Origin of the sequence: Campylobacter sp. MIT 21-1684 (assembly GCF_026241315.1) — a bacterium.
In the GTDB taxonomy this organism is placed as follows: Bacteria; Campylobacterota; Campylobacteria; order Campylobacterales; family Campylobacteraceae; genus Campylobacter_D.
In genome coordinates this window covers 1-56,757 of record NZ_JAPHNA010000008.1, presented here as the reverse complement: position 1 = coordinate 56,757, position 56,757 = coordinate 1, and the positions used below count along the sequence as shown (strand labels likewise).

Sequence of the window (56,757 nt, the reverse complement as noted above, 5' to 3'; positions counted from 1 at the left end):
TTATAGTCGTATGATTTTTGCACCAAAACCACCTTGATTCATCGGTGCATCGCTAAAACTTTTAACACTTTTATGTTCTTGTAAAAATTCACGTACAGCAAAAGCAAGCTTGCCTGTACCTATGCCGTGAAAGACTATAATTTCATCAAATCCAGATATTAAGGAATCTGAAATGAATTTATCAAGTTTAAGGAGTGCTTCATCACTTCTTAAGCCGTGTAAATCAAGACTAAGATTTGCTTTTGAAGGTTTGTCGATGTGAAAATGTGTTTTAGAAATCGTAGTTTTTTGATGTGAGCTTTTTTTTAAAAGTTTTATAGGCACTCTCATTTTTAAATCATCACTTTGCACTATGGCATCGTTTTTTGCCAAAGCTATAATTTGCCCTTTGATTTTTCCATATTTGACAAAGTCGTTGATTTGAAATGTTTCATCATTGTGTGTTGTATTTGGAATGAGTATGTTTTTTTTCAATTCATTTGCTTTGTTGAGACTTCTTTGTTTTTGTTTTGTATCGTGTAAAATGATGGTTTTTTTTGCTTCTTCTATGGCTAGGTGAAATTCTCTTTGCAGTTTTGAAAGCAAAGCCTTTGTTTTTTCTTCATTTTCTTCTTTCTGTTCTTTTAAAGTCTGTAAGAGTGTATCAACTTTTTCTTCTTTCTGTTTTACTTTTTTAAGTTGTTCTTGAAGTTGAAATTCAAGCATAACGCTTTTACTTACGAGTTGTTCTAAGTTGCTTTTATCTTCCCCATACATTTGTTTTGCTTTGATGATGAGATTTTGAGTGATACCATATCTTAGAGCTGTTTCAAAAGCATAAGATTTGCCTATACTTCCCTGTAAAAACTCATATCTTGCCTTTGCAGCTTCTTCATCATATAAAGCAGCAAGAAGTTCAACTTGTTCATTTTTTGCTAACAGCATTGCAAGTCTTTTATGATGTGTTGTGATAATAATTTTTTGTCCATTCTCTAAAAGTTTTTCAAGTAAGACGCTATAAAGCGACGCACTTTCTTCAAAATCTGTTCCAAGTTCTATTTCATCAATACCCAAAAGCAAATTCTTTTTTGTAAGTAGTTGTGAGAAATGGAGCATTCTGCCTGCAAAACTTGAAATGTCATTTTTTGAATTTTGTGGATCTTCGATAACAATATCAAATTCCTTAAAAGAACCTATTGTGCTTTCATATGCTTTAATCTTCATCGGTAAAAGATATTTTGCTAAAAGAGCAGCTGCAAGTATGCTTTTAAGTAGCATAGATTTACCTCCGGCATTTACTCCAGTGATGAGTAAAAGTTGCTTATGGAAATTGACGCTAATACTTTTTGGTTTTTTTAAAGATGGATGAGCAAAATCTTTGAGTATGATTTGATTTGAGCTATCGCATTTTATAAATTCATAATTATGCTTTCTTGCCAACAGAACTCTTGCGCTGTAATGGTCAAATGTATCAAAGGCTTTGTTAAGAAAATTCAAAAAGCGAAGATTTTTTCGTAGTAAAGCTGAAAAAACTACTGCATATTCGTAGTAAATTTCTTCTTTTTGTTTAGAGATTTCTTCCTTTTCATTTTGAAGTTTCTCAATGCTTGAGGGAATGATATAAAAACCACCTCCACCACTTCTGCCTATAATCCTTGCTTTTAAGTGAAAACCTCCTCGCACAAGCAAAGTTTCTACGCCACTAATGAGATGGATTTGTGTGTCTATAAGAAAAGTGTTTAAAGAGTGAGAGTGTAAAAGACGATTAAATTCATTGTGTATAGCTTCTTCTTTTAAGTGTAAGCATTGATTGCAATGAAAAAGTCTTTCATCAAGTTCTTCTTTGAGTTCTCCTTTGTCATTAAAATTTTCACACCATTGTAAAAGCGTATCCGGAAGTTTGATTTTTTCAAGCCAAGTGTTAAGATGTGTGCCAAAAGATATATTTTTTAGTTGTGCAAAATACCGTATAATTTTTACAAATTCAAAAAGTTCATTCAGATGTAAAATGCCATATTTACTTAAATGCATTAAAGCATTTTCAAGTTTTGAAACACAAGGAGGTGTTGGAAATTCTTTATTGCTTAGCTCGTTGATACATTTAAAATGCAAAGCATTATCACCTTGTAAAAATACCTCTTTTTCTCTTGAAAAGAGACTGCGAAATTCACTTATATACTCATCTAAATCAAGCTTTGAAAATAATGTATTAAGCATTTTTAGCTCGTAGTTTATTTGAAATATCTCCAGCACCAAAGCCTATAATCAATCCTTCATTAAAAAGCTGTCCTTTATCGGCAACTAAAAATTTCCCTTCTCTTTGAATGTCCTTGATAAATAAAGCGTTTGGAAAGGCTGCTTGTAAATTAAGTTCGATTTTCTTTTCTCCAGCTGCATAGACAGGTAAAATTACAAGTTCATCAACTATTGTAAAAACCTTTGCAAATTCATCTAAATTTGCAGCTAATCTTGTATAACGATGAGGTTCAAAAATAGCTGTAATTTTAGTGTAGCCAACAAGTCTTGCGTATTCTTTTGCTGCTTGTAGAGTAGCTTTTATTTCGTTTGGATGATGTCCATAGTCATCAATGAGAGCTAAAGTCTCATCAGCATATAAAATATCAAATCTTTTTTTAATTCCTTGATAATTCGACAGCCTCATTCTAAGAATTTCTACATCTTCATATTCTTTTGCAGCCAGTAAAGCTAAAGCCGCATCGATGGCTATATGATACCCCATTCCAAATACACTAAATTTTCCTAAATCTTTAAGCTCAAAAGTTGTTTTCGGTTGAAAATTATCAAGCTCCATTGTACAATTTTTAATGTCTTTAGCAGGATATAAACAAATGGCTTCGTTTTGATATTTTCGCAAAAATTCGTCTTCAGCATTAACGATACGAATTGTTGCTTGTTTTAAAAAAGCATCATAGGCATTTTGCAATTTGCTTAATTTATTGTCATAGTGTTCTAAATGTTCAGCTTCTGTATTTGTAACTATGGCTAAATGTGGATTTGAATTCAAAAAAGAACTATCGCTTTCATCGGCTTCAAAGATAAGATTTGGACTTTCTTTATAGATCATATTTGAATCAAATTCTTTTAAAAGTGCTCCTATAATGACAGAAGAATCAGGAAGTAAAGAGGCGAGTATGCTTGAAGTTGTACTTTTACCGTGTGCCCCAGCGACTGCAAAAATTGTTTTATCTTTCAAGATTAAAGGCAGTGCTTGTTTGCGTGAGAGACAAGGTATGTTAAGTCTTTTTGCTTCTTTGAATTCAGGATTTTCCTCTTTGATGGCAGCTGAGTATATAATCAAATCTTTGTTTTGGACATTTTTTTGCGAATGTGGTATAAGGACTTCTATACCTTCACTTTCAAGTTCTTTTGTAATTTTACTTTCTTTTAAATCACTTCCGCTAATTTGAAAACCTTTTTCTTTCATAAAACGAGCTAGGGCTGAAATACCTATGCCGCCTATACCGATAAAATGAATTTTTTGCATTTACAGACCTTGTAGAAAATGCAATATTTTATACTTTCTTGACTAAAAATATTCTAATTGTTTAAAAAATAATACAATGATTTTTAAAAAGTTTATGAGTTTGTCCTTGTGTTGCTATGATTTTCATAAGTCTTTATTAGGATTTTTGCATAAAATTATTAAAAGTTATATTGTGATTGCAAATAATCTTTTAAAATATTGTATTTTGCTTTTAAGCTTTGACTAAAAAAAGCAAGCCACTCTTTATAAATAGAGATAAAATACAGCAAATGCTCTTTTTCATTGACTATCCTTGCTTTATAGAGTTTTGAAAGCAATTCCCCGCGTTTGGCAAAAACAAAGCTTAATTTTCCATCGTTTAAAAAAATGTCTTGAGCTATATTATAATTAAAATGTTGTATGTTTTTTTCTACATTTTGTAAGAAATTTAAAGGTAAATCTTTGTTTGAATGAAGAATATTTTCTAAAGCTTGATATAAAATGTTTGCGTCATTTAAAAATGCTTCGCAGAGCTCTAAGTCTTTTGTAAGTTTTTGTAAAGCTTTTTTAAAAAGTTTTTCTGCTTTATTTGTTGTTAAGGTTTTTGGAATTTGAAGATTTGGCTTTTTTGTGTGTAAAAAATATTCACAGCATTGCTTAAAAGGAAGTTCTTTACTATAAAGTATCCTTGCTCCGCCTTCAGTGGCATTATAAAAAGTAGCTTTTTCTGAATTAAGACTTATAAGGTGCTCAAGCATTAGTCTGTAAAAATTCCAAGTCATATGTGTTAATACTGTATACCCCCCCCCCTCCGTAGCTTTCTACTTCGAAATACTCTGTATCGCACTGTGTTTCTGCTTGTGTACCTAGAGTATAACCTTGTGCGTGTGATTTACCTTCTTGAGACAAAGAAAAATCTTGTCCTATCATAAAGATATGTTTAAAACCTAATGCTAAAGCAAAATCATAAGCAAAATGAGAAACACAGTTTCCAATAGCAAGATAACCAAAATCGTTCAAAAAATTCATCTTACAAGAAGGATCTTCTTCGCTTAAAACTACACAACAATGAAGTTTTTTTTGTTCTAAAAATTCAATAATTTTTGGACTGCTTGAATAGGCACAAATAAAGAAACTTTTTGGGCTTGTTTGGGAAAAAAAATCCAGCGCCAAGGAATCAAAATCATTATTCAACACATAATCAGGTTCTATGCCAAAATCACATAAAATAGGGTAAGCCCCATCAACACAAAAAATTACTACTTTGTCTTGATATTCTTTTAAAAGTTGGAGCTGTTTGTTTAAAGAAGGTCCGGCAGAAACGACAACAGCGTGTTCGCAAGCACCTTTTCTTTCGTTTAAAAGTCTTTGCAAAGGGATATGATTGATAGTATTTTTGAGATTGTTTAAAAAATTTTTATACACCTCATTTAAAATTTGTGGGCACCAAACTCCTCTACTGCTTAAGGTATTGTTAATAGCTTTTTGACACATTCTATCGATAAGAAGTATATCATCATAAAAAATGTGTTTATAAAAGTCATTTTGTATGAAAAGTTCATAAAGATAGGCCCATTCCATAATATTTGAATTGTTAAATAAAAGACTAAGTTCTAATTCTATGGCGGAGCTCTTTATATCAAAAAGATGAATTCCTAAGTCAAATTCTTTGCTTAAATCCACTGTGCTAAGAGCTAAAATGAATAGTTCTATTTCGCTTTCAAAAACAAAAATATACTTGTAATGTCTTTGTGCTAAAGTTTTTATGAGCAATCCATTTCCTATGCCATAAAGACAAATGAAAGGATAGCGAGGAGTTTTCTCTAAAATGGCATTAGTGTAATAATCAAGTTCATCAAGTTGATTTTGGTACATAAAAGTATTAGACTTTGTATCAAAAATATTACCTTGTTCATTTATAAGAAATCTTGGATTGTATTTGTTTTGAAGAAAGAGATGGATTTTTGCAACAAGATTTTCATTTCTTAAACTTTTGAGATTTTGCCTTAAAATTTCATTCACAATTTGCCTCTTCAGCGATTTTCAAAGTCTTTTATAAGAGTATCAAAAGCCCACAAAGCTCTTGCTTCATTTGCCTTATTAGGTGAGATAATGAGCATTTCTTCTTTACTGCCAAGTCTGTCTTGAATTTCACCAAAAGCATCAATAAAGAAAGTATCGCCATAAAATTCCCAATCTTGTTTCAAAGAACCTATGCGATTTACTCGCAAGATATTGCTTGCATTAAGAAAAGCTCTTGTTTTTAAAAGCTCTTCCCATCTTTGTTTGCTTGAAAAACTTGAGGCACTAGGGATAATGACAAGATCTATTTTTTTTGCTCGTATCATTTTCCAAAAAATATCAAAATGTGCTTCGAAACCAAAAAGCAAAGCACATTTGAGTTGGTTGTGATTAAAAGTAAATAGTTTGAGTTTTTTGGTGCTGTTATTAAAAAAAGCTTTTTCATTCCAATGCTTATAAGGCATAAGAATTTGTTGTTCGTAAATTTTGATTTGCTCTGGTGTAACTTTTAAACAAAGTTTTTTATAACCTTTTGTTTCGACATTTACAAAAGGAGCAAGAATTTCAAGTTGATACTTTTTCGCAAGTTTTATCAAGCTCTCCCTTTTACTTTCGCTTTGTTCTTTTATCATACTTTTTGGCATATGGAGAAGTTCTGTAAAGAAACTGTTAAGCACATATTCACCAAGTACAACCAAAGAGACCCCATTTTCTTTGCAGATGTTGAGATAATAATCAAGTCTTGATTCGCTTAGAGCTAAGGTTGGAAATTGTAAAGCCGCAATTTTACTCATCAAGACTCTCCACTTTTAATTTTGCTTCTTCAAGCTGCTCTCTCGCTTTTTTAATGCTTTCAAGCCCCATTTTATAAATTTCTACACTTTTAGCTAAAGGTAAAGTATTATCATTTAATTTTTCTAAAGCTTCATTTGCTTTTTGTATATTTTTTTCAAAACTCATTGATTATTTACCTTATAGTTTGGTGCTTCGTGTGTGATAATTACATCGTGTACGTGACTTTCTTTTAATCCTGCACTTGTAATTTCAACAAATTCAGCCTTGCTTTGAAAGTCTAAAATATTTTTTGCTCCAACATAACCCATAGCCGAACGAAGACCACCTAGAAGTTGATGTGTTACATTTTTAATACTCCCAACATAAGGCACTCGTCCTTCTATGCCTTCTGGTACAAGTTTCTCACTAGCTGTACCTTCTTGAAAATATCTGTCCGAACTTCCTTTTTGCATAGCACCAAGACTTCCCATACCGCGGTAAGTCTTGTACTGTCTGCCTTGATAAGTAAAAAGCTCACCGGGGCTCTCATCTGTACCCGCTAAGAGTGATCCTATCATCACTGAACTTGCACCAGCTGCTAAAGCTTTAGCTATATCACCTGAATATTTAATCCCGCCATCGGCAATGACAGGCGTGTTAAATTTTGCTGCTTCTAAGGCACATTCATCAATGGCTGAGATTTGTGGCACACCAACACCTGAAACAATGCGAGTAGTGCAAATACTCCCCGGACCTATGCCAACCTTAACAGCATCTACCCCAGCTTCGCACAAAGCTTTTGTAGCTTCTGATGTGGCAATATTTCCAGCAATCAGCTCTACTTTAGGATACTTTGTTTTAATGGCTTTTATCATATCAATAATGCCTTTTGAATGCCCGTGCGCACTATCAATTACAAGTACATCAACACCAGCTTGGATTAAAATTTCAACCCTGTCCATTTGTCCTACTCCAATAGCAGCACCAACACAAAGTCTTCCAAAATTGTCTTTATTGGCATTTGGATATTCTCTGCGCTTTTTTAAATCTTTGATTGTTATTAAACCTTCTAAATATCCATTTTCATCAACTATTGGAAGTTTTTCGACTTTATTTGTTTTAAAAATTTTTTCCGCATCATCTAAAGTGCAACCTTTAGGAGCAGTTATGAGAGGCAATGGACTCATAACTTTTTGGACTGTATTATTTAAATTATCTTCAAAACGTAGATCCCGATTTGTTAGAATGCCTATAAGTTTCCTGTGCTTATCAACAACAGGAACTCCAGAAATTCGGTATTCAGCCATTAGCTCTAAGGCTTCTTTGACAGTTGCATTTGGGCTAATGAAAATAGGATCAATAATAACACCACTTTCGCTTTTTTTTACTCTTTGTACCTCTCTTGCTTGTGAAGCTTTGTCCATATTTTTATGGATAATACCTATACCCCCAAGTCTTGCCATTATAATTGCAGTTCTATGTTCTGTTACCGTATCCATAGCCGCAGAAATCAAAGGTATATTTAAAGTTATATTTTTGCTAAGCTTAGTATGGATTTGTACTTCTTTTGGCACAACGGTTGAATAACCCGGTCGTAAAAGCACATCCTCAAAAGTTAAAGCCCTTTTGACGATTTTCATTTTTTCTCCTTCTTACAATCTTGTTGGCAAACAATTACATTATATCTTTAATCGCATATTCCAAAGAAAGAGCACCATTAAGCAAGTTTTGTTCATCATATGCTCTGCATATAAGTTGAGCTGAAATATTTAATCCTTCTTTGTCTTTGCCTACAGGCACACTGATGCCCCCAAGTCCTGCAAGATTAACAGAAATTGTATAAATATCTTCTAAATAGCTTTGCATAGGACTTTTTTTTGTATCAAAAGCAAAGGCTGTTGTCGGAGTAACAGGCATAAAAATTAAATCGCAATCTTGTAAAAGTTCCTCGTATTTGCTTGTAATCAAAGCTCTTGCTTTTTGGGCTTTAATATAATAAGCATCGTAATATCCACTGCTTAAAACAAAAGTCCCAAGCAATATTCTTCTTTTTACTTCTTCACCAAAACCTTCACTTCGTGAATGAACATAAAGTTCATTGAGTTTATCTGAATTCTCACTTCTTCTTCCGTAGCGAACTCCATCGTAACGGCTTAAATTCGTACTTGCTTCTGCTGTTGCGATGATATAATAGGTTGCAATATCAAATTTAGAATCAAGAAGATTTTTATAAATTATTGTATGTCCATTGGCTTTGAGTATTTCTACACTTCTTAAAAGAGCATTTTTAACTTCTGTATCTGCTTGATTGATATAGTTTTCTATAACAGTTATAGTAAGTTTGCAGTTGGGATTTAATCTTGGTGCACTTTTGTGAAAATCGATTTTAGCACTTGTGCTGTCTTTACTATCATATCCTGCTATGGCATCATAAAGCAATGATGCATCTTCAACATTTTGCGTTATAACTCCAATCTGATCTAAGCTTGAAGAATAAGAAGCTAAGCCATATCTGCTTACTCTGCCATAACTTGGTTTAAAACCTACACACCCACAAAAAGCCGCAGGCTGCCTCACTGAACCCCCAGTGTCAGAACCAAGACTTGCTAAGGCTAAACCACTTGCCACTGCTGCAGCACTGCCTCCACTACTTCCACCGGGAACCCGATTATGATTTAAAGGATTTAAAGTCTTGCCGTAGTAAGATGTAAGAGTAGAGTTTCCCATAGCAAATTCGTCCATATTACATCTACCAAAAGGAGCAAAACCATTTTCTCGCAATTTAACAATAGCAGTAGCGTCATAAGGAGAGTGGTAATTTTGTAAAATTTTTGAAGCACAGGTAAGTTCCCAGTCTTTAACGCTAATATTATCTTTGATAGCTATAGGTATTCCTATACCACCATCGCTTAAATCACTTTCTAGAAACTGCTCTATATAAGCTCCTAAGTATTTTTGTTTTTTTGCTTGCTGATTTAATTCTTTTTTAAGAGCGATAATTTCATCTTGAGAATAATGTAAAGCCTCTTTTAAACTTACCATTTCTTGTCCTTTTTTATTAAAAATATTGCTACAACACTGAAGCTTAGAATCAGAACTAAAGTTATTATTATTATGCTTGTTGGAATGGGATTTGCAAACATAAATCAAAGTCTTTGCAAAATCGCACTACATCTTTCACACAGCTCATTTTCTTTATGAGCAGTAAGCTTCCAACATCTTGGACATTTGTGCAGTCGTGCTTTAATGATAAAAAACTGTTCATTATCAAGGTCAAATTCAGATAAAAACTCTGTAGTGTCAGGTTTTTCAACCGAACTTACTAAAAACCAGTCACTAAGCTCATCATTGCCTACGTTTAAAAGTTCAATTGAGTTTGTTTGCAAGCTAAGTTCTAGCGTCGATTTTATACGCTTTTCTTTTTTAAGCATATCTATGCATTCTGAAAATTTTTCTCTTACTTTGAGTAAGAATTCATCTTGGATGCCAAAATCGTAGTCAAAATTTTCATTCAAACTCAAATCAAAAACATCTTTTGCTTCTCTTTTTATACATTTGTTTGCGTGTTCTAAAGCTTCATCAACTGAATAGCTAAGATAAGGAGCTAAAAGGTTTAAGAGTTCACGTGCTATTAAAGCCATAGCACTTTGAGCACTCCTTCTACGAGGACTCTTTTTTTCATCACAATAAAGCCTGTCTTTGCTAATGTCTAAATAAATACCGCTTAAATCCGCACTTAAAAAATTTAAAAGCTGACTAAAACCTTTAGCAAAATCATAAGTTAAAAATAATTCCTTAGTTGTTTTAAATACTTTTGTAGCACGAGTGAGTATCCATTTATCAATGAAAGAGAAATTATGTGTCTGAATGTGTTCTAGGTCATTTGTGTTTGCAAGTAAAAATCGTATTGTATTACGAATTTTACGATACTGTTCACTTGTTTGTTTTAAAATATTTTCAGAAATTTTTAAATCGCTAGAATAATCGCTTAGAAGTATCCATAGTCTTAAAATTTCTACTCCATAGGTCTTGGCAACATAATCAGGTGCGATAACATTACCCTTAGACTTACTCATTTTTTGCCCTTTTTCATCTGTGGTAAAACCGTGTGTTAGAATACTTTTATAAGGACTTTGTTCATTCAAAGCCGTGCTAAGCAAGAGTGAGCTTTGAAACCATCCTCTATGCTGATCACTCCCTTCAAGATACATAGAAGCCTTCTGTTCCCCAGCATCATATCTGTGTGAATGTAATACAGCATTAAAAGTGCTGCCACTGTCAAACCATACATCTAAAATATCATAGACTTTTTCTAAATCATCAGCACAGTGTTTTGTATTAGGAGTGAGCAAGTCTTTTGTTTCAAGTTCCCACCAAATATCAGCACCTTGTTTTTCAAAAAGTTTAGCAATATGCTCATACAGTTCATCATCAAAGATGAGTTGCTTTGTTCGTTTATCTCTAAAGAAAGCTATAGGTGTCCCCCAATCTCTTTGTCGAGAAATACACCAGTCTGGTCTATTTTCTACCATAGAGCCTATTCTTTTTACTCCACTTTGAGGGTAAAATTCTACATTTTCAAGCTCTTTTAAAGCTAACTCTCTTAAACTTTTACCATTGAGTTTTTTTTCGTCCATTACAATAAACCATTGTTTAGTAGCTCTATAAATTACAGGTTTGTGAGTCCTCCAACAGAAAGGATAAGAATGTATAAATTTTGAAGAATCTAAAAGATGTTCGCCTAAAAGTTTGAGAATTCTTTCATTAGCTTCAAAGATATGAAGTCCTATAAATTCAGAGAGATATTCTTCTTTTAAAAGTTTTTTTATACGTAAAGTTTCATCGTAGCACCCAGCATCATCAACAGGCATAAGTACTTCTAAATTATATTTTAAACAGACATAATAATCTTCTTCACCGTGTCCCGGCGCTGAATGTACAAGTCCAGTTCCACCGTCCATTAAAACATGTTCGCCAACAATTAAAAGCGAAGTTCTTTCATTAAGAGGATTAAGTGCTTGAAGTCCTTCAAAATCTTTACCTTTGAATTCTTTTTGGATTATGCCTTGTGTAAAACCTTTTTTTACCATATTTTCTAACAGAGCTTTTGCAAAAATAAAACCATTTTCTGTGAGTACATAGAATTCATCAGGGTGAAAGCAAATGGCTTGATTTGCAGGTAAAGTCCAAGGAGTAGTAGTCCAAATAACAGCTTTAGCTTTTTCAATTCCAAGTTTTTGACAAGTTTGTGCTTTCAAATCGAAAGCAACATATAAAGAATAATCTTCTTTTTCTTCATATTCTACTTCAGCTTCAGCAAGGGCTGATTTGGCTGCCCAACTCCAAAATACAGGTTTGCTCCTTTCGAGCAAAAGTCCTTTTTTTGCAAGAGCGTAAAGCGTTCTATAAATATCAGCTTCAAAAGCAAATTCCATAGTTAAATAAGAATTATCCCAGTCAAAAACAATGCCCAAATTCTTAAATTCTTCTTTTTGAATGTGTACAAATTCTTTTGCGTGTTGTCTGCAAAGATCGCGAATTTCTTTTTTGCTAAGTTCTTGTTTTCTTGCACCAAGTTTAAGTTCAACTTGTTGTTCTATGGGCAATCCGTGACAATCCCAACCAGGAGTGAAGCGAATTTTTTCTCCATTAAAATAATGCGTTTTTACAATACTTTCTTTTAAAATTTTATTTAAAGCGTGTCCTATATGGATATGTCCATTTGCATAAGGGGGTCCGTCGTGTAAAGTGAAAGTTTTTGTAGCATTTTTACGCTTTTCTTTCATCTTTTCATAGGCATAATTGTTTTCAAACCATTTTTTAAATCTTTGGGGTTCAAGTTCTGCTAAATTTGCACGCATCGCGAAGCTAGTATTTGGTAAAAGCAAAGTCTCTTTGTAGTCCATTTGTAAAATCCATTTGAATTTTTGCCTTTAATTATACTCACAATAGTTTTAAAATTGGTTATAATTGTTAGAAAAAAAGGAAAAAATTTATGAAACATTTGCTTTTCATTGTAGGCGATGAACTTGTGTTAAATGAAAATTTTAAGCAAAGTCTTTATAGAGCCTATGAAAGCAAATTTAAAGAGCTGAATGAGATTTGCATTCAAAATAAAATCGACAAAGAATTGCCTTTTTTGCTTGAGAGGCTTTTTGAGCAGTATGATTTTATCACTCTTTTTTCTGCTCCAAAAGCTTATGCAACTATCGCAAAAATTGTAGCAACCTTAAGCGAGGATACTCTCGTTTTAAAAGAGGATACTTTGGTACCTGATAAAGCTTTCTATGAAAAAAATAGCTTTGTTTGCAAATTTAATCAGATGCAAATTAATGTACTTAAAGTAAGTCCCAACGAAAAACTTCCTATTTTGCTTGGGGAGGTTCATTTGAATTTCGAATTTTTTTGTCTTTTTGGTATAGATGAAGAAAGCGCTTTGCTTTTGCTTGAAACTTTGACAAAATCGTATGAGGTTACATTAAAATCGGTTAAACTTTTAGAGAATGTAACATTAATAAAAGTTTCGAGTTTTGGTTATGGTAAGGTTGAAAGTTTTTTACAAAGCGTACAAAACCTTTTTGGACAAAAATGTTTCTTAGGAAAAAATCCTATTGAATTTATTGTTTCAAAACTTTTAGAAAGGAATTTAAAAATTTCTTTTGCTGAGAGCTGTACAGGTGGGCTTTGTGCAAGCGAATTGACAAAGATTTCAGGGGTAAGTGCTATTTTTGAAGGTTCGATTATAAGCTACTCAAATAGGATTAAACACGAATGGCTTGGTATTAGCGAGAGTGTTTTAGAAAACAATGGAGAATATAGCGAACGTTGTGTTTATTTTATGCTTAAGGGTATTTTTAAAACAGCAAAACCAGATTTTGCTTTGGCTATCAGCGGTCTTACACAGACGCAAGAGACACAGAAGTTAAAAGCTGGAACTGTTTATATTGGCGCAATGTATAGAGATGGCACTTATATACAAGAGATTCTTCAGCTTCAAGGTGATAGGGAATTTATACAAAAACAAGCAGTGCTTGGAGCTTTTTGTCTTTTGTTGAAATTAAAACCTGAATTGTTTTAACCATATCTTTAATTTAAAAACTTAAAATTATAATAGTACTAATACCCGTTAAAAAAGTAAAAAGAAATTTTTATGAGAAAGAATTTAGCTATTTTAAAGAAACTAAAGGCTTAATGATGAATATACCAAATTTCCTTGCAATTTTAAGGATAATTTTAGCACCGCTTTTATTTTTTTTTCTTTGCTCCCATTTTGAGAATGTACATCAAAGTTGGATAAATTATTTTTCTGCATTAATTTTTAGTATCGCAGCACTTACGGATTTTTTTGATGGTTTTATCGCAAGAGCTTGGAAGCAGAAAACACAACTTGGTGAGATACTTGATCCTTTGGCAGATAAGATGCTTATTTTAGCAGCATTTTTAGGACTTCTTTTACTAGGAAGAGCGAATCAATGGGCTGTGTATCTCATCTTGGTACGTGAATTTTTTATTACAGGTTTTCGAGTGGTTTTGTTGAGTGAAAACTATAATATTAGTGCTTCTTTTTCTGGAAAATTGAAAACTGCTTTTCAAATGGTAGCTATAATTTTTTTAATTATGGAGTGGTCTTTTGGTAATGTTTTGCTTTTTATAGCTTTGGTATTAACTTTGTATTCTGGTTGTGAATATATTTATATTTATATGAAAGGAAAAAAAGTATGAAATCTTTGCTTTTTGTATTATTTCTTTTTATACTTGGATTTCAGTTTTACTCTGTAGAATTCTTTATAACAATCCTTGTGCTTTCATTTTTAATCTTTTTTCACGAACTTGGTCATTTTTTAGCTGCAAAATATTTAGGAGTAAAGGTTGAAATTTTTAGCATAGGTTTTGGTAAAGCTCTCTATGAATATGAATTGAAAGGCACGAAATACCGCTTAAGCGCTTTAACACTCGGTGGTTATGTGAAGCTTAAAGGTCAAGATGACTTCCAAATCAAGGAGGAAAAATTTGATAAAGACAGCTATTCAGCTTTACATCCGATTCAGAAAATTTTTATACTTTTTGCGGGTCCGTTTTTTAATCTTCTTTTAGCGTTTTTACTCTATCTTTGTATAGCGTATTTGGGCGTACAAAAATTTGCTCCGGAGGTTGGAAAGGTGGCTGAAAATTCATCAGCACAAAAAGCCGGCATACAAACTAATGATGTAATTAAAGCCATTAATGGAGTGTCAATACAAAGCTTTGATGATATTCCTGCCTTGTTACAAAACAAACCTTCTAAAATTCTTATAGAAAGAGATGGAAAGGAAATTGAACTTGATATTATTCCTCAAATAGGACAGGGATATAATGACTTTGGACAAGTCATACCAAAAGTCCAACTTGGGATATTGCCAAAAGGAACAATGTTAAGTATTTCTTACAGAGGTTTTCAAAGCTTTGTATATGCTTTTAATGAGAGCATTAATGCTTCATTATTAATTATCAAAGGTATAGTAAAACTTCTTAGTGGAGAGCTTGAAGCAAAGAATCTCGGTGGCATTCTTACTATGGTTGATATTACTTCAAAAGCCGCAAATTCAAGTTTTGTAGTACTTTTATTGATTACAGCTCTTCTTTCAATCAATCTTGGAATTTTAAATCTTTTACCTATTCCTATGCTTGATGGAGGACATATTCTTTTTAATCTCTATGAACTTCTCTTTGGTCATAAACTTGGTGCTAAGACTTTTGAGTATCTTAGTTATTTTGGCATGATTTTGCTTGGTGGGCTTATGATTTTTGCAACTTTCAATGATATTGTAAGGTTTGTTTCAAGACTCCATTAAGTCTAGTATGATATAATGGGCAATCGCAATTTAGCGTTCCTTGCCTGTGAAAACGGGCTTAATATCCACAAGGAGAGATTATGAAACATTATGAGGTTTTATTTATTGTAAAACCTACTCTTACAGAAGAAGAGGTGAATGCAAAGTTGGAATTCGTTAAAGGAGTTCTTAGTAAAAATGGCGGTGAGATTGAAACTGTTGTTCCAATGGGTACAAGAAAACTTGCATATAAAATTAAAAAATTCGAGCGAGGAGTGTATTTTGTTTTTTATTTTAAGGCTCCACCAAGTTTTATTACCGAACTTGAAAGAGTATTGAGGATTAGCGAAGAAATTTTGCGATTCTTGATTGTTAAATATGAAAGTAAAAAAGAAATTGCTGCTTGGGAAAAATTAAGCCACGGTATCAAGCAGTCTAAAAAAGAAATTAAACCTTTAGATGCACCTGAAATTCAATAAGGAAAAATATGTTTAATAAAGTTGTTTTGGTGGGAAATCTTACTCGTGATATTGAGATGCGTTATGGACAAAATGGAAATGCTATAGGTGCTTCAGCTATTGCCGTAACGAGGAGATTTACTGCGAATGGAGAAAAAAGAGAAGAGACTTGTTTTATCGATATTACTTTCTATGGACGCACTGCTGAAATAGCAAATCAGTATCTTTCAAAAGGAAGTAAACTTCTTGTAGAAGGTCGTTTAAGATTTGAACAATGGACTGATCAAAATGGACAGAATCGTTCAAAACATAGTATAGGTATTGAAAATATGGAGATGTTGGGTGTAAATAATCCGCAAAGCGGCAATTTTACTACAAACACTTCAAATATGAATCAAAATTATAACAGTCAAAGTTATGATCCTTATGTGAGTGAAAACAAGACTTCTAAAAAAGAAAACTTCAACACCCCTAACCAAAACCAAGAGAAAATTAAAGAAATTGATGTTGATGTTTATGACAATGATAATACAGATTTACCATTTTGAAAGGAGAAATTATGGCAGAAAAAAGAAAATATTCACGTAAATATTGCAAATACACTGAAGCAAAGGTCGAATTTATTGATTATAAGGATACAGCTATGCTCAAACATGCTTTATCAGAAAGATTTAAAATTATGCCACGTCGTTTAACAGGGACAAGTAAAAAATACCAGGAGATGGTAGAAGTAGCTATTAAACGTGCAAGACACGTCGCCCTCATCCCTTATATAGTAGATAGAAAAAATGTAGTGAATAATCCTTTCGAAGGATTGTGAAAAGATTTGTTTGTATTAATATAGAAGCTGAAATTAGCAGATATGAGGAAACAGAGACTTACCAATAAGAAAAATCATTGAATTTTATTTGTTGAAAGATGATTTGTAAGTCTTAAAAAGTTTTTTTCTTTATGCTTTTTTCATTTCGGTAAAAAAGAAAATCTGTGTAATTAGGTACTTTTTTGCAATTTTGTAAAAAAATCTTTATCAAAGCTTTAAAATTTTTAGACACGATGTGTTCTAACAAAGCGGTTAAACCAAGTTGTAATAAAAATTATTCAAACTCTATTGAATAAAGCATTAGATGGCATTACACTTTAAAAATGTTGAGAGTTTTAGTAGCTTTGTAAAAAAATAAAAATAAGAATATTAATACAAAGACAGGCATAAAAGTTCAAAGTTTGCATTTAAATGCAAACTTGTGATATTTTCAAATTCTACAACAGCAAAGAGATAAGGTGGTATTTGTTTTTCAAGTGTTTTAATCATTTCAAACAAAGGAATGAAATTTCCATTGAGGTTTAACCGAATCTTGTAAAGCTTAAAATATGTTTTGTCTTCAAAGGAAGTTTGTATATCTTTTATAATTACCTTTTGCGCATCAGCAATTTCCTTAATCTCTTTGATATAGCTTTCATAATCTTTTGCAAACACAGACAACGAATGTTGATATTTTTCAAGCTGTTGTTTTTGTTTTTTAAGTTGTTGATCGATTTCTTCTTTTTGTTTTTGAGTTTTTGCAAATTCTTCTTTTTTTTCCAATAAAACTCCTTTAGAAAAGAGCATATTTTCTTGAAAAAAGTTTTGAAAAAAGTCTTCATAGCTTTTATAAGCTAAAGCAAATGCACAAATAATGATTAAAAGACTCATAAGAAATTTTTCTCTTAAACTTAAATTTTCTAAAAACATTTCTAATCTACTCATTATCATATCCTAGAACGAGAGTATATGAAAGTTCATCGTGTTCTAAAAGCTTAAATTCCGAATTTTGACTAAAAAGCATATAAGCATTTCTCCAATTTTCCTGTGTATTCAAAAAGAGTGTAAGTTTTGAATCTTCAAATCTAAGCAGAGAAATTGTAATTTTATTTGCATTAAGTAGAGTAAAGAGTTTATATAGTAGAAAGGTTTTGTTTTGATTAGGCTTGAGAGTTTCAAAGATTGCATTGAAAATTTGGATGTTTTGTTCAAGTAAAAGAGACTCTGTATAAAGTGTATGATTGAGATCTTTGAATTCTTTGAGAAGTTTTTGTGTTTTTTGTTCTAAAAGTACAAGCTCATTATTCAAATTTTCATTTTCTGCTTTGATGATTTTATTCTGTTGGTACCGCGGCAATTCAAGCATAGTTAGCGAAAAGAGAGTAAGGCAAAAGCAAGAGATAAAAAGGATAAAAAGTTTCAAATAGAGAGGAAAAGTTCTTTTGTATTGTTTTATAAAATTTGCATTTTCATCAAGATATTTTATACTTTTTTGACTGAGTTCTTCTAAAGCATTGTTCCCTAGAATTTGTTCAAGTTGTACATACTTGATTCCTGTTTGTTTTCCAAGAAATGTTGTAAAATGCACTGTATCATTAAAGCTTAATAAGAGTTGTATTTGATGGTATTGTAAAAGCTCTATAATTCGAGCTTGTTGTAGAATTTCAGCAAATCGTTGCTCATCTTGTGAATGAACAGTTAAAAGTGTAAGAGTGGGAATATTTTTTACTTTACTAAGCTTTGCGTTATGATATAAGCATAAAAGACTGAATTTTTCATTAAAAACTACAACGCAAAAATTCTTTTCATTGATTAATTTTTCATCTGCAAGTGCTTGAAAAATTAAAGGTTGTGGATAACAAAAACCTTCCTTGCCAATATGGGTAAATTCCGCAAAGAAGCAGTGGTAAAAACCTTCATATTCTGCAAAACTCATTTGATATTTGAATGGTTCTTTTAAATTGAGTTCTTTTGCAGTTTCAAGAAACATATCCTCGCTAGTTTTTGTTTTCAGTATGTAGTGGAGTTTATCAAAGGAGATGAATCGAGCTTGAGTTTTTTTTCTACTCATACAGTGTTTTCAAAAATGTTTCGTCTTTTTGCCAATTTTTATGCACAGCAACAAAAAGCTTTAAAAAAGTTTTTTGTTGAGCAAGTTGAGTGATTTTGAATCTTGCAGCTTTGCCTATACGGTGAAGTGTTGTTCCTTCTTTTCCTATGAGTATGCTTTTATGAGACTTTGTGTCTGTGATGATTTTTGCTTCTATTTTTAAAATTCTGTATTGATCGCTAATGTTTTGGATTATAACTTCGCTTGTATATGGAAGTTCATCATTGACATTCTCATAGATGCTTTCTAAGATAAAGTCCTTGAAGAGTTCTTTTTGTGTGTTTGAACTTAAAAGTTGGCTGTCGTAATAATGAGGATGCTTAGGTAAATATTTGCAAAGTTCATTTAATAAAGGCATTTTATAGCTTTTTTTCTTACACGAATAAGGAATAATAGCTTGAAAGTACTCGCTAAAATGTGTATATTCATTGAGTTTTTCTAAGAGTGTGCTGTTAGAAGCTAAATCAACTTTATTGAGTACTATAATATGAGGCATTTTTGGTTTTAGCATTAAAAATTTTTCATATTCTTTTGTGCTGTCAAATACACTTGAAACAAATACAATAAGATCACAGTCGTTTAAGGATTGTATCGCACTTTGGATTAAAAACTGATTGAAAATCTTTTTACTCTCGTGCAGACCTGGAGTATCGATGAAAATAATTTGATTTTCATCGTTCATCACTATGGCTTTGATTTTACGTCTTGTAGCATTTTGTTTGCGTGAAACAAGAGTAATTTTTTCTTCAAGTAATGAATTAATCAAAGTGCTTTTTCCAGCATTTGTACGACCTATAACACTTACAAAGCCGGATTTCACAAAATATACCTTGCAAGATCTTTATTTTCAACAACATCTTCAAGTTTTTCATCAACCATTTTTTTATCAACAACTACTTTCTTCCCTGAGTATTCATTGGCTTCAAAGCTTATATCCTCAAGCAATTTTTCAATGACGGTATGCAGTCTTCTTGCTCCTATATCTTGCATTTCTTCATTAGCTCTTGAAGCAATTTTTGCAATTTGCCAAATGGCTTCATCTTCGAATTCGAGTTGGAGTTGTTCGGTTTTTAAAAGCTCACTGTATTGTTTTAAAAGTGAATTTTTTGGACGAGTAAGAATTTCATAAAGTGCTTTATCATCAAGACTATCGAGTTCTACCCTGAGTGGAAAGCGACCTTGAAGTTCAGGTATTAAGTCGCTTGGTTTGCTCAAATGAAAAGCACCAGCTGCGATAAAGAGTATGTGATCTGTTTTCAGTATCCCAAGTTTAGTTTGCACGTTTGAGCCTTCAACTATTGGTAATAAATCCCTTTGAACGCCTTCTTTGCTTGGATCCTGTCTGTTTGAATTTCCATTTGAAATAGCAACCTTGTCAATCTCATCAATAAAAATAATCCCTTCATTTTCAGCCCTCTTTAAAGCCTCGCTTTTGATGCTTTCTTGATCAAGGATTTTTTCGATAGCTTCATTTTGTAGGGCATTTTTTGCATCTTTGATTTTCATTTCTTTTTTGATTTTTTTACTCCCAACTCCTATGACTTTAACTATGTCCTGCATAGCTCCCATTTCTGGAGGTAAATTTGGATTTGTATCAAACATATTTTGTGAAAGTTCTACTTCTATTACGCTTTCGTCCAAATCTCCATTTTTAAGTTTTGTTCGCATTTTTTCAAGACTGTTTTTATACTCTTCTTGTTTTTCGTCGCTAACTCCTTTTGGCAATGGCGGTAGGAGTTTTTCTAAAATTTTGTTTTCTATAAATTCGTTGATTTTATTAGTATTTTTTTCTCTTTGTTCATTTTTGACTAAATTTAAAGCCGCATTTGCAAGATCTCTCACCATACTTTCGACATCACGTCCCACAAAACCTACTTCGGTATATTTACTTGCTTCTACTTTTACAAAAGGAAAACCCATCATTTTGGCTAATCTTCTTGCTATTTCTGTTTTTCCAACACCTGTTGAACCTATCATTAAAATATTTTTTGGCACTATATCATCTTGAAGTTCAGGGCTTAATTTCATTCTACGGTAACGAGTTCTTAGAGCTATGGCTATGATTTTTTTTGCTTTTTTTTGTCCTATGACATAATCATCTAAAAACTCTACCGTTTCTTTTGGTGTTAAATTCATTGTTCATCCTTGATCGTGTAAGTTTTTATATTTGTATTTGTGTAGATACAAATTTCACCAGCGATTTGAAGACTTGAAAGTACGAGTTCTTCTTCGTCAAGTTTTGTATGTTTTGCTAATGCTCTTGCGGCACTTAGAGCAAAATTACCTCCACTTCCAATGGCAGCAATTTGTCCATCTTCAGGCTCGACAACATCGCCAGTTCCAGAAAGTAGAAAAATATGTTTTCTATCAAGGACAAGCATCATAGCTTCAAGCTTTCTTAAGTATTTATCTTTCCTCCATTCTTTCGAAAAATCAATAGCAGCTTTAAGCAAATCACCTTTAGAGCTTGTAAGTAAATTTTCAAACATATCAAAAAGATTAAACGCATCAGCTGTACTTCCAGCAAATCCTGCTAAAACTTTACCATTGTTAAGTTTGCGAATTTTAACTGCGTTGCCTTTAAGTACTGTATGACCAAAGCTAACCTGTCCATCGCCACCTATGACTGATTTTTTTTTACCTTTGTAAGCAAGTATTGTTGTTGCGTGAAACATTATTGTGCCTTTATATCGAGAGTAAATGTTGCGTGAATACCGTGTCCAAGCTTTGCTGTTATAGTGTGTTTTCCAAGCGTTTTTAAACTTGAACATTCTAAATTTTTTTTATCAAGTTCTATGTTTTTTTGTTCGCGCAAGGCTTTTGAAAGCTCTTCTTTTGTAACCGTACCAAAAAGAGTTCCATTTGTACCAACAGATTTTGAGAGTTCTATTGTTGTTGTGCTAAGTTGCTTTTTGAGTTGTTCTGCATTTGCTTTTTCAAAACGTAAAATCTCTTCTTCTTTCTTTTTGTTGGCTTCAAATTTTCTTAAAACTTCAGTTGTGGCTAGTTGTGCTAAACCTTTATTGAGTAAAAAATTCTGTCCATAACCTTCTTTAACATCTTTTATTTCTCCAGCTTTTCCTAAACCCTTAATTTCTTTGATTAATAGTACTTTCATATTTAATCCTTTTTTCAAAGGATTTATTTTATCAATTTTGAGTTGAGATTTAATTTAAAAAACTACTGTTTATTTTCTCAAAATTAGAATCGAAAATTTTAATTCCTGTTTGTTTGTCAAAGTTTGAAGTCTTGTACTCAAAAATGCCGATAAAATTTTTTGCGATTTCATCTAAAGTTTTCTTCCGTTTTTTCCGGCTATGATGAATCGAAGAGCATTGAGTTTGATAAATCCTGCCGCATCTTTTTGATTATATACTTCATCTTCTTCAAAAGTAGAATATGCACTGCTAAAGAGACTGTCATTAGCACTTTCTCTGCCTGTAATGATAACATTGCCTTTGTAGAGCTCAAGATAAACCTTTCCATTGACATATTTTTGTGATTCGTCAATTAAAGCTTGAAGAAGAATTCTTTCTGGGGAAAACCAAAAACCATTATAAATCAAATGAGCATAACGCGGCATAAGCTCATCTTTTAAATGTGCCGCTTCTCTATCAAGTGTTATGCTTTCAATTGCTCTGTGGGCTTTAAGCAGTATAGTTCCACCGGGTGTTTCATAACAACCTCTGCTTTTCATACCTACAAAGCGGTTTTCAACTATATCAAGTCGTCCTATGCCGTGTTTAGCACCAAGGTTGTTAAGTGCAGTTAAAAGTTTTGATGGGCTTAAAGAATTTCCATTGATCTTATATAAATCTCCGTTTTTAAATTCAAGTTCTATCTTTTCTCCCTCATTTGGTGCATCTTGCGGACTCGCAGTCCATCGCCACATATCAGCTTCTGGAGTACAAGCAGGATCTTCTAACACAAGCCCTTCATATGAGATATGAAGTAAGTTTGCGTCCATAGAATAAGGACTTTTGTCTTTTTTCTTTGAGATGTCAATATTATGTTTGCTCGCATAAGCTAAAAGTTTTTCTCTACTATTAAGATCCCACTCTCTCCAAGGGGCTATAATTTTTAAATTTGGATTGAAAGCCAAATAGCCGAGTTCAAAACGCACTTGATCGTTTCCTTTTCCTGTTGCTCCGTGGCTTAGTGCATCTGCTCCTGTTTGCATTGCTATTTGTGCTTGAGTTTTTGCGATTAAAGGTCTTGCTATGCTTGTTCCAAGTAAGTATTCCCCTTCATAAAGAGTATTTGCTCTAAACATAGGAAAAACATAGTCTTTAACAAATTCATCTTTCAAGTCCTTGATGAAGATATGTTCAGGTTTTATACCAAGACTGAGAGCTTTTTGTCGAGCAGGTTCAAGTTCTTCTCCTTGACCTATATCAGCAGTAAAAGTTATCACTTCACAATTGTATTCATCTTGCAACCATTTTAAAATAATGCTTGTATCAAGTCCTCCAGAATAAGCCAAAACAACTTTTTTTATTTCATTTTTCATCTGTCTTTCCTCGAAAGTTATTTAAAAGTAAGAGATTGTAGCTAAAAATTGATTAAGGAAAAATTTTAAGATTATGTTTTAATAAATCTTTAAAGACAAGCATTTAGTGTTCCAAAATTTATTTTTTTTTGATAAAATTTTCTTATGAGAATAGATAAATTTTTAAATGCAGTCAATATTACAAAACGTAGGGCTATTTCTGAAGATATGTGCAGAAGTGGTGTAGTAAGCATTAACGGGGTAGTTGTAAAGCCGAGTAAGGAAGTAAAGATTGGAGATATAATTTCTTTGCAATTGAGTACTTCTATACAAGAATACAAAGTTCTTGCTCTCCCAAATGCAAAAACTATACCAAAGACAGCACAAAATGAATATGTGAGTAAGATATGAAAGAATTTATTTTGTTTCAAGATGAACTCCAAGTACTCTTTTTTCATTTGCCTCAAGATGGAGTAGTTTTACTTCGCGGAGAGGTGGCAAGTGGAAAAACAACCTTAGTGCAAAAATGGGTGAATTTTTTAGGCATACAAGCAGAGGTTCATTCTCCAACTTTCTCTTTAATGCAAAAATATCACAAGGAAACTTTATGTGTGTATCATTATGATCTTTATCAAGTGGGATTGCAAGGCATACTTGCGAATGGTTTGTTTGAAATTTTTTTTGAAAAAGCTTTGCATTGTGTTGAATGGGGCGATGAGGAAGTGGAAAAAGCCTTGGGCAGATTAGGTATAACAAGTACTATTGTTGAAATCATTGCCTTAGAACAGAAAAGAAAGTATACAATTTATGAGTAAATTGCAAATTTCCAATCTAGAAAAAAGCATTAAAAAAACTAAAATTATACAAGATATTTCTTTAGAATTACAAAGTGGTGAAGTTGTAGGACTTTTGGGACCAAATGGTGCTGGAAAAACAACAACTTTTTATATGATATGTGGATTAATTAGTCCAAGTAGTGGTAAAGTGGAGATCGATGGAAAAGACATTACAAAAGAAGCTCTTAATAAACGCGCACGTTTGGGTATAGGATATTTACCACAAGAAAGCAGTATTTTTAAGGATTTGAGTGTAGAAGAGAATTTGCTTTTAGCAGCCCAAATTTTTTATAAAGACAAGAAAATTCTTCACGATAAAGTAGAAAAAATGCTTGAGCTTTTAAGTATTGAGCCTATAAGAGTGCGAAAAGGCTTGAGTTTAAGTGGTGGAGAGAGAAGAAGGTGTGAGATTGCACGAAGCTTAATGTGTGAACCAAAATTTCTTTTGCTTGATGAGCCTTTTGCTGGTGTTGATCCTATTGCAGTTGCAGAGATTCAAGGTTTGATAAAGGAGTTAAAAAAGCTTAACATCGGCGTTTTGATTACTGATCATAATGTGCGAGAAACTTTAGCGATATGCGATAGAGCTTATGTTATACGTGCTGGTTCTTTACTTGCAAGTGGAAGTGCAGAAGAGATTGCAAATAATCAAGATGTTAAAAAATACTATTTAGGAGCGGAGTTTAAACTCCTTGATTGATGTTAAAACAAAAAGTACAACAAACACAAAAAACAAAACTTTCACACACTTTACGTTCGTGGTTGCCTTTGTTGCAAGCTAGTATTGAAGATTTAAAAGAGAATTTGGAACAAATTTCACAGAATAATCCTTTTGTAAGTGTGAATGAAAATGTCAAAACCGGTGAGAATGGAAAGAATTATTTTGATTCTTTTTACAGGCAAAATACAAATTCATCTTTAGTTGAAAGTATGGGAATATCAAAAAAAAGTGTCTATGAGCTTTTAAATGAGCAAATTATTCCTCCACTCTTTCCTACGAAAAAATCTCAAGACATTGCCGCTAAAATTATAGAATGCCTTAATGAAGATGGGTATTTTGAATATAATGAAGATTTTTTTTTGGAATATAGTTGTGAAGAGGTAGAAAGGATAAGACAGAGATTTAAATTTCTTGATCCTGTTGGAGTTGGAGCTAAAGATTATAAAGAAGCTTTTTTATTTGCACTAGAAAATAGAGAGCTTGATGCCAGTCTGTATGAATTCTGTCGTATGCTTATTTTGGATTTTGAAAATATTCACAACTACACCAAGCAAAAATTGTATAAAGAAGCCTTATCAATACTCAAAAATTTCAGTATCCCACCTTTTTTAGAGTATTTTGAAGACAGCCGCGTTGTTGTTCCTGATATTGTTATTTTTCGGGAGAATGATGAAATCAAGGTACGAATTAATGATGAGTATTATCCTGAAATTTCTCTTGAGTTTGATGGGCAAAATCACGAATTTTTGAGTCATTATATTAAAGAAGCAAAGAATTTAATCGATGCTTTGGCTATGAGAAAAGCAACACTTTATAAGATAGGGCTTATGATAGTTGAATACCAATATGATTTCTTTTTAGGAAAAGAGATCAAGCCTATGACTTTAAAAGATTTAGCTGGGGATTTACAACGTAACGCCTCTACTATATCTCGTGCGATTGCAAATAAGTATTTAAGTTGTGAAAGAGGACTCATACCTTTAAGAGATTTTTTTGCCTTTGCTTTAGATGAAGATGGTGAAACTTCTAATGCAAGTGTAAAGGACTTTATATATCAATTGGTGAAAAATGAAAATAAAAGCAAGCCTTTAAGCGATAGTAAAATTTTACAACTTGTACAGAATGAATTTAAAGTTGATATAGGCAGACGTACTGTTACAAAGTACAGACAACAGCTTGATATTGCAAGTTCTACTGATAGAAAAAAGATATATGAGTTAGAGGGTTTTTAATAAAAGATTGAATTTTCTAGTACCAAGAATCATTGAAGCTTTTCTAGGAGCTCATTTGCTTGAATAAAACCTATGACTTTCAGCTGTTCTGTACCGTTTTCGAAAAATATAAGCACAGGAGGGGCAAATACTCCAAATTCTTTCATTATTGCAAGCTGTTCTTTATTTCCTTCGCTAAGATCAATCTTAAACAGCTTGTATTCTTTGAGTTTTTCTATTACTTTTTCATCTTTGAAAGTAATTTCATCGAGAAGTTTGCAGTTTGCACACCAAGTGGCTGTAAAATCAAGCATTACTTTTTGTGAGCTTTCTAAAAGAATTTCTTGTATGCTTTGTAGAGTAGGTAGGTATTTAAAATCAAGTTCTTTTTCTTTGTTGGTATTAGAAAAGTGGAAAGGATTTAGGAAGTCTTTAGCTCCAAAAAGTCCTCCTAAAAAAAGACTTAAAGCATAAGTTAGTATGAGTATCAAAACACTCTTTTTGATAAGAGTGAAAGGATTTTCATTGTTTTCAAAAAGTCCCATAAAACTAACAAAAAAGACTCCTAAAATTCCAAAAGCAAGAAGGGTAATATTTTCAGGTATGAGACGTGAAAGTATCCAAAGAGCCATAGCTAACATTACAAAACCAAAGAAAAACGTGATTTTTTGCATCCAAATTCCGGGTTTAATGAAGCTTATTCCAAGTCCAACGAGTAGCAAAGGAAGTCCCATAGCAAAACTCATTATAAAAAGTGCTGCACCTCCAAGTAAAACATCTTTGCTATCGGCTATATACAGGAGTGCCCCTGCTAAAGGGGCGCTAATGCAAGGTCCTACAATGAGAGCAGAAAGCAAGCCCATAAAAGCGATACTAAGTACTCCTTTACCTTGATTCGTTTTTTTTTGTAAAAGTGCTTGGAGTTTTGATGGAAGTTCAAAGCGAAATGCTCCAAACATTACTAAAGCAAAAAAAAGAAAAAGCACGGCAAAGAAAATCAAAACGGCAGGTTTTTGTAAAATTCCTTGAATACTTGCGCCTAAAAAGCTTGCGACAATTCCAGCTAAAGCATAAGTTAAAGACATAGAAAACACATATATAAAAGAGAGGAAAAAATTGTATTTTTTTGAATTTTTAGCCCCACCTTTTGCTATGATAAGTGAAGATAAAATAGGAATCATAGGCAAAGAACAAGGAGTAAGAGAAAGTAAAAGCCCATACCCAAAGAAACTTATAAGAGTAAAAATTGCTTTCTCATTAGCTAAAAAATTCGCTATAAGATTCTCTTCTGAAGATGTATTTGCATTTTTTTTTATTTCTTTTAGGGGGCTTAAAGAGTATGAATCTTTATTTTTTGTTAATGAAAAAGCGAGTTGCTGAGGTCTGTAACAAAAACCTTCTTTTGAACAGCCTTGATAATAGAACTGCAAGACAGTATTTTTTTCTTGAGTATATGTATCGATGAGTATTTTTGGAATGTTGAGATTGAAAGCATTAAAATAGACTTCTTCTTTGTCTTTTATTGCAGCTTGTGGAAGATTTACTAAAGCAGTTATATCTTCTTTATTGAGGAGGAGTTTGAGAGAATTTTTATAAAGAAAAATTCCATCAGCGAGTTTCATATCGATAAAAACGGCTTGTTTGTTTGAAGTTGTATTAACTTTAAAAGCTTCACTTGGTTGGAGAAAATTTGCAAAAGAATTTGAAATAAAAACAAAGAGAAATAAAATAAACCGCATTGAAGCTTCCTGAAAGGTTATATAACATTTTAGCTTGGATTATATTTTGTTATGGTAAATTTAAACTAAATATTAATTAAAAAAAGGGGTTTCAATGCAAGAGCAAAAGAATGAGCTAGTACATAGTACTATGAAAAAAGATAGTAAGTATGTTAAAATTAAAAAGAAAAAAAGCACTGTGGAATATGAGCAAGATTTACAAAATTTACAAATTGAACTGCTAAAACTTCAAAATTTTGTTAAAGCTGAAGGTTTAAAAATCCTTATACTTATGGAAGGACGAGATGCTGCTGGAAAGGGCGGAGCTATTAAACGTTTGATTGAGCATTTAAATCCTCGAGGTTGTCGTGTTGTAGCACTTGAAAAACCAAGTGATGTAGAAAAGACACAGTGGTATTTTCAGAGGTATATACAGAATTTGCCTTCAGCTGGAGAAATTGTTATTTTTGATAGGTCGTGGTATAACCGTGCAGGAGTTGAACCTGTAATGGGCTTTTGTACTCCACAACAACACAAAGATTTTCTTAGAGAAGTTCCACTTTTTGAGAATATGATTTCAAGTAGTGGAATACTCTTTTTTAAATTTTATTTTTCTGTTTCAAAACAAGAGCAAAAAAAACGTTTCGACCAACGTAGGACTGACCCGCTTAAGCAGTATAAATTATCGCCTGTAGATCAAAAATCTCAAGAGCTTTGGGATAAATACACTTTGGCAAAATATTCTATGCTTCTTGCTTCAAATACACCGACGTGTCCTTGGACTATTATAAGTTCTGATGATAAGAAAAAAGCACGGCTTAATTTATTACGTTTTATACTTTCAAAAATTGATTATGCAGGAAAGAAGACGGGAACATTTTCTAAAATAGATAAGGATTTAGTTCGTAGCGGAGAGGAAGAAATTCGTAAGATGGAAGCTAATTTAGAAAAAATGGATGAAAAAAAAGCTGATGAAAAGATTAAAAATTTGGATTAAAGAATGCAAGAAAGTGTAACAAATCTTAGCCAGAAATACTTCAATAAAATTGTTGAACTAAGACATACAATTCATATGTATCCAGAGCTTGAATTTGAGGAATACAATACAGGGAATTTAGTGTGTGAAATTTTTGATAAAGCAGGTATTGCTTATGAAAGAAATATTGCCAAAACAGGAATTATTGCTTTGATAGAGGGGAGAAAGAAAACACAAAGAAAAAAACAGTGTGTGCTTTTAAGAGCTGATATGGATGCATTGCCCGTACAAGAAGAAACAGGTTTAAGTTATGCATCAAAAAGAGCAGGAAAAATGCACGCTTGCGGACACGATGGACACACCGCAGGTCTAGTTGGTGCGGCTTTAATTTTAAATGATCTTCGCGATCATATTGAAGGTTGCGTTAAATTAATGTTCCAACCTGCTGAAGAGGGCAGCGGAGGAGCAAAACCTATGATAGAAGCTGGAGTTCTTGAAAATCCAAGAGTAGATGCAGTTTTTGGTTGCCATTTATGGGGTCCATTGCTTGAAAATACAGCTCAAATTTGTAGTGGAGAATTGATGGCCGGTGTTGATGTTTTTGAGCTTGAATTTCAAGGCAGAGGGGGGCACGGAGCACATCCTCATACTACAATCGATCCCATAGTAATGGCAGCAAAGTTTATTAGTGATGTACAGTGTGTTATCTCTCGAAGTTTAAAACCTGTTGATGCTGGTGTTATTACAATAGGAAAGATACAAGCAGGAACAACCTTTAATATCATACCTCAAAATGCCTTTTTACAAGGAACAGTGAGATATTTAAACGAAGAAAATCAAAAGCTTTTGCAAAATTCTATAGAAAATATAGCCAAAGCTATTGCAATGCAATTTGGTGGTAAGTTTAAACTTGAATACAAAAAAGAATATCCGCCGTTGATTAATGATGAAAAAATGGCAAATATAGCTAGAAAAGCTTTTGCAAAGCTTATAGGAAATGAAAATATTATTACTCAAGCAAAGCCTGATATGGGAGCTGAAGATTTTGCTTTTTTAACACAAGCAAAACAAGGAGCATATGTTTTTCTTGGAATCTCTAAGGATTTAAACAATCCTACTTTACATCATAGTTCAACTTTTTGCTGGAATGATGAAAATTTAAAACTTTTAATGCAAGGTTATACTCTAATGGCTCTAGAATTCTTGCATTCTTAGAGCTAATTTGAATTGCAGTTTGAAGTAATGTAAAAAAATTCTCTTATGAAAAAAATTATAAACTTTTTTGTTTTGTTAAGTATTTAATATTATAATGTGTTTTTTCAGAAAATTACAAGGAGAAAAAAATGAAAAAAATTTTAGTAAGCGTTGTAGCTTCTGCACTCTTAGCTTCAAGTCTAAGTGCTATTTCTTTTAAAAAAGAAAGTTTGAAGATAGATTTTGAAGGATATAAAACAAAAGAAATGATTGCTACAGCGGGAACTTTTAAAGATGTAAAATATACATTTGGAAAAGATGGTTCGAGTTTAACTACCTATCTTAAAAATGCAAAAGCAACTATACTTCCAAGTAATGCTTTTATGGGAGAAGGTTTAGAGTTAATTACTGAAAATATCACCAAAGTATTTTTTCCAAGTCTTTTAGGAAATGGCGATATTAAAGTACTTTTTCAAGATGTAGTTGAGGGCGATAACAAAGGTGTTATTAGTGCAAAAATTACTTTAGATAAAAAAAGTACCATTATACCTTTAACTTATACTATACAAGATTCTAAATTTGAAGCAAAAGGACAACTTGATTTGCATACTTTTAAAAATGCTTCAAAAGCTTTGAAAGATTTAAGTAATGTAGCACCCGGACACGGCGGAATTTCCTGGCCTTTAGTAAGTATTACCTTTAGTGCTGATATAGAATAATCTTTATTCACGCTTTGCGTGAATATCTTTTATTACACAATACTTTCCAAACATCCTTTCAAAAAGTTCATAATTGTTTAAACTTTGAATCTCATCATAGACTTGACTTCCTTTCCATAAAATGATAATGCTGTTTTGTTTTGTAATATTCTTGCAAAGTTGTATTACAGCTTTTGTGTGCATAAAAGCCCTTGAAGTGATAATATCAGCTTTTAAATTTGTACATTCTTGTATTTTTTCTTTATGAATATATAAATGTTCTAATGCGCATTCAATTTTTACCATTCTTAAAAACGCAGCTTTTTTAGCATTTGGTTCAAAAAGATGGAAATTTGCATTTAAAATAAAACTTAAAAATACAGCAGGAAAACCAGCACCACTTCCTATATCAATAATATCTTTTGCTTGTGTAAAATCTACAAAATTGAGAATTTCTAAACTGTCTTGTATATTTTGATTAATATTTTTTATTTGTGTGAGATTATGAATGCTATTGTACTTTTGAAGTAAAATCTTATAACTTTGAATTCTTTTTTGACATTCGTCTTGTTCGAAACTTTCTAAACAATGTAGAAAGTTTAAATTCAAAGTAAATGTCCCATTTGACTTTGTTTTATACTAAGATACTGTGTGTTAAAGCGATTTGGGGTTATGATAATGGGTATTCGAAGAACGATTTTTTCGTTTAAAAAGTTAAGTTTTTCCGGATTATTTGAGAGTAGATTTATTTGCGTTATACCATAATGTTTAAGTATAAATTCGACTATTTCATAACTGCGTTCATCAGCTTTAAAACCTAATTGATGGTTTGCTTCTATGGTATCTAGCCCTTTATCTTGTAAAGCATAAGCATTTACTTTATTAAATAGTCCTATACCTCTGCCTTCTTGCCTTAAATAGATTATCATTCCACCATATTTTTGCATGTATTGAAGAGAAAAGTCAAGCTGTTCTCCACAATCGCACTTTAAACTTCTTAAAGCATCTCCGGTGAGGCATTCTGAGTGGATTCGTAAATTTAAAGTGTTTTTAGGTTTATTTTTGAAAACACATAAGTGTTCTTTTTCATTTTCTTTGAAACTTTGTATTGTAAAATCACCCCATTTGGTAGGGAGGTATGCAGGATTTGAAATTTGTATTTGCATAAATAACTACTTTCTTGGTAAAATGGTATCTTTTTAAAATTATAGCAAAAAAAGGCAATAGTGATATGTTTAAATGTTTCCGTAGATTAAGAATGAAGCGCCAGTTGCGTACAATGTTAAAAGAAAATACTTTAAATATTGATGAACTCATTTATCCGCTTTTTGTTGTTAATGGCGTATCTATAAAAAATGAAATATCTTCAATGCCCGGTGTATTTCAAATGAGTTTGGATGAGCTTTTGAAAGAATGCAAGGAAGTAGAAAAATTAGGTATTAAAGCTATTTTGCTTTTTGGAGTACTTGAAGGTGAAAAGAAAGACAGTTGCGGGAGTGATGCACTTGATGATGAAGGTCTGATAGCACGAAGTGTAAGAGCTATAAAAAAGGAATTTCCTCATTTGCTGCTTATTACAGATTTGTGTTTTTGCGAATATACAGAACACGGTCACTGCGGTATTGTAAATCCTAAAACTCAAAGTGTCGATAATGGAGCTACTTTGCAAATTTCAGTTAAACAAGCCCTTATTCACGCAAGAGCAGGTGCTGATATGATAGCACCTAGTGGAATGATGGATGGTATTATTGCAACTTTGCGAGAAGCACTTGATAGCGAGGGTTTTGAAAATATACCTTTAATGGCTTATTCTACAAAATTTGCTTCAAATTTTTATGGACCTTTTCGTGACGTGGCTGATTCTACCCCAAGTTTTGGAGACAGAAAGAGTTATCAAATGGATTTTCATAATGGTAAAGAAGCTTTAAGAGAAAGTTTAGAAGATGAAGTGCAAGGGGCTGATATTTTGATGGTAAAACCAGCATTAGCGTATTTGGATATTGTTAAGGAATTAAGTCAAAATTCCAAACTTCCAATTTGTGTTTATAATGTCAGCGGTGAGTATGCTTTACTTCAAGCTGCGAAAAAAGCAGGGTTTGTTGATTATGAGAGAGTGCTTTATGAAACAATGATAGCCTTTAAAAGAGCAGGGGCAAAACTTATCATAACATATCACGCAAAAGAGCTTGCAAATTTATTGCAAAAAGATGTTTTACAATAAATTATAATTTAGTTGAATGAATACAATTGACTAAAGAATTGTTAAAGGGATAGGATGAGACATTTTTTAAGTTTAAGAGATTTGAACAAAGATGAGATTATAGGTATTATTGAGAATGCAAGTATTTTAAAAAAGAGTCCTCGAAAACTCCTTCAAGATAAAAGCTTAGCAATGATTTTTGAAAAAAATTCTACACGTACGAGATTAGCTTTTGAGCTTGCTATGAATGAGCTTGGAGGCAAGGCTTTGTTTTTAAATACGAACGATTTGCAATTAAGTCGTGGTGAGCCTATTAAAGATACGGCAAGGGTTGTCGGTTCTATGGTTGATTTTGTTATGTTAAGAGTGAATTCTCACGATACTTTGCTTGAATTTGCAAAATATTCTAAAGCTCCTGTTATTAATGCTTTGAGTGATTTATATCATCCTACTCAGGTATTAGGAGATTTACTTACTATAAAAGAATGGAAGAAAGAAGGCAAAATTGCTTTTGTCGGTGACAGTAATAATATGTGCAATTCTTGGCTTATAGCTGCTTCTCTTTTAGGTTTTGATTTTGGGATTGCTTTGCCAAAAAACTATGCGATACATCCTGAAATTCTTGCTTTTGCAAAGGAAGAGGCGAAAAAAAGTGGAGCAAAGATTATGATAAGTCACGATAAATGTGAAGTTTTAAAAGGTAAGGATGTAGTTATTACTGATACTTGGATTTCTATGGGACAAGAGCAGGATAAAGAGCAGAAAATGAAAGATTTTATAGGTTTTATTATAGATGAGGAGGCAATGAGTAGAGCAAATGAAAATGCGATTTTGCTTCACTGTTTACCAGCATACAGAGGTTATGAAGTGAGCGAAGGACTTTTTGAGGCTCATAGTGAAGTTATTTTTACAGAAGCAAGGAATCGTTTGTTTGTTGTGAAAGCTTTGTTGTGTTTTTTAGATTCGCAACGATAAATTATTAGATTAAAACGATTTAAAGAAAAATTCTCCAATAAGAAATTCCAAAAAGAGTAATTAAGACTATACCTGCAAGACTTAATAAAAATCCAAAACGTATCATATCCCAAGTTTTAATCCCGCCTTGTGAAAACACTATGGCATTCGGTGGTGTGCTGATTGGTATCATAAAAGAAAAACTTGCACAGATAGTAACAATAAGCATAGTAAGCATTCTTTGCGTATCGTCTAAAAAAGAACTCGTAGCAACATTGATAATAGGTAAAACGATAGCGATTAAGGCTGTTGTTGATAAAAAGCCTGTGGCAACAATAGCCCAACAACATACTAAAAAGATAAAGACGATAAAAGGTAGAGAATTAAAAAGTTTGAAAAATTTTTCGAAAGCTCCACCGAGTTCTGCTTGAGAAAATGCCATTGCGATACAAAAAGAAGCTCCAAATAAAAAGATAAGCTCATATGGAATAGATTTTGAATCACTCCAATCTAAAAAACCGATTTTTGGCATAAACATTGTAAGACCAAAAGCAAGCAAAACAAGATTTTCATTTAATCCAAGTCCTGAATAAAAAGGTTGGATTGGTGAATTGAGTAATAAGGTAATTAAAAGAGTAGCTAGAATGACAAGAAGTCTTTTGTGTTCTTTTGTAATGCTTATATCATTGTCAATATTTGGTTTTAATTCATATCCTTTCGTTCCATAAGAAAGAATAGAAACCATCATATAAAACATTAAGAGTGTTACAGGTAACATCATAAGTACCCAAGTGATAAAATTGATTCTTTCTAAACCAATACTTTCTAAAAATCCTAGATAAATTAAATTTGGCGGACTTCCAATAGGAGTTGTGATACCACTGATGCTTGAACCAAAAGCCACAGCAAGTAAAAAACGTGTTTTGAGGAAAGGACTGTCTGTTATACTTAAAGCCACAGGTAAAAGTAAAAGCGTTACGGTCGAATTTGAAAGAGCAGTACCTAAGGCAATAGCAGCAAAACCAAGTGCGCTAATAACTCCTTTTGGACTTTGTTCAAAACGGGCTAAAAAAATTCGAGCAATAATGTGATGCAAACCTATTTTTTCAGTAGCCGTAGCTATCATAAACCCACCCAAAAAAAGAAAATTGATAGGATTTGCATAATTTGAAGTAGCGCTTTTTGTATCTAAAATACCAAAAACAGGAAACAAAATAATAGGAAGTAGAGAAACAACTCCCATTGGCAGAGCTTTATTTGTCCATAGAGTAATGAGTAAAACGGTAGCCCCTGTTAAAACAGAAACTTTTAGAGAAGCATTAAGGTAAAAATATACAAGCAAAGTAGAACAAATTTGCAATAAAATAGCTAAGCCCAATCCTAAAAAAATTGCTCTCGTTTTTGTATCATTCTGTGTGTTTTTTACTTGATTTTCGTTTCGATCGGTCTCATTCATTCTTAGGCTCTGTTTTTTTAAGAAAATTATAACTAAAATTGAGGCAAACTTGTAGAATAAACTTCATTTTTAAACCAAAAATTGTTACAATGCTTTTTATTTTTCAAGGATTAAGACGATGAAAAGCTTACAGAAAACTCGTGTTACTTTAAATACAATCAATGAATTTGCAAAAACGTTAGGATTGCAAGAGCAAACAATTTTTGAGCTTAAAACGAAAAATGAGAATGAAAAAGTTTTAAGTTTAAAAAATGGCACTATAGATTCACCAGAACCTTGGTTTCTTATTGATGAAGATGAGAATGTCCATACTATGATTTCTCTTCACAGTCTTAAGAATATGCTTGAGACTTTAAAACAAGCGCAAAAAGATAATTTTGAACTTCGACTCGAAAAGGCTTTATATCAGCAAATTCCTATTGATTTTAATGATGCTTGGACTGTGGCTATGGATGAGATTAAACGCAAAGCCGCAAACGGATTAATGGAAATTAATATCGATCTTGAAAAACTTGTTTCTGATATAAAAAAAGAACATCCGAATTTATTTGTTGATATGGAGGCAATGATAGAAAGAGTGAAAGAGAATGAGAGATTATAAAGCCTTTGTTAAATACTCTAAAGCCGGACCACGATACACTTCCTATCCTACTGCTGTAGAATTTAATTCAGAGTTTGATTATAAGGATTATAAAACTATTTTAAAACAACAAAATCGCGACTTGTCTTTGTATTTTCATTTGCCTTTTTGTAGAAGTGCTTGTTATTTTTGCGGCTGTAATGTTGTTTATACTTCTAAAGAGGAGAATAAACAAAGATATTTAGAGTATCTTTTTAAAGAGCTTGATATACTTGCTACTTGTTTAGATACAAAAAGAAAAGTTGTGCAAATGCATTTTGGCGGAGGAACGCCGACATTTTTTTCTGCTTTACAACTTGAAAGTTTGATTATTAAAATTAAGAGTATTTTTTTGTATTTTGCGGATAATGCTGAACTTAGTTGCGAAATTGACCCGCGTTTTTTAGACGATTCTCAAGTTGAAGTTTTAACTCAAAATGGATTTAATCGAATTTCTTTTGGAGTACAGGATTTTGATGAAAAAGTACAAAAAGAAATTCATAGAATTCAGCCTTTTGAACTTACAAAAAAAGCTATAGAGCTTGTGAGAAAGAAAGGGATAAAATCTGTAAATATGGATTTAATTTATGGTTTGCCTTATCAGAATCTCCATACTTTTTCGCAAACTTTAGAAAAAGCAGTGCTTTTAGATCCTGATCGTTTGGCTATTTTCAACTATGCTCACGTACCTTGGTTAAAAAAAAATATGCGTAAATTTGATGAAAGCACTTTGCCAAGTCCGGATGTTAAGCTAGAAATTTTGGAGTTTTGTGAGCAGTTCTTAAGTCAAAATGGTTATAAAATGATAGGAATGGACCATTTTGCTAAAGAAGACGATGAGCTTTTTAAAGCTTTACAAGAAAACACCTTGCATCGTAATTTTCAAGGATATACTACCAAAGGTGGGACTGACTTGATAGGAGTAGGACTTACAAGTATAGGAGAAGGGCAAAGGCATTATGCGCAAAATTATAAAGATATGCAGAGTTACGAAGCCGCAATTGATAAGGGGCTTTTGCCTTTTGAGAGGGGTAAAGTTTTAAGCAAGGATGATGAATTAAGAAAGGCTGTTATTATGGCTTTAATGGCGAATTTTAAGCTGGATATAAAAGCTGTTGAAAAGGAATTTGATATTTGTTTTGATGAGTATTTTAAAGAAGATTTACAAGCTTTAGATGAATATAAGGATTTTTTTCTTAAAGATGAAAATTTTTTTCAAGTTAATGAAACAGGGATTTTACTTATACGAAATATAGCAATGTGTTTTGATGTGTATTTAAAAAATTTAAATAAGGAAAAACAAGTTTTTTCAAGAACGGTATAGAAATGAAATTGAGTGAAATAAGCGATGCTTGTGTGAAGTGTGGTAAATGTATTCCTGTTTGTACCATTCACGAAATAAATCCAGATGAAAGCACAAGTCCTCGAGGTTTTTTGGATCTTTTGGCTGCATATAAAAAAGGAGATCTCGATCTCGATTTAAACATTAAAAGAGTGTTTGAATCGTGTTTTTTATGTACAAATTGTGTTGAAGTATGTCCTACTAAGTTACGAGTAGATAATGCTATTGAAGAAGTACGTTTTGATATAGCAAGGAAATTTGGTATTGCTTGGTATAAGCGTTTGGTGTTTTTCTTTCTTCAAAGACGGAAAATTTTAGATTTTGTTGCAAAAATTGGTTTTGTTTTTCAAAGTTGTGCTTTTGCAATTCAAAGCGAAAAGTTAGGAAAAAACGATGGTATGAAAGCACGTTTTTCTTTACCTTTGATCAAGAAAGGCAGGCTTATAACAAGTTTTCGCAAGAGAAGTTTTCTTAATTCACATCAAGAATTTATTGACAATGGAGGGAATAAAAGTATAGGTTTTTTTGTTGGTTGTTTGTCAAATTATTTTTATACCGATACAGCCCAAGCTGTACTTACAATCTCTAAAGCCTTACAAATTAATGTAGATTTAATGAAAAATCAAGTGTGCTGCGGCGCACCGCAGTTTTTTACAGGAGCTTTTGAAAGTACAAAAACTTTAGCAAAAAAAAATATAGAGTATTTTGAAGAGAAACTCAAAAATTTAGATGCTATTATCATACCTGAAGCAACTTGTTCTGCTATGTTAAAAATTGATTTGGAACATTTTTTTCTTATGCAAGATGAAGAGCAATGGGCTAAGAGAGCTAAGGAAGTATCTTTAAAAATGTATTTGGCAACTGAATATTTTTATAAGCATACCGAGCTCTTGTTAAAGCTTAAAGAAAAAGGGATGAGTGAGTTAAGTTTTACTTATCACGATCCTTGCCATTCTCGCAAAATGCAAGGGGTGTTTAAAGAACCAAGAGAGCTTTTAAAAGCGAATTATCGTTTTATTGAGATGAGTGATTCAAACGCTTGTTGTGGTTTTGGAGGAGTAAGTATGCAGACTGATTATTATGAAAAAGCCTTAAGAGTAGGAATAAAAAAGGCACAAATGATTGATGAGAGCAAAGCACATTTTGTAAGTGCCGAATGTTCTGCTTGTAGAATGCAAATTTCAAATGCTCTTGAACATACACAAAGTACAGTTCTTTTTAAAAGTCCTTTAGAGCTTATAGCTAGAGCATTACAATGAGAAGTTATAAAAACTCTTATATATAAGCCTTTCAATACCAATAAGCGAAATGATCAAAGATTATTCATAGTAACACGATTGATAGACTAGATTGATCTTTCTTGTTTAAAGAATTAATTGATTTTGATAGAGAATGAGCTAAACATATGGTACCATAATAGAAAACATTGGTTTTTTTGAGGATCTCCTTTGAGCTTAGATTTTGAAAAATTTAGAGTTTCTTAAAAAAGCATTTATAAGTACAATTTAAAGGAATGAAAGCGTTTTAAAAGAATATAAAACTATATTTTATAAAAGCTTATAAGCTGTATTTAATTAAGAATTTCAATAATATATTCTTCTTTTAAACCAAAATTTTGAATTGTTTTAAGTCTTAAGTTAGCAGGCAAATGAGATAAGAGTTCTTTATTGCTTGTAATATTAAAATGTGCAGCAGTTTTAAGTAGTACTCCTCTGTATGCTTTTGAAAAATGACTCACTGTTTTGCCATTTTTAATAAATTTATAGCTGCTAAAATGCTTTTTTGGAGTGTAGAATTTATTATAGAAACCAGCTCTTAGGTCTATAAGTTCCTCATTCATTAAAAATTCATCTAAAGCTTTGCTAAAATGATTTTTGTAAAATTTTTCTATACTAAAGTTGCCAAGTTTTACTCCTTGTTTTAATTTATAGCAAGGTAGCATATCACTTGCCCTTACAACTCCAAAAAGATTAGAAAAAATTAATACATTTTGTAGGATATAATCCTGACTCATTTTTTCTAAAGAGTTAAATTGCAGGTATTCATAGCTTATTCCATTATAAAGCTCAATAGCTCTTTGCGTTGGAGCTTTGCGTAGTTTTGTTGTAAATTTTTGTCTTTCTTTTTCATCCTTAAGGCCAAAAAGTGTTTCAAGCTCTTGAGTATTAGCTGTTTTTATAAAATTTTCGTATTCTTGCAAGACTTGCATTCTTAAACTAAATAAATTTTCAAAAAGAAAATTTTCCTTACAAAGAGTTTTGCCACTCTTAATGATGTTTTTATTTTCACTTGGAGAAAAAAGTATTTTCATTAGAATTTCTTAATTAATACTCTTTCTTTTAGTCGAAGTTTTTTAATGGTGAAAATAAAAATAAAGTTGTAAAAATATTTTTAAAATCTTCTGTAAAATCTTGTCCATTAAGAGTGAGTTTTTCTAAAACTTTAATCTTTTCTTGTGCATATTCGGCTACAGGGATATTTTTAAACTGCGCATTTAAGGAAAGTTTATAGAGAGAATTTTGATTTATAGTGTTGAGTACAGAAAGCATTTTATCATAAATTAAAGTTAGTTCCTCATTTTGACTTTGATTTTTCATCGTTTCTAGGCTACCTTTAGCGATAAGTATATAGCTTTCAAAAGCATTGTCAGCATCAAGTAAAGCTTCTAGTGAAAAATTATTAATAAAAAAGTTTTTTTGTGCAGCTTCTATAAACGCAACTTCTTCGCTTTTTTCATTTTCAATTTTTTGGAAAAATTCTTTCCAGTTTTGCTCATCTATATTTAAAGTTTGAGTGTTATATCGTATGCCTTTTGAATCAAAAAAATCAAAAAGTTCTTCTTTAAAAGAAATTTTCATTAGCGCATTGATATGCGAATTACTATTGTGAATTTTTGTGTTAATGTCATATGTATAAATATCTTTATCAAAAATGCCATCGTATTCAAAAGAAATTGTATAAGCATCATTAAGAAGTTTTTGAATATAGTTTTGTATCTTTTTATCATTTAATTGTATATTTTGTTGTTTTATTGTTTCAAGTACTTCTTGAGTAAAGCGAATATTTTGAACTGTTGCGGTTTGTTGGAATTTTTTGTTCGAGTTAGATATACTCTTAAAATACTCTTTTAAGCTTATAGTGCCAAGTTCTTTGCCTTGATAGATTTCATTAGAACGTAATATAAGAGCATCTGCTTGTACTATTTTATTTCCCTTTTTGTCAAAAAGAGAGAATTGCTGACTACGGCATTCTATGAATTTTCCATCAGCTTTACATTGTAAAGGCGGAATTTCAATTTTCAATCCTATTTCTTGTGATATTTGATCAGAAATTTCTTTTATATTTCTATTTGCTTGATTTTCATATTTTTCAACAAGAGAAGTATCTATTTGGTTAGAGCAAGCGTTAAAAAAAATAAAAGCAATTAGTATCAGGTTTTTTTTCATTATTTTGCCTTTTGAAAATTTTAGATAGGATCATTATAGCATTTTTTGCTTAAAAACTTTCATTTTGAGAAAAAATTAATTGTATTTTCAAGTAATCAATGTTAAATTTCGAGTATAATATCTCAAAAGGTTATTATAAAATTCTATTTTGCGATTTCAATGAAGAAAGGAATTAATGTAATGAAAAAAATGCTTTTAAGTGTTTTTGCAATTTTTGTTGCGGTTTTTTTGACTGCTTGCGGGAATCAGAATTCTAGTAATTTAAATTCTTTGGAACGTATTAAAAAAGAAGGGATTGTTAGAATAGGGGTTTTTGGTGATAAGCCGCCTTTTGGATATGTTGATGAAAAAGGACAAAATCAAGGCTATGATATTTTCTTAGCGAAACGTATTGCCAAAGAACTTTTAGGAGATGAAAATAAGATTCAATTTGTACTTGTTGAAGCAGCTAATAGAGTTGAATTTTTAAAATCAAACAAAGTTGATATTATTTTAGCTAATTTTACAAAAACACCTGAAAGAGCAGAACAGGTTGATTTTACTTTGCCTTATATGAAAGTTGCTTTAGGTATAGTGGTGCCTGAAGACAGTTCAATTTCTAGTATTGATGATTTGAAGGACAAGGTTACTATTGTTAATAAAGGTACAACAGCAGATTCGTATTTTACAGTAAATTATCCTGAATTTAAAACTTTAAAATATGATCAAAATACAGAAACTTTCGTAGCTTTACTTGATAAGAGAGGCGATGCACTAAGTCACGATAATACTTTACTTTTTGCTTGGGTCAAAGAACATCCTGATTTTAAAGTTGTGGTGAAGGAATTAGGCAATCAAGATGTTATTGCTCCTGCTGTAAGAAAAGGCGACAAGGAACTTAAGGATTTTATTGATGCTCTTATTGTCAAACTTGCAGATGAGCAGTTTTTTCACAAAGCTTATGATGAGACATTAAAAGATCATTTTTCAGATGAAATTAAAGCTGATGATGTAGTAATTGAAGGTGGAAAATTCTAAATAAAAGGCTTTTTAAGCCTTTTATTGGTAAAAAACGCATAAATAAAAGGATAAAATTTATTAATTAATTTCTTTATTGTTATGTGATAAATCTCAATTATTTAGAATAATACCCTATTTGCTTGCGGTAAATCTTAGCATTAGACTTGCATAAAGAATGTCTAATTTATTTTAAGTAGCGGGAGAATTGAATCGGAATTCAACAATTTTAACTATTTAAAACATTTGGACTGTAAGATTCAAGAGCACGATTAGAATTTCCCATATTAACAATATTTTTTTACCAAAACTTTCATTAATTTGATGTTTCAATGAATAAAGATAGGATTCACCACCTTTTTATAGTCTTCTTTAACTTCATTTAATGATAAGCCAAGTTTATTTAAGTACCATTCAACTTGTACTTCTTTGCGATTGTTTTTAGCAATCTAAATATTTTGCTTGAGTATCTTTCGTATTACTCTTACAACCGCTTAAGGTAATGATGTCTATGATAGTTAAAGAAAAGGCATTTGCCAACAAGATTAATTTTTTTCTTTTCATTATTTCTCTTTTTAAAATAAATTTTTAAATATCCGTTTTTAATACTCTTATTCTGTTTTCAAGTTGAAGAATCTTCTGCTTTTAAAAAACCTTATTCTTTATAAATTGTAATTTCTGGCGCACGTCCCATGCAAATCATACGCTTTGTAAGCAAATGGTAGCTTTGTCTTTGAGAACGTGAATATTCCGGCTTTATCTGTTTTTACTATAAAACCTTGTTTTTTTGAATAGCTACATAAAAATTCTTTCATTTGTTTTGTATTAGAACTGCAATGTGAAATTTGGCTTATTATTTCAAAATTTTTGTAATGTTTTGCAGTGTATCCCTTTGTTTTTAAAATTATGTCATAATTTTAAAAAATCATTTTATAGCGGGTTTTGATGAGGATAAATTATAAAAAAGTATTCAATCTAAGAACAATTTTAAGTAGTCCTAAGCAGCTTTTTGCTTTGACTATTTTCATTCTGCTCATTTTTTTTATACAAGGTTTTATCGCTACTAACTCCAGTTTTGAAGGAAAAGTTGTAAAAGTGATAGATGGAGATACTATCGAAGTACAAAATGGAAAAAAACTTGAAAAGATACGATTTTTTGCTATTGATGCTCCAGAAAGTAAGCAGATTTTTGGAAAAGAAGCGAGGAATTTTTTAGCAAAAATGATACAAGGACAAAGAGTACAAATTATTTATAAAGACAAGGATAAATATGATAGAATTATTGCTATTGTTAAATTGAAAGGAAAAGATATTAACAGTATAATGGTACGTACAGGTCATGCGTGGGCTTATAGTTATTATAGTAATCTCTATGTAAAAGAACAAAAACAAGCACAGAAAGAAAAAATAGGGCTTTGGAAAGGTAAAAATCCTATAGAGCCTTACAAATGGCGTAAGCAAAACAAATTATAAAAATGAAACTTTATAGCATAACTTTATTTTTAAGTTTTACATTGGCAGGATGTTTTGTGAATGAAAGAGGGGTGTCTAACCGCTTTTATGATGAATGCAAAGAGTATTATGATGCAAGCGGAAGCTATCATCAAGAATGTCCTAAAAATTGGATAGATCTTAAGATGGTACCTTAATTTATTTTCCCATAGAAGCTAATAAAGCTTGAGCCATAGCCTCAGGATTAGCTGCTGATTGCGTATCTTCTTCTACCGGCTTGACTGTTGAGCGTGGAGGGCGTTTAAGTTTAAAAATATGATCGTCTGTTGAAACTATTTGTAAAGTAGCTTCAAATATTTTGATTTCTTTTACGTGACCAACAATCTTCACATCACGTTTTTTAGAACTTTCATCGAATAAAGCACGAGCTTCAAGCTCTAAAACATCTCCTACTTTTAAAGGAGCATAAAAAAAGCATTTTGAACCAATAAGCATAGAAAATGGTTTATTAATAGCGGCTTGAGCTACATAATTTGCCGCAGTAAAAACAAAGCCGTCAAAAATAAGCCCTTCATCATCGACTGTCATATCGTTGTTAGTAATGAGTAAAGATTTAGCATAATTTTTAGAGAGTTTTATAATAATTCCTGTTGTAGAGGTATTGAGTTCAGGACAGGTTATGAGCTCTGATTTTATTCGAGTGAGTTCTTCTTGTGAAATGTATTCTTCAAGTTGTGCGTATTCTTCAAAATTATCTTTTTTTGCCATTTTTACCCCTTTAGTTTCACATAGACTCTTTTTGGTGTTTCATAACCTTCGCAAGTAAGGTTTTTATTCTTTGAGTCTAAAAAATCTTCTAAAGAATATGAATCAATCCACTCTGTTTTTCTTTGTTCTTGTGTTGTTGTGGTTTTAGTTGCTATAACTTCAAATTCTTTAAATCCAGCTCTTTCGCACCAGTTTCTTAAGCCTAATATCGACGGAATGAAAAAAATATTTGATATTTTTGAATAAGTTTTTCGTGGAATGAGGGCAATTTCTCTCTCATCATCTATAAACAGAGTATCTAAAAAGACTGTTCCGCCAGAGTTTAATCCACTTTTTATTTCTTTAAGCATTTTAATAGGATCTCTTCTGTGATAAATTACCCCTAAGCAAAAAATTATATCAAAGCGGTGTTTGTAAAAAGGTAAAGCTTCTACTCCTAGAAGTTCATATTCTAAAGTTTGTTTTGCAAGTGCATTGATAAGTTCAAATTGCAAACGGTATTTTATGCTTGGATCAAAACCTACGAGCTTTGCCGGAGTAAATTCCAGCATTTTAAACATATAATATCCATTATTGCATCCTAGATCTGCTACGATTTTTCCAGATATTTCCGGTAAGAATGGTTTTAAAATGTCAAATTTGATAAAACTTTGCCATTCTGAATCAATATACAATTTATCTATTGTAAAAGGACCTTTACGCCAAGGTTTTAATTCTTTTGCAAGCTGCAAGATTTCATCTTTTGCTTTTTGATTGCTTTGTATTATCACGCTTTTATCTAAAGAGAAATGTGTTTGCAAATGAAGTTTTTTTAATTCATTAATTCTTTGATATAAAGGGTGGTTTTCAAGCTGTGTCTGTAAATCGCGCATTTTTTATCTTTGTATATCATAAATAGAATTATAATTATAGCTTAAATATCTTTTTTGTTGATTTTAAACATTTGGATAATGAGATATTAAACTTCTTTTTAAAGAAATAGATATGAAAAATTATACAACATCAAGATGAATAAATTGATGTGATTGAGAATTTTTCATTATTATGTTGTAGCTTGTATTTATTAAGTATGCAAAGAAGTTGATTTAGACTTTTTTAAAGCAGATTTTGTACAATAAAAAGAGAATTGATGAGAAAAGGAAGAGAAATGAAAATCCGCGTGTACTATGAAGATACTGATTCAGGCGGAATTGTGTATCATAGCAATTATTTAAATTTTTGTGAAAGAGCAAGGAGTGAGATTTTTTTTAAAGAAAACATTGATATTTTTAATGCTCAATTAGGAAGCTTTGTTCTTACAAAAGCAAATTGTGAATTTTTATATTCTGCAAAACTCGGGGATCTTGTAGAGGTTACAACACGAATTGTACAATTAAAAAATGTTTCTGTGATATTAGAACAAGAGATTACAAGAGAAAATAAAAAGCTTTTTCGTGCCCAATTTACTTTAGCTTTTGTGAAGAATGCCAAGCCGATTAAAATGCCTCAAGAGATTAAAGATTTGTTTGAAAAATTACTCATTTAATTCTTCAAAACTTGCTTTCTCCGTTTTCATTAAGCGCACTTTGTAAAGGATTTGGGAATTTTCAAAATTTTCTTCAAAGATACTTTTTGTTTTTTTATTTAAAAATTTAGTATAAAAATAATCCACTCCTATACTTGTAGCATAAGCTATCCAATTATAATTAATATTTTGATGAAAGAGAGCGTTAAGATAGCTTAAATTGTCATCATTATTGTTGATAGAATTTGCAATGATAAATTTTTTTCTGTCTCCTTGTTGAGTGAGACTTAAAAAGCTTGGGTTATAATTTATCTGTGTCGATAAAAGTACAAAAGGTTCTAGATTATAAACTCGTAGTTGTGAACTTGTAAGAGCGGTTTTAATCAAAGGAGTATTAAAAAAAATTGAAGCATTATTGAGAGTACCTTGAGAATATAAAAGCTTTGCAAAATTCAATTTTTCATCTTCAATGCGATAAATTTTTGCTTTGTTGAAGGCTAATATACGCGAGTTGAGATTGTTTGAAAGGGCAGAATTATCGCTAAAAATAGCAATATTTTCATTTGCTTTGCTTAGAAGTTTTGTAATTTGCGCATCATAGTCAATGCTACCAAAATAAATATTTGGATTGGTAATGTTTGTGTTATTTTTGTGGATACTTGGGATAAAAATTTTAAGCTTTCCATTATAATTTACAAGTTCATTAACGCCTTTGAGAGTGAAACCAGCGACGACGTACTCATAATTTTGATTTTCTATCCTTTGGAGTACCTCATTTACCTTGCTTGATTCTTCTGTACCGATTAAAAAAACTTTTACTTTGATTTCTGCTCTTTGTCGTAAAAGATAAGCTATACTAGAATTGATTATAGTGTTTGAATAGCTCTTTAAGGTTTTTTCCGGGAGAATGATTGCGAGTTTGACTGAAGTGATTTTTTGTAAATTTGCATCAAAATCGGTAACAGAATTGACAAGTTTTGCATATACATTAGTTAAAAATTCATTCCCTTGTTCTAAAAATTCACTTAAAAAACTTAAATACAAGCCACTTTCAAGGAATTCAAAAAGACAATTCACATTGCAAGTTTTTGTATTTAAGTTGGGATAGAAATCTTCGCTAGGAGTGTTGAGTAGTTTATATTCTTTGGCAAAACCTAAATTCAAAAATAAGCAGCAGATTAAAAGTACTTTTTTCATAAAAACCCTTTTATTTTTTGTAGGTCATCTCTAAAAGCTGTTTGGTAACTTGGGTTTTTTTCTAAAAATTCAAGTTCAAAACTTGCTATGATGAAAAAATCTTTAAAAGAAAAAAGCTCCCCTCTTAAGGCATTAAAATCATTAAAACCTAAACTTTTAAAGGCATATTCTCCTAAGCAAAGGAGAATTTTTGGACGCACAAGATACAATTCATTCCAAAAAAATGGTATGCAAGATTGTAGCGAAAAATCATCGAATTTATTAGAAAAGCACTTAAAAACATAAGAAAAATAAAATTCTTCAGCGTGAAGTTGTAAAATTTCTTTACAACAATTTTGCAAGAATTCACCCTGTCTTGATTTGAGTACAATTCCACTTTCATTTTCGCTTTCTTGAGAGCGAGCCGCTAATATCATAAGCTTTGTATTTTTTAATTTTCTTTCCATTAGACTGTGCTTACGAGTTTTAGAAAAATGACACAAGGTGCATTTTTGCACATTTTTTTGAAGTTCTGTGAAATTTTGATTTAGTGTGATATTACTATGAATAAAGTCATCACAAAAATCACAACCTATGGCCTTTAAATAATGTAAAGTCCGTATCATATCTCACACAATCGAGTTAAATTTTCACCACTTAAACGGTATATTCTCCATTGTTTCAAATGTAAAGCGTTTAAGCTTTCGTAAAAGTTAATACCTAAAATATTTTCATTTAAACATACCCATTCAAGTCTTTGTAAATTCTTTTCTTTGCAGAGTTTTGCCAAAAATTGAAACACAGCTCTGCCATACCCTTTCTTACGGTAAGCTTCTTGTATATAAATGTCTTCAAGATACATTCCACCGCTACCGCAAAAAGATGAAAAAGTGTAAAAATAAATCATATAACCTATAATTTTTTCATCTTCTCTTAGAAGAAAAGCTTTTGCGAATTCTTGTTCAAATAAACTTTTTTCAAGTTTTTCTTTGCTGCATTCCACTTCATCTTGCATTTTTTCATACAAGGCTAATTCCTTTAACAAAACAAGCAAGATGTCAAGTTCTTCTCGTTGAAGTTCTGTGATTTGTAGTTGTGCCATTGAAAACCTTTTTTTCAAAATTTTATGTTGAAGAAACTTTAGCAAAAGAATGTAAAAACACCTTTAATTAAAAGCAATTTATAAGTAAGGATAAAATATAATGTAAATTTATTTTGATTAAAAAAAGGAAAAAGATGAAAAGGACTTACCAGCCTCATAATACTCCTAGAAAACGTACACACGGTTTTCGTGTTCGTATGAGAACCAAAAATGGTCGTAAAATTATCAATGCAAGACGCGCCAAAGGAAGAAGAAAACTTTCTGTGTGAAAAATTGTTTTAAATTTAATAAAAGCGAAGAATTTTCTTTTGTTTATAAAAAAGGTAAAAAATGGCATTGCGAAGGTTTTATTCTTTTTTATCTTAAGAGCGATGAAAAGAAAATGGCAGTAGTTGCAAGTAAAAAAATTGGAAAGGCTGTGATAAGAAATCGCTCTAAAAGGGTTTTAAGAGCCTTGTTTTTTAATGTTCAAACCGAACTTGAGAATGGAAAATATATTTTTATTGCAAAAAATGAACTCTTAAAGCTTTCTTTTTTGAGTTTAGAAAAAAAATTAAAATGGGGATTAAGAAAATTGGAATGTTTCAAATAGTATGTTTATCAACTCTTCGTTTTTATCAAAACTTTCTAAGTCCTTTAAAACCTAGAACGTGTCGTTATTATCCGAGTTGTTCTGAATATGCCTTATGGCATTTTCAAAAAAATACTTTATTTTTGGCCTTTTTTTTTACTTTTTTACGAATAGCTAAATGCAATCCTTTGTGCAAGGGTGGTATTGATTATCCCATAGTTTTTAAGAATTTACAAACCTATACTTTTTGTTTTAATCCTCTTTTTCTTTCTAAACAAAAACTTTGTTTTTTTTATATTCCTTTGAAAAACAAAAGTTTTTATCTCGTTAAAATTATTTTATGATTAAGGATATAAATAATGAATAATTCAAATAATATCTTTCAGCAAAAACGCATTTTACTTGCTGTTGTTCTTTCTTTTATATTTTTTGTTGTGTATGATTATTTTTTCATTCCTAAACATCCTGTACAAAGGGAGCAGAATGTCTCACAAAATACAAGTGTTCAGAATACAGCCAACGCAGCTCCAATCCAAACACATCAAGCCTCCCATTCTTCACTAAAAAATTTCAATTCTAGTAGCACTAAAGAGAATGTGATAGCTCATATTCAAAGTGCGCATTTTGAAGCACAAATAGATTCTTTAGGAAGGATAATCAATTTCTATCTTAAAGATGAAAAATATAAGGATGAAAAAGGTGAATTTCTTAATCTTATTAATAAAGAAAATTCCCCTTATCCTCTTGAAATTCGCTTTAGCGATTCAAAACTTAATAACGAAGCTTTTTATACCAATTATACAAGTAGCTCAAGTGAAGTTTTTATTGATGAAAATGGGAGTCAAACCCTAAAACTTACTCAAGATTTATCTCAATTGCGAGTTGAAAAAATTCTTACTTTTTATTCTAAAGGCAATTATCAAATAGAAGTGAAATTGAGTAAAAATGCTCATTATTTTATCAGTCCGGGTTTAAGACCAAATATAGCTGTTGATAGTTACACGGTGCACGGAGCTTTAGCAATGGATACAACTGAGACTCTTCATACCTATGAAGATGGTGATATGAAGAATGATGAAAATAAAAATAATGTTGTATTGGCTTCAGCTTTCGATAGATATTATGCAACTTTCTTCTATAATTTTGATGATCCTCTTAATATTACTATTAGCAAGGATTCGAATAGTAATCCTATTGTATTTGCATACAGTGAAAATGAATTTAAAGCAGGTGCTTATATAGGTTCGAAAGAGCACAGTGTTTTACAATCCATAGATTCAAGACTTGATGCTGTGGTTGAATATGGTTGGTTTACTTTTATAGCAAAACCTATGTTTGAATTTTTAAATTTCCTATATCAATATATAGGAAATTGGGGATGGGCTATAGCAGCTTTAACATTGATTATACGTGTCGTGCTTTTTCCACTTACTTATAAGTCTATGATTTCTATGAATAAACTTAAAGAATTGGCTCCAAAAATGAAAGATATTAGGGAGAAATATAAGGGCGATCCGCAAAAGATGAATGTACAGATGATGGAACTTTATAAGAAACACGGAGCAAATCCTATGAGCGGCTGTTTGCCTATTTTCTTGCAAATTCCTATTTTCTTTGCCATTTATAGGGTTTTGTTAAATGCTATCGAGCTTAAAGCAGCACCTTGGATTTTTTGGATATATGATCTATCAGCGATGGATCCATATTTTATCTTGCCAGTTCTGATGGGTGTAACGATGTTTTTACAACAATTAATTACTCCTATGAGTATACAAGATCCTTTACAAGCAAAGATTATGAAATTTCTTCCTCTTATTTTTACTTTTTTCTTTATTACTTTTCCGGCGGGACTTACGCTTTATTGGTTTATTAATAATTTATGTTCGCTTGTGCAGCAATGGATTATTAATAAACTTTTTGAAAAAGAACATAATAAGAAGCAAAGTGAGGCGAAAAATGACAATAGAAGCTAGAGATTTGCAAAGTGCTTTAATAGAGGCTTCTAAAAATCTTGAGTGTTCAGTTATTGATTTGGAATATGAAATTTTGCAGAATTCAAAGGCTGGTTTTTTAGGTTTTGGGAGAAAAAATGCCATTATTAAAGCCTCTATAAAAAAAAGGATACAGAGTAGTAGAGCTTTTAAAAAAGATCATACGACAAATAAATATTCTTCCAAAACTATACAGGGGGTTAAAAAAGAAATAGAGAGAGAAGATATTTTTCAAAAAAAACAAAGTTATTCAATAAAAAGTGATACAATTTTTGATAATTTTTATAGAGAGAACTTAGCAAATTCAGATATTTTAGATGAAATTCGTTTGAAACTTGAAAATTTACTTCAAAATTCATCTTTTCAAATTTCTGTGGTTGAACTTAAAATGTATAATGAAAATTGTGTTTTTATCCATTTAGATGGTAAAGATGCGGCTTTAATGATAGGCAAACAGGCACATCGTTATAAAGCGATTTCTTACCTTTTATATAATTGGATTAATTTAAGATATAAGCTCAATGTTCGTCTTGAAATTGCCGAATTTCTAAAAAATCAAAATCAAGCTTTACAACAGTATATTGAACATTTAAGTCGGAAGATTAGAATGTATGGACGTTGTCAAACAAAGCCTCTCGATAGTGTTTTGATTAAACTGACTCTTGAGCAATTAAGGGCTGAATTTCCTAATAAATTTGTAAGCATTAGGCAAAATGGCGAACAAAGGTTTATTGTGGTGAATGATTTTCACAAAAAAGATGAATGACACTATTGTAGCTTTAGCTACCGCACACGGGATAGGTTCTATTAGTATAGTTCGCTTAAGCGGAGATAGGGCTTTAGAACTTGGTTTAAAGCTTACAAAAAAAACTTTTTTACAACCTCGTTTTGCTACTTTTTCAAAACTTTATAATCAAAATGGTGAATTTATTGATGAGGCTATTGTGATTTATTTTAAGAGACCTTGGAGTTTCACTGGTGAGGATATGATTGAGTTTCAAATTCACGGTGGTTTGAATGTCAGCGAAATTGTGCTTGATGAACTTTTGAGTTGTGGTATAAGAGCTGCTAATGGTGGAGAATTTAGTAAAAGAGCTTGTATAAATGGAAAAATGAGTGTTTTAAAAGCTTTAAATATTCAAGATTTAATACTTGCTAAATCTTCTAATGCTGCTAAAATGATTGCTCGGAATTTAGAAGGAGAGCTTGGAGTTTTACTTGAAAAGATTCGTTTGGATTTAGTAAAAACTTTAGCTTTTGTAGAGACAAGTATAGACTATGCAGATGATGATTTGCCAAATGATTTGCTTCATCAAGTCCGCACAATGTGTGAAGAGAATGCAAACACACTTTATCAGCTTTATAACAATTCTCAAAGTAAAAAAGGACTTATAGAAGGTTTTAAAATAGCTATTATTGGTAAGCCCAATGTCGGTAAAAGTTCGCTTTTAAATTCACTTTTGGGATATGAAAGAGCTATTGTTTCAAGTTTGGCAGGTTCGACCCGTGATACCGTTGAGGAGAATTGTAAATTAGGTACGCATTTATTGCGTATTATTGATACAGCAGGTATTAGACACAGTGAAGATGCTTTAGAGCAAATTGGAATTAATTTAAGCAAAAAACAACTTGAAAAGGCAGATATTATTGTAGCTGTTTTTGATAATTCAAAATGTCAAGATAATGAAGATGAGATGATTGTTCAACTTCTCAAGCAAAGTAAAAAAAAGGTTTTTTATCTTTTAAATAAAAGTGATCTTGAACAGAAATTCATAAATACTTATGGTTTGCCTTTTCTTAAAATCAGTGTGAAAAATGATATAAGTATTCTTAAACAAGAACTTGAACAGTATCTCAATAGCTTTGATACTGATGGTTTTATGTTAAGTTCGCTTGATTTAATTAATGCGTGTAAAATAGCAAGTGAAGCACTTTTTCGTGCAAAAGAGCTTGTGGATGAAAATTCTTTAGAACTTTTTGCTTTTGAGTTAAATGTAGCTTTAGATCAGCTAAGTCGTTTTAGTAGAGATTTTCAAAGAGAAGAAATACTTGATGAGATGTTTCGTAATTTTTGTTTAGGAAAATAAAGGAAAACTATGGATAAAGAACTAATAAAAGCGCATAAAATTAGCGATGAAGAGTATAAAGAGATACTTAGCATTTTAAAGAGAGAGCCTAATTTACTTGAACTTGGAGTTATCTCTGCAATGTGGAGTGAGCACTGTTCTTATAAATCAAGTAAAAAATATCTTAATGGTTTTCCAACGAAAGCTCCTTGGGTGATACAAGGTCCGGGTGAAAATGCCGGTGTAATAGATATAGGCAAGGGTATGGCTGCTGTTTTTAAGATAGAAAGCCATAATCATCCAAGTTTTATCGAGCCTTTTGCAGGTGCTGCAACAGGAGTTGGAGGCATTTTGCGGGATATTTTTACAATGGGTGCAAGAGTTATTGCCGGATTGAATTCGCTTAAATTTGGTGATATATCGAATGAAAAAAGTGCTAAACATCAGAAGTATTTACTCAAACAAGTTGTAGCTGGAATAGCACATTATGGTAATTGCATTGGCGTACCTACGATAGGAGGTGAGTGTGCTTTTGATGAATGCTTTAATGGAAATATTCTTGTCAATGCTTTTGCGTTAGGTACTTGCAAGATAAAGGATATTTTTTATGCTAGAGCTGAGGGTGTTGGAAATCCTGTTATTTATGTTGGTTCTAAAACAGGAAGAGACGGTCTTGGCGGTGCTGTAATGGCAAGTGAAAGTTTTAATGAAGAAAGTAAAAAATTACGACCAACAGTCCAAATAGGTGATCCTTTCACCGAAAAGCTTTTAATGGAAGCGTGTTTGGAATTATTTCAAATGGACTGTCTCATAGGCATACAAGATATGGGTGCAGCCGGACTTACTTCAAGTTCATTTGAAATGGCTGGACGTAGCGGAAGTGGTATGAGACTATGGCTTGAAAAAACACCTATGAGAGAAAGTGGTATGTCTGCTTATGAGTTGATGTTAAGTGAATCGCAAGAACGAATGCTTCTTTGTGCAAAAAAAGGTTATGAAGAACAAATTATCTCTCTCTTTAAAAAATGGAATTTAGATGCTGTGGTTATAGGTGAAGTGACAGATACAGGCAATATGGAACTTTTTTGGCATAATGAGCTTGTAGGATCAATTCCTATAGCACCTTTAAGCGAAAAATCTCCGATTTTAAACCGTCCGTTAAGCAAACCTCAATATTTAAGTCAAATTCAAAATACTACTTTTGTGCTAAAAAGTGATGCAAAAACACTTTTAAAACAAATGCTTAGTAATGAAAATGCAAATAATAAGGCTTTTATTTATGATCAGTTTGATTCAACCGTGCAAACAAATACAATCAAAGCCGATGGAAGTTTAGGTGCAAGTGTTATTCGAGTAAAAGAAAATAACGCAGCTTTAGCGATAGCCTTAGAATGCAACAGTCGCTTGAATTTTGTCAATCCAAGAATCGGAGCAGCAGCTACAGTAGCAAGTGCCGGCAGAAAGGTTGCTTGTACAGGAGCAAAACCCTTGGCAATAAGCGATTGTTTAAATTATGGTAATCCTGAAAATCCCGAAGTAATGTGGCAGTTTGTGCAAGGCTGTGAAGGAATAAAAGAGGCTTGTAAAGCTTTAAATCTTCCTGTGATAAGTGGTAATGTTTCCTTATACAATGAAACACACGGTATAAGTATTTATCCAAGCCCTACAATAGCTTGTGTTGGCGTTTTAGACGATGCGAATAAAATAAGTAAGGCAGTTGTGAGTCAAGCTCATACTCCTATTTACCTTTTAGGGGAAACCTTTGGTGAATTTGGCGGTTCTTTAGCTTTGAAGATACAGGACAAAAAAGTTGAAGGGATCTTAAAAGAAATAGATTTTCAACTTGAGTTAGAACTTTGGAATTTTTTATATAAGGCAAATGAAAAAGGTGTTTTAGAATGTGCTAACAGTGTCGGAATTGGTGGTATAGCTTTGACTTTAGCAAAAATGTTTCTTCTTTCAGATATGGGTGCAAATTTGCAAAGTGGTTTTGCAAATGAGGCTTTACTTTTTGATGAAAGTGCCACTCGTGTCATAGTTGCAGTAAAAAATGAAGCAGTTTTTTTAAAAATGCTTGAAAATGAAGCTTTTGTCTGCATAAAACTTGGAGAAAGTACGACAGGACGAGAATTTAAACTTGATTCAATCTGTTGTAGTCTAACTGAAATGAAAAATCTCTATTTTGAAAGCTTTGAAAGGCAAATACAATGACGATAGTTTTAATACTTTTAGCTGTTTTGGTTTTTTATTGGTATTATAAAACTTGGGGAAAACACGATTTTTTAGATTCTGCAAGTCGCGGGGCAAAAGGTTTTATAAGCGGAATAATGCAAGAGAGAATTGATGAAGTAAAAAGACGTATGAATTATTATGTTATCGCTCTTTTAGCTAAGATTGCAAAAAGTGATGGGAGAGTGAGTGAACAAGAAGCTGATATGATAAGTCAGCTTTTAGATGCTAATGCTAGCAATATTCAAGAGAGGGAATTTTTAAAAGCTTCTTTTAATGAACACAAAGAAAATATTAATAATGCTTTTTATGTGGCAAAGGATTTCTTAAAAGAAGTACCCTTACCAAGGGCACAAAGGCTTAATGTTTTAAGAGTGCTTGTTTTTATGGCTTTGATAGATGGACAATTTAATGTTAAAAAACAAGAGATATTAGATGAAATAGCAAGAGCTTTTGAGCTTGAAAAAAGTGAGCTTGATTCTTTTATTGAGAGTCTTTCCAATCTGAAGAGATCTCAACAAGGAATGAGTGTAGAAAAAGCCTACGAGCTTTTAGAATTACCAAATAATGCTGACTTAAGTACAGTAAAAAAACGGTACAGAGTCTTGGCTAAAAAGTACCATCCTGATATTTTAAATGCAAATAATGTTTCTAAAGAGGAATTAGAACAAGGAGTAACAAAATTTCAAAAAATTAATGAAGCATATGAGATCATTAAAAAACATTTGGAAAAGTAGGAGATGAGATGAAAAGGGCACTGTTAAGCGTGAGTGAAAAAGAGGGTATAGTAGAATTTGCTAAAGCACTTGAGAAATTAGATTTTGAGATTCTTTCTACCGGAGGTACTTTTAAGTTATTGCAAGAACAGGGAATTAAAGCGATTCAGTTAAGTGAATTTAGTACTTGTTCTGAAATGTTTGAAGGGAGGGTAAAAACATTACATCCTAAAATCCACGGCGGGATTTTATACAAAAGAGACGATATAACACACAAACAACAAGCTAAAGATTTTGACATTGAGACAATTGATTTGGTTTGTGTGAATTTATACCCTTTTAAAAAAACGACACTCACAAGTGATGATTTTTATGAGATTCTTGAGAATATTGATATAGGCGGTCCTGCTTTATTACGATCTGGGGCAAAAAATTATAAAGATGTTTTGGTTGTATGCGATATTTTAGATTATGAAAAGGTTATTCTTGCTTTAGAACAAAAAACCGATGATGAAAATTTTAGGTTGCAACTTATGATTAAAGCTTATGAATATACTGCAAGTTATGATAGTTATATTGCAAATTATATGAATGAACAATTTAATGGGGGCTTTGGAAAGAGTAAATTTATAGTTGGACAAAAAGTACTGCAAACAAAATATGGCGAAAATCCTCATCAAAAAGGGGCTTTATACGAATTTGATAATTTTTTTAGTCTGAATTTTTATGCCCTTAAAGGAGAGGCGAGTTTTAATAATCTTACTGATATGAATGCTGCTGTCAATCTTGCAAGTGCTTTTGAGGATAAACCTGCAGTAGCTATCATTAAACACGGTAATCCTTGTGGTTTTGCTATAAAAGAAAATGTATTTTATTCCTATATTCAAGCTTTAAAAAGTGATAGTGTTAGTGCATACGGAGGTGTGGTTGCAATCAATGGCACTCTTGATAAAGAATTGGCACTAAAGATAAATGAAATTTATGTTGAAGTAATTATCACTGCTAATGTTAGTGAGGATGCCTTAAAAGTTTTTGAAGAGAAAAAGAGGGTTAAAATTTTTACACAAAAAAGCCCTTATCTGTTGAGAAGCTATGATAAATATGATTTTAAACATATTGATGGAGGTTTTGTGTATCAAGATAGCGATGAAATTCTGTTGAAAGAATTTGAAAATGCGCAGTGTAAAAGTGAAAGAAAAGCAAGTGAGAATGAATTGAATGATTTAAAAATTGCTATGAAAATAGCTGCTTTAACGAAATCAAATAATGTTGTCTATGTAAAAGATTCTGCTTTACTTGCCATAGGTATGGGGATGACAAGCAGAATTGATGCGGCAAAAGCTGCTATTGCAAAAGCAAAAGAGATGGGGATAAATTTACAAGGTTGTGTGCTTGCAAGTGAAGCGTTTTTTCCATTTAGAGATAGTGTTGATGAGGCAAGCAAGGTTGGTGTTAGAGCAATTATTCAGCCAGGAGGTAGTATTCGAGATGATGAAGTTATTAAGGCGGCAAATGAATATGGCATTGCTTTATATTTTACAGGAAGAAGGCATTTTTTACATTAGAACATAAGATTAACGCAAAAACTTATTAGAAAAATTCACAGTATCGATGCTTTTGTATTGAATAAAATTCTTTATTTGCAAAAGATTTTTGAAGTATAAATTTGACAAATTGAAGCGTTTTAGTGTTTTTTGATTTGTGCAATGAGAATAATGTATCAGTAAAGAAAACAAATTGCAAGCAATTTTACAGAATATTGCTAGAGTCAATAAATTTTATGGTGGTTTTAAGCTTTTGAACTTTTTTACATTTAAAAATGTATTTTTTGGACTTATAAAAGAAATTGAAAAAGAGTACTTCGAATTTTGAGTTTTACAATCTAGTGCT

At 31.7% G+C, this 56,757-nt stretch carries 59 protein-coding genes; 31 read left to right on the top strand and 28 right to left on the bottom strand.

Going from position 1 to position 56,757, the window contains the following annotated elements; all coding sequences use genetic code 11:
• From OQH62_RS04635 to ileS, 9 genes are all read right to left on the bottom strand, one after another.
• Positions 1-2,196 carry an endonuclease MutS2 gene (locus OQH62_RS04635; protein WP_266014469.1) on the bottom strand — a complete coding sequence of 732 codons (2,196 nt, stop codon included), beginning with the start codon at positions 2,194-2,196 and terminating at the stop codon, positions 1-3.
• Positions 2,189-3,484 (bottom strand): UDP-N-acetylmuramate--L-alanine ligase, encoded by a 1,296-nt coding sequence (murC, locus tag OQH62_RS04630; protein WP_266014466.1) that lies wholly within the window; start codon positions 3,482-3,484, stop codon positions 2,189-2,191. The genes OQH62_RS04635 and murC overlap by 8 nt, the downstream gene beginning before the upstream one ends.
• A gap of 158 nt (positions 3,485-3,642) precedes the next feature.
• Positions 3,643-4,221, bottom strand: coding sequence for a hypothetical protein (locus tag OQH62_RS04625; RefSeq protein ID WP_266014463.1), 579 nt, complete (start codon positions 4,219-4,221; stop codon positions 3,643-3,645).
• A complete protein-coding gene (locus tag OQH62_RS04620) occupies positions 4,214-5,485 on the bottom strand; it encodes a motility associated factor glycosyltransferase family protein (RefSeq protein WP_266014460.1) in 1,272 nt (423 codons plus the stop codon). Before OQH62_RS04620 ends, OQH62_RS04625 begins: the two co-directional genes overlap by 8 nt.
• Positions 5,486-5,496: 11 nt before the next feature.
• Complete coding sequence (locus OQH62_RS04615; RefSeq protein WP_266014457.1) at positions 5,497-6,279, bottom strand: carbon-nitrogen hydrolase family protein; 783 nt, start codon at positions 6,277-6,279, stop codon at positions 5,497-5,499.
• On the bottom strand, positions 6,272-6,445 hold the full coding sequence (gene xseB, locus OQH62_RS04610) for an exodeoxyribonuclease VII small subunit (RefSeq protein ID WP_266014454.1): 174 nt from the start codon (positions 6,443-6,445) through the stop codon (positions 6,272-6,274). The genes OQH62_RS04615 and xseB overlap by 8 nt, the downstream gene beginning before the upstream one ends.
• The gene (gene guaB, locus OQH62_RS04605; RefSeq protein WP_266014452.1) at positions 6,442-7,899 is read right to left on the bottom strand and encodes an IMP dehydrogenase; all 1,458 of its coding nucleotides are present in this window, start codon (positions 7,897-7,899) and stop codon (positions 6,442-6,444) included. Before guaB ends, xseB begins: the two co-directional genes overlap by 4 nt.
• Before the next feature lie 34 nt (positions 7,900-7,933).
• The gene (gene gatA, locus OQH62_RS04600; RefSeq protein WP_266014450.1) at positions 7,934-9,301 is read right to left on the bottom strand and encodes an Asp-tRNA(Asn)/Glu-tRNA(Gln) amidotransferase subunit GatA; all 1,368 of its coding nucleotides are present in this window, start codon (positions 9,299-9,301) and stop codon (positions 7,934-7,936) included.
• Between the two features lie 104 nt (positions 9,302-9,405).
• Positions 9,406-12,165, bottom strand: a complete 2,760-nt coding sequence (ileS, locus tag OQH62_RS04595) for an isoleucine--tRNA ligase (protein WP_266014447.1) — start codon at positions 12,163-12,165, stop codon at positions 9,406-9,408.
• Positions 12,166-12,254: 89 nt separating this feature from the next.
• On the opposite strand from ileS, the gene OQH62_RS04590 reads away from it, so the two are divergent.
• The 6 genes from OQH62_RS04590 to rpsR all read left to right on the top strand — a co-directional run bounded on the left by OQH62_RS04590 (position 12,255) and on the right by rpsR (position 16,347).
• A complete protein-coding gene (locus tag OQH62_RS04590; RefSeq protein ID WP_266014444.1) occupies positions 12,255-13,337 on the top strand; it encodes a CinA family protein in 1,083 nt (360 codons plus the stop codon).
• 116 nt (positions 13,338-13,453) lie between these two features.
• Positions 13,454-13,981, top strand: a complete 528-nt coding sequence (pgsA, locus tag OQH62_RS04585; RefSeq protein ID WP_266014441.1) for a CDP-diacylglycerol--glycerol-3-phosphate 3-phosphatidyltransferase — start codon at positions 13,454-13,456, stop codon at positions 13,979-13,981.
• Positions 13,978-15,090, top strand: a complete 1,113-nt coding sequence (rseP, locus tag OQH62_RS04580) for an RIP metalloprotease RseP (protein ID WP_266014438.1) — start codon at positions 13,978-13,980, stop codon at positions 15,088-15,090. The genes pgsA and rseP overlap by 4 nt, the downstream gene beginning before the upstream one ends.
• An 80-nt stretch (positions 15,091-15,170) precedes the next feature.
• On the top strand, positions 15,171-15,548 hold the full coding sequence (gene rpsF, locus OQH62_RS04575; protein WP_266014434.1) for a 30S ribosomal protein S6: 378 nt from the start codon (positions 15,171-15,173) through the stop codon (positions 15,546-15,548).
• A gap of 8 nt (positions 15,549-15,556) precedes the next feature.
• Positions 15,557-16,075 carry a single-stranded DNA-binding protein gene (locus OQH62_RS04570; RefSeq protein WP_266014431.1) on the top strand — a complete coding sequence of 173 codons (519 nt, stop codon included), beginning with the start codon at positions 15,557-15,559 and terminating at the stop codon, positions 16,073-16,075.
• An 11-nt stretch (positions 16,076-16,086) separates the two neighbouring features.
• Positions 16,087-16,347, top strand: coding sequence for a 30S ribosomal protein S18 (rpsR, locus tag OQH62_RS04565; RefSeq protein WP_266014428.1), 261 nt, complete (start codon positions 16,087-16,089; stop codon positions 16,345-16,347).
• A 369-nt stretch (positions 16,348-16,716) separates the two neighbouring features.
• On the opposite strand, the gene OQH62_RS04560 is transcribed toward rpsR, so the two are convergent.
• The 7 genes from OQH62_RS04560 to OQH62_RS04530 all read right to left on the bottom strand — a co-directional run bounded on the left by OQH62_RS04560 (position 16,717) and on the right by OQH62_RS04530 (position 22,946).
• Complete coding sequence (locus OQH62_RS04560) at positions 16,717-17,271, bottom strand: hypothetical protein (protein ID WP_266014425.1); 555 nt, start codon at positions 17,269-17,271, stop codon at positions 16,717-16,719.
• Positions 17,264-18,397: a hypothetical protein gene (locus OQH62_RS04555; protein WP_266014422.1), complete on the bottom strand. Its 1,134-nt coding sequence runs from the start codon at positions 18,395-18,397 to the stop codon at positions 17,264-17,266. The genes OQH62_RS04560 and OQH62_RS04555 overlap by 8 nt, the downstream gene beginning before the upstream one ends.
• Positions 18,390-19,256: a GTPase Era gene (gene era, locus OQH62_RS04550; protein WP_266014419.1), complete on the bottom strand. Its 867-nt coding sequence runs from the start codon at positions 19,254-19,256 to the stop codon at positions 18,390-18,392. The genes OQH62_RS04555 and era overlap by 8 nt, the downstream gene beginning before the upstream one ends.
• Positions 19,253-20,572 carry an ATP-dependent protease ATPase subunit HslU gene (hslU, locus tag OQH62_RS04545; protein WP_266014416.1) on the bottom strand — a complete coding sequence of 440 codons (1,320 nt, stop codon included), beginning with the start codon at positions 20,570-20,572 and terminating at the stop codon, positions 19,253-19,255. Before hslU ends, era begins: the two co-directional genes overlap by 4 nt.
• Complete coding sequence (gene hslV / locus OQH62_RS04540) at positions 20,569-21,111, bottom strand: ATP-dependent protease subunit HslV (protein WP_266014412.1); 543 nt, start codon at positions 21,109-21,111, stop codon at positions 20,569-20,571. The genes hslU and hslV overlap by 4 nt, the downstream gene beginning before the upstream one ends.
• On the bottom strand, positions 21,111-21,554 hold the full coding sequence (gene rplI / locus OQH62_RS04535; RefSeq protein WP_266014410.1) for a 50S ribosomal protein L9: 444 nt from the start codon (positions 21,552-21,554) through the stop codon (positions 21,111-21,113). The genes hslV and rplI overlap by 1 nt, the downstream gene beginning before the upstream one ends.
• Before the next feature lie 171 nt (positions 21,555-21,725).
• On the bottom strand, positions 21,726-22,946 hold the full coding sequence (locus OQH62_RS04530; RefSeq protein WP_266014407.1) for an argininosuccinate synthase: 1,221 nt from the start codon (positions 22,944-22,946) through the stop codon (positions 21,726-21,728).
• Between the two features lie 144 nt (positions 22,947-23,090).
• Between OQH62_RS04530 and OQH62_RS04525 the strand changes: the two genes are divergently transcribed.
• The 4 genes from OQH62_RS04525 to OQH62_RS04510 are packed head-to-tail and all read left to right on the top strand — an operon-like array spanning position 23,091 to position 25,714.
• Complete coding sequence (locus OQH62_RS04525; RefSeq protein ID WP_266014404.1) at positions 23,091-23,336, top strand: RNA-binding S4 domain-containing protein; 246 nt, start codon at positions 23,091-23,093, stop codon at positions 23,334-23,336.
• Entirely contained in the window at positions 23,333-23,740 is a 408-nt protein-coding gene (gene tsaE, locus OQH62_RS04520) for a tRNA (adenosine(37)-N6)-threonylcarbamoyltransferase complex ATPase subunit type 1 TsaE (RefSeq protein WP_266014400.1), read from the top strand. The genes OQH62_RS04525 and tsaE overlap by 4 nt, the downstream gene beginning before the upstream one ends.
• Complete coding sequence (lptB, locus tag OQH62_RS04515) at positions 23,733-24,461, top strand: LPS export ABC transporter ATP-binding protein (protein WP_266014397.1); 729 nt, start codon at positions 23,733-23,735, stop codon at positions 24,459-24,461. Before tsaE ends, lptB begins: the two co-directional genes overlap by 8 nt.
• Positions 24,461-25,714, top strand: coding sequence for an RNA polymerase factor sigma-54 (locus tag OQH62_RS04510; RefSeq protein WP_266014523.1), 1,254 nt, complete (start codon positions 24,461-24,463; stop codon positions 25,712-25,714). Before lptB ends, OQH62_RS04510 begins: the two co-directional genes overlap by 1 nt.
• A gap of 29 nt (positions 25,715-25,743) precedes the next feature.
• Here the strand turns inward: OQH62_RS04510 and dsbD are convergent, their stop codons facing one another.
• Positions 25,744-27,432 (bottom strand): protein-disulfide reductase DsbD, encoded by a 1,689-nt coding sequence (gene dsbD / locus OQH62_RS04505; protein ID WP_266014394.1) that lies wholly within the window; start codon positions 27,430-27,432, stop codon positions 25,744-25,746.
• A 94-nt stretch (positions 27,433-27,526) separates the two neighbouring features.
• Here dsbD and ppk2 point away from each other — a divergent pair, with 94 nt between their 5' ends.
• The 3 genes from ppk2 to OQH62_RS04490 all read left to right on the top strand — a co-directional run bounded on the left by ppk2 (position 27,527) and on the right by OQH62_RS04490 (position 30,300).
• Positions 27,527-28,408: a polyphosphate kinase 2 gene (gene ppk2, locus OQH62_RS04500; RefSeq protein ID WP_266014391.1), complete on the top strand. Its 882-nt coding sequence runs from the start codon at positions 27,527-27,529 to the stop codon at positions 28,406-28,408.
• Between the two features lie 3 nt (positions 28,409-28,411).
• A complete protein-coding gene (locus tag OQH62_RS04495) occupies positions 28,412-29,602 on the top strand; it encodes a M20 metallopeptidase family protein (protein ID WP_266014387.1) in 1,191 nt (396 codons plus the stop codon).
• A gap of 128 nt (positions 29,603-29,730) precedes the next feature.
• Positions 29,731-30,300 carry a hypothetical protein gene (locus OQH62_RS04490; RefSeq protein WP_266014385.1) on the top strand — a complete coding sequence of 190 codons (570 nt, stop codon included), beginning with the start codon at positions 29,731-29,733 and terminating at the stop codon, positions 30,298-30,300.
• A gap of 3 nt (positions 30,301-30,303) precedes the next feature.
• On the opposite strand, the gene rsmG is transcribed toward OQH62_RS04490, so the two are convergent.
• Both rsmG and ribA read right to left on the bottom strand, forming a co-directional pair.
• Positions 30,304-30,888: a 16S rRNA (guanine(527)-N(7))-methyltransferase RsmG gene (rsmG, locus tag OQH62_RS04485; protein WP_266014383.1), complete on the bottom strand. Its 585-nt coding sequence runs from the start codon at positions 30,886-30,888 to the stop codon at positions 30,304-30,306.
• A complete protein-coding gene (gene ribA / locus OQH62_RS04480) occupies positions 30,885-31,445 on the bottom strand; it encodes a GTP cyclohydrolase II (RefSeq protein ID WP_266014379.1) in 561 nt (186 codons plus the stop codon). Before ribA ends, rsmG begins: the two co-directional genes overlap by 4 nt.
• A gap of 65 nt (positions 31,446-31,510) precedes the next feature.
• Here ribA and hemB point away from each other — a divergent pair, with 65 nt between their 5' ends.
• Positions 31,511-32,500, top strand: a complete 990-nt coding sequence (gene hemB, locus OQH62_RS04475) for a porphobilinogen synthase (RefSeq protein ID WP_266014376.1) — start codon at positions 31,511-31,513, stop codon at positions 32,498-32,500.
• Positions 32,501-32,554: 54 nt separating this feature from the next.
• Positions 32,555-33,454, top strand: a complete 900-nt coding sequence (gene argF, locus OQH62_RS04470; RefSeq protein WP_266014373.1) for an ornithine carbamoyltransferase — start codon at positions 32,555-32,557, stop codon at positions 33,452-33,454.
• Positions 33,455-33,473: 19 nt separating this feature from the next.
• On the opposite strand, the gene OQH62_RS04465 is transcribed toward argF, so the two are convergent.
• A complete protein-coding gene (locus OQH62_RS04465) occupies positions 33,474-34,889 on the bottom strand; it encodes an SLC13 family permease (protein WP_266014370.1) in 1,416 nt (471 codons plus the stop codon).
• 118 nt (positions 34,890-35,007) lie between these two features.
• On the opposite strand from OQH62_RS04465, the gene OQH62_RS04460 reads away from it, so the two are divergent.
• Genes OQH62_RS04460 through OQH62_RS04450 form a run of 3 tightly spaced genes read left to right on the top strand, consistent with a single transcriptional unit; the run spans position 35,008 to position 38,109 of the window.
• A complete protein-coding gene (locus tag OQH62_RS04460; RefSeq protein WP_266014368.1) occupies positions 35,008-35,490 on the top strand; it encodes a DUF2603 domain-containing protein in 483 nt (160 codons plus the stop codon).
• Positions 35,477-36,832: an oxygen-independent coproporphyrinogen III oxidase gene (gene hemN / locus OQH62_RS04455; RefSeq protein WP_266014366.1), complete on the top strand. Its 1,356-nt coding sequence runs from the start codon at positions 35,477-35,479 to the stop codon at positions 36,830-36,832. The genes OQH62_RS04460 and hemN overlap by 14 nt, the downstream gene beginning before the upstream one ends.
• Before the next feature lie 2 nt (positions 36,833-36,834).
• On the top strand, positions 36,835-38,109 hold the full coding sequence (locus tag OQH62_RS04450) for a (Fe-S)-binding protein (protein WP_266014363.1): 1,275 nt from the start codon (positions 36,835-36,837) through the stop codon (positions 38,107-38,109).
• Between the two features lie 311 nt (positions 38,110-38,420).
• Here OQH62_RS04450 and OQH62_RS04445 read toward each other — a convergent pair whose 3' ends face one another.
• Together OQH62_RS04445 and OQH62_RS04440 are read right to left on the bottom strand one after the other, a co-directional pair.
• Entirely contained in the window at positions 38,421-39,161 is a 741-nt protein-coding gene (locus OQH62_RS04445) for a YaaA family protein (RefSeq protein WP_266014360.1), read from the bottom strand.
• A 28-nt stretch (positions 39,162-39,189) separates the two neighbouring features.
• Positions 39,190-40,296 (bottom strand): JlpA family lipoprotein adhesin, encoded by a 1,107-nt coding sequence (locus tag OQH62_RS04440; protein WP_266014358.1) that lies wholly within the window; start codon positions 40,294-40,296, stop codon positions 39,190-39,192.
• A 180-nt stretch (positions 40,297-40,476) separates the two neighbouring features.
• Here OQH62_RS04440 and OQH62_RS04435 point away from each other — a divergent pair, with 180 nt between their 5' ends.
• Positions 40,477-41,313 carry a cysteine ABC transporter substrate-binding protein gene (locus OQH62_RS04435; RefSeq protein ID WP_266014355.1) on the top strand — a complete coding sequence of 279 codons (837 nt, stop codon included), beginning with the start codon at positions 40,477-40,479 and terminating at the stop codon, positions 41,311-41,313.
• A 420-nt stretch (positions 41,314-41,733) separates the two neighbouring features.
• On the opposite strand, the gene OQH62_RS04430 is transcribed toward OQH62_RS04435, so the two are convergent.
• A complete protein-coding gene (locus tag OQH62_RS04430) occupies positions 41,734-41,856 on the bottom strand; it encodes a hypothetical protein (protein ID WP_266014352.1) in 123 nt (40 codons plus the stop codon).
• A 381-nt stretch (positions 41,857-42,237) separates the two neighbouring features.
• Here OQH62_RS04430 and OQH62_RS04425 point away from each other — a divergent pair, with 381 nt between their 5' ends.
• Together OQH62_RS04425 and OQH62_RS04420 are read left to right on the top strand one after the other, a co-directional pair.
• Positions 42,238-42,765 (top strand): thermonuclease family protein, encoded by a 528-nt coding sequence (locus OQH62_RS04425; RefSeq protein WP_266014349.1) that lies wholly within the window; start codon positions 42,238-42,240, stop codon positions 42,763-42,765.
• Positions 42,766-42,767: 2 nt separating this feature from the next.
• Entirely contained in the window at positions 42,768-42,941 is a 174-nt protein-coding gene (locus tag OQH62_RS04420; RefSeq protein WP_266014346.1) for a hypothetical protein, read from the top strand.
• Between the two features lies 1 nt (position 42,942).
• On the opposite strand, the gene OQH62_RS04415 is transcribed toward OQH62_RS04420, so the two are convergent.
• Positions 42,943-43,512, bottom strand: a complete 570-nt coding sequence (locus OQH62_RS04415) for a hypothetical protein (RefSeq protein WP_266014344.1) — start codon at positions 43,510-43,512, stop codon at positions 42,943-42,945.
• Between the two features lie 2 nt (positions 43,513-43,514).
• Entirely contained in the window at positions 43,515-44,384 is an 870-nt protein-coding gene (gene cmoB, locus OQH62_RS04410) for a tRNA 5-methoxyuridine(34)/uridine 5-oxyacetic acid(34) synthase CmoB (protein ID WP_266014341.1), read from the bottom strand.
• A 275-nt stretch (positions 44,385-44,659) separates the two neighbouring features.
• Here cmoB and OQH62_RS04405 point away from each other — a divergent pair, with 275 nt between their 5' ends.
• On the top strand, positions 44,660-45,037 hold the full coding sequence (locus tag OQH62_RS04405) for a YbgC/FadM family acyl-CoA thioesterase (RefSeq protein WP_266014338.1): 378 nt from the start codon (positions 44,660-44,662) through the stop codon (positions 45,035-45,037).
• On the opposite strand, the gene OQH62_RS04400 is transcribed toward OQH62_RS04405, so the two are convergent.
• From OQH62_RS04400 to OQH62_RS04390, 3 genes are read right to left on the bottom strand one after another with little or no spacing between them, the layout of a single operon-like run.
• On the bottom strand, positions 45,026-46,213 hold the full coding sequence (locus OQH62_RS04400; protein WP_266014335.1) for a hypothetical protein: 1,188 nt from the start codon (positions 46,211-46,213) through the stop codon (positions 45,026-45,028). The two genes, OQH62_RS04405 and OQH62_RS04400, sit on opposite strands and share 12 nt — an antisense overlap.
• The gene (locus OQH62_RS04395) at positions 46,210-46,818 is read right to left on the bottom strand and encodes a uracil-DNA glycosylase family protein (protein WP_266014332.1); all 609 of its coding nucleotides are present in this window, start codon (positions 46,816-46,818) and stop codon (positions 46,210-46,212) included. Before OQH62_RS04395 ends, OQH62_RS04400 begins: the two co-directional genes overlap by 4 nt.
• Positions 46,815-47,294, bottom strand: coding sequence for a GNAT family N-acetyltransferase (locus tag OQH62_RS04390; protein WP_266014330.1), 480 nt, complete (start codon positions 47,292-47,294; stop codon positions 46,815-46,817). Before OQH62_RS04390 ends, OQH62_RS04395 begins: the two co-directional genes overlap by 4 nt.
• Positions 47,295-47,428: 134 nt before the next feature.
• On the opposite strand from OQH62_RS04390, the gene rpmH reads away from it, so the two are divergent.
• The 9 genes from rpmH to purH are packed head-to-tail and all read left to right on the top strand — an operon-like array spanning position 47,429 to position 56,432.
• Positions 47,429-47,563 carry a 50S ribosomal protein L34 gene (gene rpmH / locus OQH62_RS04385; RefSeq protein ID WP_266014328.1) on the top strand — a complete coding sequence of 45 codons (135 nt, stop codon included), beginning with the start codon at positions 47,429-47,431 and terminating at the stop codon, positions 47,561-47,563.
• On the top strand, positions 47,560-47,886 hold the full coding sequence (gene rnpA, locus OQH62_RS04380; RefSeq protein WP_266014326.1) for a ribonuclease P protein component: 327 nt from the start codon (positions 47,560-47,562) through the stop codon (positions 47,884-47,886). Before rpmH ends, rnpA begins: the two co-directional genes overlap by 4 nt.
• Complete coding sequence (yidD, locus tag OQH62_RS04375) at positions 47,874-48,209, top strand: membrane protein insertion efficiency factor YidD (protein ID WP_266014323.1); 336 nt, start codon at positions 47,874-47,876, stop codon at positions 48,207-48,209. The genes rnpA and yidD overlap by 13 nt, the downstream gene beginning before the upstream one ends.
• Before the next feature lie 15 nt (positions 48,210-48,224).
• Positions 48,225-49,838, top strand: a complete 1,614-nt coding sequence (yidC, locus tag OQH62_RS04370) for a membrane protein insertase YidC (protein WP_266014321.1) — start codon at positions 48,225-48,227, stop codon at positions 49,836-49,838.
• Complete coding sequence (locus tag OQH62_RS04365; RefSeq protein WP_266014318.1) at positions 49,822-50,622, top strand: Jag N-terminal domain-containing protein; 801 nt, start codon at positions 49,822-49,824, stop codon at positions 50,620-50,622. The genes yidC and OQH62_RS04365 overlap by 17 nt, the downstream gene beginning before the upstream one ends.
• Complete coding sequence (gene mnmE / locus OQH62_RS04360) at positions 50,615-51,943, top strand: tRNA uridine-5-carboxymethylaminomethyl(34) synthesis GTPase MnmE (protein ID WP_266014521.1); 1,329 nt, start codon at positions 50,615-50,617, stop codon at positions 51,941-51,943. The genes OQH62_RS04365 and mnmE overlap by 8 nt, the downstream gene beginning before the upstream one ends.
• Positions 51,944-51,952: 9 nt before the next feature.
• Positions 51,953-54,133, top strand: coding sequence for a phosphoribosylformylglycinamidine synthase subunit PurL (gene purL, locus OQH62_RS04355; RefSeq protein ID WP_266014315.1), 2,181 nt, complete (start codon positions 51,953-51,955; stop codon positions 54,131-54,133).
• Entirely contained in the window at positions 54,130-54,888 is a 759-nt protein-coding gene (locus OQH62_RS04350; protein WP_266014312.1) for a molecular chaperone DjiA, read from the top strand. Before purL ends, OQH62_RS04350 begins: the two co-directional genes overlap by 4 nt.
• Positions 54,889-54,896: 8 nt before the next feature.
• The gene (purH, locus tag OQH62_RS04345; RefSeq protein WP_266014309.1) at positions 54,897-56,432 is read left to right on the top strand and encodes a bifunctional phosphoribosylaminoimidazolecarboxamide formyltransferase/IMP cyclohydrolase; all 1,536 of its coding nucleotides are present in this window, start codon (positions 54,897-54,899) and stop codon (positions 56,430-56,432) included.
• Positions 56,433-56,757: the final 325 nt, after the last annotated feature.

Coding starts and splice junctions, on each gene's coding strand:
- yidD (WP_266014323.1), top strand. CDS start 47,874: ATGTTTCAAATAGTATGTTTATCAACTCTTCGTTTTTATCAAAACTTT.
- OQH62_RS04560 (WP_266014425.1), bottom strand. CDS start 17,271: ATGAGTAGATTAGAAATGTTTTTAGAAAATTTAAGTTTAAGAGAAAAA.
- rpmH (WP_266014328.1), top strand. CDS start 47,429: ATGAAAAGGACTTACCAGCCTCATAATACTCCTAGAAAACGTACACAC.
- ppk2 (WP_266014391.1), top strand. CDS start 27,527: ATGCAAGAGCAAAAGAATGAGCTAGTACATAGTACTATGAAAAAAGAT.
- rpsR (WP_266014428.1), top strand. CDS start 16,087: ATGGCAGAAAAAAGAAAATATTCACGTAAATATTGCAAATACACTGAA.
- OQH62_RS04450 (WP_266014363.1), top strand. CDS start 36,835: ATGAAATTGAGTGAAATAAGCGATGCTTGTGTGAAGTGTGGTAAATGT.
- cmoB (WP_266014341.1), bottom strand. CDS start 44,384: ATGCGCGATTTACAGACACAGCTTGAAAACCACCCTTTATATCAAAGA.
- ribA (WP_266014379.1), bottom strand. CDS start 31,445: ATGCAAATACAAATTTCAAATCCTGCATACCTCCCTACCAAATGGGGT.
- OQH62_RS04465 (WP_266014370.1), bottom strand. CDS start 34,889: ATGAATGAGACCGATCGAAACGAAAATCAAGTAAAAAACACACAGAAT.
- OQH62_RS04495 (WP_266014387.1), top strand. CDS start 28,412: ATGCAAGAAAGTGTAACAAATCTTAGCCAGAAATACTTCAATAAAATT.
- OQH62_RS04420 (WP_266014346.1), top strand. CDS start 42,768: ATGAAACTTTATAGCATAACTTTATTTTTAAGTTTTACATTGGCAGGA.
- argF (WP_266014373.1), top strand. CDS start 32,555: ATGAGACATTTTTTAAGTTTAAGAGATTTGAACAAAGATGAGATTATA.
- OQH62_RS04400 (WP_266014335.1), bottom strand. CDS start 46,213: ATGAAAAAAGTACTTTTAATCTGCTGCTTATTTTTGAATTTAGGTTTT.
- rseP (WP_266014438.1), top strand. CDS start 13,978: ATGAAATCTTTGCTTTTTGTATTATTTCTTTTTATACTTGGATTTCAG.
- OQH62_RS04415 (WP_266014344.1), bottom strand. CDS start 43,512: ATGGCAAAAAAAGATAATTTTGAAGAATACGCACAACTTGAAGAATAC.
- OQH62_RS04525 (WP_266014404.1), top strand. CDS start 23,091: ATGAGAATAGATAAATTTTTAAATGCAGTCAATATTACAAAACGTAGG.
- hemB (WP_266014376.1), top strand. CDS start 31,511: ATGTTTAAATGTTTCCGTAGATTAAGAATGAAGCGCCAGTTGCGTACA.
- rplI (WP_266014410.1), bottom strand. CDS start 21,554: ATGAAAGTACTATTAATCAAAGAAATTAAGGGTTTAGGAAAAGCTGGA.
- OQH62_RS04570 (WP_266014431.1), top strand. CDS start 15,557: ATGTTTAATAAAGTTGTTTTGGTGGGAAATCTTACTCGTGATATTGAG.
- lptB (WP_266014397.1), top strand. CDS start 23,733: ATGAGTAAATTGCAAATTTCCAATCTAGAAAAAAGCATTAAAAAAACT.
- OQH62_RS04365 (WP_266014318.1), top strand. CDS start 49,822: ATGACAATAGAAGCTAGAGATTTGCAAAGTGCTTTAATAGAGGCTTCT.
- OQH62_RS04635 (WP_266014469.1), bottom strand. CDS start 2,196: ATGCTTAATACATTATTTTCAAAGCTTGATTTAGATGAGTATATAAGT.
- OQH62_RS04435 (WP_266014355.1), top strand. CDS start 40,477: ATGAAAAAAATGCTTTTAAGTGTTTTTGCAATTTTTGTTGCGGTTTTT.
- hslV (WP_266014412.1), bottom strand. CDS start 21,111: ATGTTTCACGCAACAACAATACTTGCTTACAAAGGTAAAAAAAAATCA.
- mnmE (WP_266014521.1), top strand. CDS start 50,615: ATGAATGACACTATTGTAGCTTTAGCTACCGCACACGGGATAGGTTCT.
- OQH62_RS04350 (WP_266014312.1), top strand. CDS start 54,130: ATGACGATAGTTTTAATACTTTTAGCTGTTTTGGTTTTTTATTGGTAT.
- gatA (WP_266014450.1), bottom strand. CDS start 9,301: ATGGTAAGTTTAAAAGAGGCTTTACATTATTCTCAAGATGAAATTATC.
- ileS (WP_266014447.1), bottom strand. CDS start 12,165: ATGGACTACAAAGAGACTTTGCTTTTACCAAATACTAGCTTCGCGATG.
- pgsA (WP_266014441.1), top strand. CDS start 13,454: ATGAATATACCAAATTTCCTTGCAATTTTAAGGATAATTTTAGCACCG.
- OQH62_RS04460 (WP_266014368.1), top strand. CDS start 35,008: ATGAAAAGCTTACAGAAAACTCGTGTTACTTTAAATACAATCAATGAA.
- OQH62_RS04590 (WP_266014444.1), top strand. CDS start 12,255: ATGAAACATTTGCTTTTCATTGTAGGCGATGAACTTGTGTTAAATGAA.
- OQH62_RS04625 (WP_266014463.1), bottom strand. CDS start 4,221: ATGCTTGAGCACCTTATAAGTCTTAATTCAGAAAAAGCTACTTTTTAT.
- OQH62_RS04440 (WP_266014358.1), bottom strand. CDS start 40,296: ATGAAAAAAAACCTGATACTAATTGCTTTTATTTTTTTTAACGCTTGC.
- hslU (WP_266014416.1), bottom strand. CDS start 20,572: ATGAATTTAACACCAAAAGAAACGGTAGAGTTTTTAGATGATTATGTC.
- OQH62_RS04430 (WP_266014352.1), bottom strand. CDS start 41,856: ATGAAAAGAAAAAAATTAATCTTGTTGGCAAATGCCTTTTCTTTAACT.
- OQH62_RS04425 (WP_266014349.1), top strand. CDS start 42,238: ATGAGGATAAATTATAAAAAAGTATTCAATCTAAGAACAATTTTAAGT.
- dsbD (WP_266014394.1), bottom strand. CDS start 27,432: ATGCGGTTTATTTTATTTCTCTTTGTTTTTATTTCAAATTCTTTTGCA.
- xseB (WP_266014454.1), bottom strand. CDS start 6,445: ATGAGTTTTGAAAAAAATATACAAAAAGCAAATGAAGCTTTAGAAAAA.
- guaB (WP_266014452.1), bottom strand. CDS start 7,899: ATGAAAATCGTCAAAAGGGCTTTAACTTTTGAGGATGTGCTTTTACGA.
- tsaE (WP_266014400.1), top strand. CDS start 23,333: ATGAAAGAATTTATTTTGTTTCAAGATGAACTCCAAGTACTCTTTTTT.
- yidC (WP_266014321.1), top strand. CDS start 48,225: ATGAATAATTCAAATAATATCTTTCAGCAAAAACGCATTTTACTTGCT.
- OQH62_RS04510 (WP_266014523.1), top strand. CDS start 24,461: ATGTTAAAACAAAAAGTACAACAAACACAAAAAACAAAACTTTCACAC.
- OQH62_RS04490 (WP_266014385.1), top strand. CDS start 29,731: ATGAAAAAAATTTTAGTAAGCGTTGTAGCTTCTGCACTCTTAGCTTCA.
- OQH62_RS04390 (WP_266014330.1), bottom strand. CDS start 47,294: ATGGCACAACTACAAATCACAGAACTTCAACGAGAAGAACTTGACATC.
- OQH62_RS04530 (WP_266014407.1), bottom strand. CDS start 22,946: ATGAAAAATGAAATAAAAAAAGTTGTTTTGGCTTATTCTGGAGGACTT.
- purL (WP_266014315.1), top strand. CDS start 51,953: ATGGATAAAGAACTAATAAAAGCGCATAAAATTAGCGATGAAGAGTAT.
- OQH62_RS04555 (WP_266014422.1), bottom strand. CDS start 18,397: ATGAGTAGAAAAAAAACTCAAGCTCGATTCATCTCCTTTGATAAACTC.
- purH (WP_266014309.1), top strand. CDS start 54,897: ATGAAAAGGGCACTGTTAAGCGTGAGTGAAAAAGAGGGTATAGTAGAA.
- rpsF (WP_266014434.1), top strand. CDS start 15,171: ATGAAACATTATGAGGTTTTATTTATTGTAAAACCTACTCTTACAGAA.
- OQH62_RS04615 (WP_266014457.1), bottom strand. CDS start 6,279: ATGAGTAAAATTGCGGCTTTACAATTTCCAACCTTAGCTCTAAGCGAA.
- murC (WP_266014466.1), bottom strand. CDS start 3,484: ATGCAAAAAATTCATTTTATCGGTATAGGCGGCATAGGTATTTCAGCC.
- OQH62_RS04405 (WP_266014338.1), top strand. CDS start 44,660: ATGAAAATCCGCGTGTACTATGAAGATACTGATTCAGGCGGAATTGTG.
- hemN (WP_266014366.1), top strand. CDS start 35,477: ATGAGAGATTATAAAGCCTTTGTTAAATACTCTAAAGCCGGACCACGA.
- OQH62_RS04445 (WP_266014360.1), bottom strand. CDS start 39,161: ATGAAAATACTTTTTTCTCCAAGTGAAAATAAAAACATCATTAAGAGT.
- OQH62_RS04395 (WP_266014332.1), bottom strand. CDS start 46,818: ATGATACGGACTTTACATTATTTAAAGGCCATAGGTTGTGATTTTTGT.